Raw genomic sequence first — 55789 nt, forward strand, 5'->3', positions numbered from 1 at the left:
AGGTACGGATGCTGATGAGTGTAGACGGATGCGGCATCCTGCAGGCCGGGGAGATTCAAGATACAAGGACGTTATATGACATCGGACTGGACTCGCTCCGGTTTATGGAGCTTGTTATTCTGCTGGAGGAACGATTCGGTATTGAACTGCCGGATGACATTCTGGAGGTTGAGCCGGAGACGATGGTTTCAGATATTATAGGGGCGGTGGAGGCTTGCCTGATAAAGAAGCGGGAGCAGTCTTCATATGGCCTGACAGGAGATGAAGCGAATGGTTGAAGCTTGGAAGGACTTTTTCCAGGAGGACTATCTGTTCTTCTCGGAGGTTATTCTGCATTCCGCCCGAACAGAGCGGGAGGTAAGGCAGCTGTCAGAGTGGCTGGCGCTGCATGAAGGTTCCGAGATTTTGGATCTTGGCTGTGGTCAGGGCCGCATTGCAATCCCTCTGGCGGTCAACGGCTATAACGTAACGGCTCTGGATGGATCGCCCGCAATGCTGGAGGCAGTAGTCCAGAGGGCCGAACGGGAAGGCGTCAAGCTCCGCCTGGTTCAATCTGACATGCGCGACCTGGATGAACACGGCCGGTATGACGCCGTAATCAATCTGGGCACAGCGTTCGGGTATGTCCCGCATGTGGAAGATGATGAGGCCATTATTGGCAACGTATATAAGGCGCTCAAGCCCGGCGGCCAATTTGTAATCGATACGGAAAACCGTGACTACAAGCTGAAGGGCCAGCTCGGAAGAAGCTGGTTCGAGATGAAGGGAGTCAAGGTGCTGTCTGAGCGCAGCTATGATGTGGTAAGCGGCAGGTGGCACGAGATCCTGACCTGGTCGCAAGGGGAGAAGGGGGTATCCCGTGTGCTTGACCTTCACCTGTATGCCCCTTCGGAGGTTGTGCAGATGCTGAAGAGAGCCGGCTTTGAAATCAAGGGGGTGTACGGCGGGTATGACCAATCGCCAATCGGCCTGGACAGCGAGCGTCTGATTGTTCACTGCCTGAAGCCGGGCGGAACAGGATCCGCTTCATGAGCTTGTTATCCTCCGTCATGGATTTGCTTCCCCATGAGCCGCCGTTTCGTTTCGTGACACAAGTAACCCGCTATCAATCAGGAGAGTGTCTGTATGCCTCCCATGAGTTTACATGGTCCGAGTCAGAGCGGATGGGCGGAGGAGAGGCAGTGCCCGAGGTTTGTCTGCTTGAAGGTCTGGCGCAGACTGCCGTATTGTTCACACAGCTGGAGACGTCGCCGCTGGAGAAATGGGAGTTTCCTCTGCTGGGACATGTTCATGCAGCGGTGCAGGGGGAGGCAGGATGGGGGACTCCGGTGAACTATGAGGTCAAGATGATACGGATTTTGGCCAAGCGTGCTGTACTGTCAGGATCGGTGTATACCAGCGATGGCAGAACATGCCTGGAGGCCACCTTGACAGTTGCTGTAGCCTCCGGAAGGGAGGAGTTATATGAAGAAGCTGCTGGATGCGGAGTCCTTTCAGATGTTCCCGAAGCCGTGGCGAATGATAGACCGGATAGTGGAAATCAGGGAACGGAGCATCAAGACGATTAAGCTGATATCCGCCAGCGATTATTACATTAAGGGCCATTTTCGGACGTACAGCGTTTATCCGGGCATGCTTTTGCTCGAAGGGGTGAAGCAGTCAGCAACCCTTCTAGCCTCATGCCAAGGAAGTTCCTGTTCTAGCCCTGTTCAGGCTGGCCTGATGGAAGAGCTCACCGTACGGTTTCTCCAGCCAGTCATTCCGGGCGATACGGTCCTGTTTGAGGTGAAAGCTGGGGAACGGTCAGGAGATACGGGCAGAGTCACGTATGAAGGCACAGGGACGGTTGACGGGTCTGCGATTCTCCGCGCAGCCTTTACGGTGCCGGAAAGGAACTGCGTATGTACGAGCACACGCTGGAAATAGATACGGAGCGGGGCAGGCTGGCAGCAGTGCTGCATTTGCCCTGCAGCAGAATGGGACGGCCACCGCTGGTTGTCTACTGTCCGGGCAAGAATGGGGAACGCTCCGATTCCCACCGGCTGGGTGTCAGCTTTGCGCGCTCGGCCGCAGCACAGGGAGTTGCGGTAATGAGGTTTGACTATTACGGCATGGGACTTAGTGACGGGGAATACCACCAGATGACCGTATCCACCAAGGTCAGTGATACGGTCGATGTCTGCCGTTATGTTGAAGGGCTCACTGATGTGGAGTTTGGCAGCACAGCCCTTCTGGGTTTTAGTGACGGCGCGCGCACAGCCTTGCTTGCTGCTAACCGTATCGGTGTGTCCCGGCTGATTTTGTGGAGCCCGCTGTTCCAGGAATGGGGCGGCGATTATCCGCTGGGAAGGCGGCCGCGTTTTATGAGACATCCGGCGGACGAGGATGCGCTTGTGCTGCCCTGGGCGGGATTATGGGTGGGTATGCCCTTTTACAAGGAACTCCAGTGCCTCGATATGAAGGAGCACATTCGAAGGTACAAGGGAACCTCAATTATGATCTATGGGGATGACGATCCCCTTGTGGCTGAAGAGCGTGAGCGTCTGAACACGTCCGATCTGTCCATCTACAGCGGCAGCAGAACACACAAGGTGCATGCCATGGAAGAAGCCGGACATTTGTTCGCTTCAGTTGAGCTTGGTGAACGGCTGATCGAGCATACCATACGATGGCTGTGTGACGGCAAGTATTAGCAGGGGGCGAGGAATCGGATGTGGACGCAAGTAAAGCTTGGATACGATCAAGGAATCTATGCTGCTGTTCAGCAGCCCTCATACGGTTCGGGTAGAGAAGGTCTCCTGGTCGTCACCTTCTCGGGTCTCGGGCAGTCCATGAGCGAGAGGGGCTTTCTGTTCTCGAGACTGCGCAAGCAGGTTGTGTCTGTCCCCTGCCGATATGTCCAGTTCGACTACCGTGGTCACGGAGACAGTATGGGCAGCTTTCAACAGGTTTCGGTCTCTTCCATGACCCAGGATGCTGTTGAGGTGCTGACTCATTACCTTGGCGAAGGTAATTACAGCAAGGTTATCTGCATCGGCCATGCTCTAGGGGCCGAGGTTGCATCCCGGGCGATGAAACAGATTGCCAAAGCCTTCCCGGGTATCGGTTGGATGAGAATTGCTGTCTCGCCCCCTTCGTGGACTATGACGGAGGCATCCGCTATGTTCGCGGGGGCAGCGCTGCAAGAACTGGCTGAAATGGGCTTCTTGGCAGCGGAACGGCTGTTTCCGGGAAAGGATTACTATGGTTTCACGGATTTCGACAGGATGCAGCTGGGATACTTGTCCAATTGGGGTGCCCATATCCAGCATATACACGGACAATTTCTATCATGGACACTCATCGAGGAGCTTGAGGAATACCGGGACTGCCGCTGCTTGACAGAGGGGCTTGGGGAGAGTCTCTGGGTCTGCGGGGCAGAAGACCGCACGCGTATAACGACAGCCGGGAAGGCGGGCTTCAAGGTGCTGATTCTGTCTGGTGTGAGCAGGTACTATGATCATGCATCAGCAGCGGATCGTGTCATTCATTGGATTACCGAAGAACTCAGGAAGCAATCGGAACTGCATCCAAGCCAGCTCAGTTAGGGCGTTAGGTCAGGAAAGGAGGAGGAGTATGCGTAGAACGGTAAGTAACTGGAGGCTGCCGAACGAATTTGGGCTGTCAGAGCGAACGCTGGACTGCCTGCAGCTCGCTGTCATGGAGGCTTTGTGGCGTGACGGCGGGCAGAAGATGATCCAGATCTTCCTGAATCCGTTCGACTGCATTCGGGTCGGCTTGTCCCTCCGGAGAAGCGAACCGGCGCTCCAGGCAGGTTATCAGCTGGTACGGTTCTCAGCGCCGGATGCCGGAGCTCTGGAGGAAGTAATCCGGTATCTGTTCGAGCGGGAAGGATACTGCATGCTCTTTTATCAGACTTGGGAGCATGAATTGTCCGCATACCGGGACAAATATAACCTTACCCACTGGTCATTCATCACGGATGTTGGGGATACGGAGCTGATGATAGCCGATTCCGCAGGCCACCCCGATTACTTCGCTAGGGGTACTACCGCAATTGTGCCTTGGAGGGACTTTCGGGCGGCATTCGAAAGAACCCGCAATTACGGAGCGGGATATGTGCGGCAGGAGGCAGGCTGCGGTGAGCCTTGGCCGGAGCTGCTCGACCACTTGCTTCAGGCATCGGTACATAACATGCGGGAGTGGGGCGGATTGCAGCAGATGCAGGAATTTGCCGAGAAGCTGGAAGGCACTTCAGTCAGTGAGCTTGTACTCCAGCTGGAGAGTCTGGAATTTGAGCTGAATTATTACCGGAAGCTGCGTGACCTCTGGAAAACAGCTGTCTTCAAGCAGGTTATTCCCAGGGATCGGACTCACGCCGGATGGGTACAGGCGTTAATGGATTCCTGTGAATGCTGGTCACTCGTTATGGGCGTGCTGATGAAGTGGAAGAGACAGCCGGAGCGCGACTACAAAGACAAGCTGGTGCACTATATGTGGGAAGTATATGACCGTGAGCAAACCATGTTTACGGCGATGGCGGAAACAGTAGGCAGGAGGAAGAGATGAAGAACATTTGGCATGATATTGCAGATATGCTCACTGGCCATTCATTGAGACTTGCTCCGGAAGAGAAGGTCTATGTCCAGGTTACAGGAGAAATCGGAGCTCTGCTCGACATGCTGCTGGAAAATATCTTGCGCGGCGGGGGGGTTCCTGTCCTGCGGCAGCGCTCTGTTGAGCAGGTGAAGGCTATTGTTAATTATTCCTCCGAAGAGCAGCTGAAACGGCTTGCGGAGCTGGATGCGCAGGAGATCACCGCCTCCGGCGCTTTTATCGGGATACAGGCAGAGGAGAACAGGTTTGAAATGAGCAGCTGTGACCAATCCCTCTACGGGAATTACGTGAAGCATTATCTGCAGCCTGTACAGCAGGCGATGGCCGGCCTGAGGAAATGGGTGCTGTTCAAGTATCCCACTTACGGAATGGCCCAGACAGCGGGAATGAGTCTGGGGGAATTGGCTGAGCTGTACCGGAAGTCCTGCTGCATCGATTATAGCAGCTGGTCCCGGAAGGCCGCTCTGCTCGGAGGGCGGCTCGATGCCGCCAAGCAGGTACGGATCGTTTCCCCGGGGACGGATCTCCGTTTCTCAATTGAAGGCATCCCCCACTATATCTGTGATGGCAAACATAATCTTCCGGATGGTGAGGTATTCACTGCACCGGTGGCAGGTACGGTAAGCGGCCGGATTGCCTTTAATATTCCGGTTCGGTATCTGGGTATGTCTCTCGGTGAGGTAACCTGCCGCTTCGAAGACGGCAATCTGGTGGAGGTTGAGGGTACGGGAGCGCAGCAGCTGCAGCAAATCCTTGGTGTTGATGAGGGGGCTTCACGGATTGGTGAATTCGGCATCGGTTTGAACCCTTATATCCGTAAGTCAACGGGAAGCCTGAACATGGATGAGAAGATGGCTGGCAGCATACATTTGGCCTTCGGTCAATCGTTTCCTATGGCGTATAACGGGAATGAATCCGCTATCCACCTGGATATGGTGCTTAGCCAGTGTCCTGAGGACGGCGGGGGAGAGCTGTATCTAGACGGTGAGCTTGTGCGGAAGGACGGCAGGTTTGTCGCACGAGACCTCCGGGTGCTTGACGATGCGTAGCGGCCATACCGGATGCAGAATAGCGGTGGTCAGCCAAAAACTGCTTGGCCATGCCATTCCCGCGCTTGGTATCGGACAAGCACTTGCCGAGCGGGGACATGACGTCTATTATCTCGGTCACTCCTCTCTTCGGCCTCTGGTAGAAGGAAGTCTGGTTAAGCTGGCTGAGATTGAATGGGGCGTCATTCCCACGGACTTCATCTTCGAAACAATGGAGGAAATCACTTGTGTATTGAGGCAGATCGGCGCGGAGCTTCTCATTACAGATTCTGCCATGGCGGCACCAGCTTACTGCGCTGAACTGCTGGGTATCCCCTGGGTCAGCTTCCAAACCTCTATACCGCTTCCCGACCGGCTTATTCCCGGGAATCCCTCTATTGTGAAGCGGGCCAGATCCCGTTATGAAGGCCAATTAAATCACGTTAGAACCAAAGCCGGCCTTCCGGCTCTAGCCGATGAAAGAAGAACGCGTGGTGATTTGGCGGGTATCTCCCCGCACCTGCACCTGGCGATGGTATACCCGCAGATGATTGAGCACTGGGAGGAACTCCCGGCGAATACCGAGGTTATAGGGGCTTGTGCCTATGCTCCTGATATTGAGCCGCTGGCTTCACCGGATGACAGCAGGCCATCGGTTCTAATCTGCAGTTCCTCGCTGATGAGAGTCGATTACCGGGCTATTATGCAGAATTACATTCATACAAGTCTTACAGCGCTGGAGGCTGCGCCCGTCAATCTGTTATTGTCCGAGCAGAACGGCTTGCGGCTCCGCAAACCTTTCCCTCCCAATCTCCATTTTTACTCGGAATATCCGGTCCACGACCGTCTCCTTCCCTTTTCCAGTGCGGCTATTACTCATGGCGGCTGTAATACCATTCAGAAAGCGATGCGGTTCGGAGTCCCAATGGTCATCATTCCATTAGGCGACGAACAGCCCCTTCTGGCTGAACGGTGCGTAAAGCTGGGGATCGCCATTATGATCAGTTCCGATGACATCAGCGAGGATAGCATGCGACAAGCCGTTGCCGTCTTATTGGAGGATCAATCGCCATACACACTGGCTGCATCTAAACTCGCTGATGACCTGAAAGCCGGCTGTCCCAATATACGTGGTGCCGAATTAGTGGAACGTGTGTTACGACATTAAAACAAGCGAGGAGTGTGAAAGCGATGTTTAGTCAGAAGCAGCTGATTTCCCTTGTAGAAGAACGCTGCGGTTTACAGAATTTGTCGCTGGACAGTGAGTTTGCCAAGATCGGTCTGGATTCGACCGCTATCATTGATTTGATGATTGAATTGGAAGTAATTCTTAACATTGACGTGCTGGACAACCGCCTTCAGCTGGATGAGATGATTCGGCTGGGAGATGTATATGAATATGTCCGCGGATTATCCGGTATGCAGTCCGGCAGTGCGAAATAAAGGTGGTAGAATATGGGCTGGCGGATACTTGCTGCAGAGGAAATGGAAGAGTTTCACCATAAGGGGTACCTCGTAGTCAGGCAGGCTTTGCTGCCGGATGAGACGGAGCGGCTGCGGGCTGAGCTGAGGCGGCTGTGGTTTATAAAATATAGGGAGACAGGGGTTGGACCGGATACGCGCGGAGCCAGCTCACCCGACCGGCTGTTCCCGCCTGTCCGCAATGTCCATGAGGAAAGCATGGTATTAAGGGAAGCAGCACTGGACGGCCGGATCCACCAGCTTATGGAGCAAGTTTTCGGTGAAGAAGCGCTGGTTGTAGGAGGAACAGGCTTTTATAAAGCGCCTGGCAGCAAGGAGCTGCCCATGCATCAGGATAATTACGATATTGGTGCTGCGCCTGGAACTTCCTGTGCTGCCTGGATCAGCCTTGATCATTCATCCGAGGAGAACGGCGGTATGCAGTTTGTCCCGGGAACCCAGAGCTTGGGGATGCTCAGGCCCCGAAACCCCGCCCGTTCATCGATTTATGCGCAGACTGTCCCTGTTCCGCAGGGTTATCCGGTTGAGACGGTCTGCACGGAACCGGGTGATATCATTCTGTTCAGCGGTGATGTTCTTCATGGTTCACATGCGAACACTACGGCAGACCGGTTCAGGATGTCTTATGTTATTCATTATGTCGGGGTCAGCACGGAGAAAATCTTCGTCCAGCAGGCAAGACTTCTCAACAAGCGGGGGGAGCGGGTGACACGGCGGCTGCATAAGGAGCATGCCATCAGGAAATTGTTCAGGGAGCCAGACGGTAATGAATAGCACGGAATGGCTGGTTACCGTACCGCTGATTGACAACGAACAGCTCAACTGCTTTGAGTCTACTGTGCTTACCCTGGCCGGTATGTGGAACAAGGAGCCTGTCATGCTGTTTGAGGGCGCATGGGATTTCCATTACGAACCGGCCACGGCCGGTGATTCAGATTCCGCCAAGCTGGGATTACGCGTGAAGAGCAGCACATTTGAGCCGCAGAGGAATCTGGAAGTGCATGTGGGCATCCGAATGGATGAATATCTTGATATTCCTGTCCCGGAAGGAGTAGCGCTTGCTGCCGGACAGATCAGACAAGGAACACCGGTGCTCTTCACGCTGGACGGGTATTATTGTCCCTGGCACCCGGACTTTGAGAGGAATCATGCTGATCACCTGTTTATGGTTACAGGTATAGATGTAACCAATGGATTCCTGATCTGTGCGGATCAAATGTTCACGAGGCAGTTGGTGAAACTCTCTTATCGAGGCCTTAAAGGTCTCAAGGTGGACTGCACGGTGTTCAGGCCGGTTCTTCCCGCCGAACCGTCACCCTCATGGGCTAAGGTATTAAGCAGGGAAATGTTCCGGAAGCTTAAGACAGGATTTGGGACGGGATGTTTCACGATGATGAGGCAGTTTGCCTGTGATGTCGGAAGCTTAACAAGCCTTAAGGAAGAGACGGATCACTATACCCGGCTGGAAACCTGCCCGCTGCTTGCTGCAATGACCAGACTGATGAATGGAAGGCTTAATTATGCGGCCTTGCTTGAACGTGCAGCCCGGGATTGCGGCAAGCAGGAGCTTCAGATGCATGCCAAGCAGCTTGGGGACGCGGCCCTGGAATGGAAGACGATTAGCAACCTGCTTCTCAAGACCTGCTTTCTTCCGAAGCCGGGCCCGGCATTCCGCAGGCTGGAGACAAGAATTCTGCGTTTAGCGGATCTGGAGGAGTCCATTGCCAGAGGCATTGAAAGCATAGTGCGGGATGATGCTTCTGAGGATGAATGTCACGTATAAGATAAACAGAACACAGAAAGCTGGACTGCCGCATAGAAGGCAGTCCAGCTTTTTTGCGGGTAACAGCGGTTTAATGAAGAAGAGATAATCAGTATACATAGCCCTTGTCTTTCCACGTAAAAATTGGTCCCTGTGTCGCTACCGCCTTGGGCTCCAGATTGAGTCTCCTTCTAATGCGGTTCCCCTGCTTATCGAGCAAGTAATTATAATTGACGCTGGTTCTCTCCAGACTAGCTCCTGCGTAATGTACCACGAAGGATTGCCTGAACCGGTTCTCTGTTGCATTGTTGTAGGATCCGTGAATAAGATTGCCATTGAAGAATACCATATCGCCCGGTTCAGTCGATAGGTCAACAATTTCGTACGATTCAGGAAGATCATAGATTTCGCTCAGCTCATACCGGTCCACATTGTGTGTGATATGCGGAACAACCAAATTGTAGGTGTGCGTTTTGGGGATGACATACAGCCCCCCGTTCTCCCGGTCGGATGCATTGACACTTAGCCAGGCAGAATAGGTGGTACCGGGTGCGATGCCCATGTCATAGTTGTCCTGATGGATTGGAATGCCGCGTGTTTTGGGAGCTTTAATATAATAAGTGCTCTGCACAACAACAGGCTCTTCCCCGATTAAGTCCTCTACAATGCCGGTAATGGCTGGATGGACTGAGAACTGGCGCACATAATCGCTGGTACGGTAATGATCTCTTAAACGGGGGAAGAGGCTGTCGATCGGCTTCTCCGGCTTCTGAACAATCTCCCCTGCTGCCAGCATGTCAAACCAGATTTTTGTGTATTCGTTGGTGAGTTCCTGCAGTTCGTCTTCCGCGAAAACCCCCTTTTTTAGCAAATAGCCCTGCTCGTGATAAAATTCCAGCTCTTCCTTGGTTACGAGTGCCGGCATGGTGCAACCCCTTTACAGTAGATTTCCTCTATTCTAATCCCCGTCATGACCGGGCTGCTCGGCTTAATGCATACTGGTGACAAAAGCAGAGCGGACAAGGCGGTCCAACTGGTATATTCGCTAGTAAGAAGAACCATGACATGGAGGCGTTACAGGTGGAGCTGCAGCAGTTCTTACATGCTTTGGGCACGCACAGAGGTCCGTGCATCCTGCTGGACAATGGCGGGCAAATCTCGTACGAGGCGATATGGGAAGCCGCGGAATTTAATGCCGGCTTGCTGCGAAAGGCTGTCCGCGGCGGGACTGCGGGACGGCTGATTATGCTGCTGGATATATCCCTCGGATGGAAATGTGTTCCCCTTCTGCTGGCGGCTTTCAAGCTAAGAGCGGTAACAATTCCTGTAGATCCGGGCGGCAGGCCGCATCTGTTCCGCAGCATAAGAGCCAGGTTTCCTGAATCCATTCTGATCGGCCCGGAGGATGTTAATGCATCGGGGAAAATGGGGTACAGCCCGGCTCCGTCTCTGCAAGCCGTGCATTCCGCTGAGTGGAAGGATACCGGGGTCGTGCTGTTCACTTCCGGCTCCTCGGGAACGCCGAAGGGCGTTATGCTCTCATTCCGGAATATTCTCAGCAATGTACAGTCCATCCTCCTCTATTATCCTCTGGGTCGACATGACAAGGTCTGGATTAGCAGACCGCTGACTACCCCTTCTGCCATAACCGGTGAACTGCTGACTGCTCTGGCAAGCGGCAGTTCAGTTTATATCAGCCAAGGACGGTCACCCCTAACTGCTGTTAAGCAAATCGAAACGCTTGGGCTTACGAGAATGTGCACGACGCCGACATTGGCGGCGTTGATAGCAGGCAAGCATACTGTCATGAATATATCAAGCTTAAGGACAGTTGTGTTAAGCGGTGAGGTTCTGCACGAAGGGCTTTACGGCAGGATCAGCAGCCAAATGTCTGGGGTCAGAGTGTGGAACGCATATGGCATGACAGAAGCGTCCCCGCGGATCAGTTGTTATACCGGTGATACCCCATTTACATCAGGCTGCGTAGGGTTCCCTCTACATGATGTTTCCGTACGAATTGTGGATGAACAGGGGCAGGAACTGCCTGACGGTGAACAGGGAGAGCTAATTGTTCGCGGCCCCAATATCATGCAGGGGTATCTTGACAATCCGGAGCTGACGAACGGGGCAATCCGTAACGGCTGGCTGTACACAGGCGACAGCGCCTGTGTTGTTAAAGGCAGAATCATTATCGCCGGCAGGCGGGATCAGATGATGATCCGCGGAGGCGAGAATGTGTACCCCGAAGAAATACAAGGGGTCATTCTGGGATGCCCGGGAGTAGCGGGGGTACAGGTCAGGCAAGACCAGAAGGATCGCAGGATTCATGCCATAGTAGCTGCTGCCGGAGAAGTAAGTGAGGGTGAGTTGTTCCGGTATATCCGCTTAAATGCTGATTCCAGATTGTGGCCTGACCGGATATCAGTGGTAGAGAGCCTTGTGCCAAATACGGCGGGGAAAACCCGCAGAAGATAGTGGGCAGGGGTAATCATTAGAGGAGGTAACAGGATGAGACAGAAGGTACTGGTAACCGGAGCAGGGGGTTATATCGGCAGTGTTCTGGTTCCGAAGCTGTTGTCACTTGACTATGCCGTTGTGGCACTTGACCGTTTCTTCTTCGGGAGAGACAAGTTGCGGGAGCATCCGAGGTTGCAGATTCTACAGGAGGATAACCGCCGGATTCACGAGGCTTGTCTCGAAGGAATCGATGCTGTAATCGATCTGGCCGCGTTGTCCAATGACCCTGCAGGGGACGCATTCCCTGCAGCGACCATGCAGATTAATCATCTCGCCCGGGTTCGTACAGCGGCGCTCGCGAAGCAAGTCGGAGCGAAGCGTTATATCCTGTCCTCGTCATGCAGTGTGTACGGGTATCATGCGCCGGAAAACATGGTGAATGAAGAGTCACCCATCAACCCGTTAACGGTGTATGCCAAAGCCAATGCAGAAGCGGAGAAGGGAGTGCTCAACGCTTCGGGGACGCAGTTCTGTGTAACGGCTGTCAGGCTGGCAACTGTATTTGGCTGCTCTCCGCGGATGAGGTTTGATCTGGCAGTCAACGGGATGGCGCTCGGAGCCTGGAGCAAAGGCTGTATTTCATTGATGAGAAACGGGGAGCAGTGGCGTCCATTGCTTCATGTGGAGGACGCCGCTGAAGCATTCTGTAACATCCTTGAAGCAGATCCCGGCACCATTAACGGACAGATATTTAATATCGGTTCAGAATTTAATAATGTCCAGCTGGGGACGCTTGCGGAGGATATTGCACGCAGTCTGCCCAAGGAGCCAACTATTGAGTGGTATGGGGATGCAGACCACCGGTCTTACCGGGTTGATTTTTCGAAGGTGGAAGCCCTTCTGGACTGGAAAGCCAAGTGGAGTGCCGTTGAGGGAGCTGTACAGGTGTATCAGGCATTGGAAGAAGGAAGGGTAAGTAATTCTGCTGAGACCTACACGATTAATTGGTACAAGGAGCTGGAGCATTGGCATAACCTGCTGAAGCAGGTCGGCAGATACGGAGGGATCATTGACCTGGACCCGGCAGATCTCTAGGGCAGGAGGAACTTATGACGATTACCAACCACACGATCTACGGGCAGTTTCGCGAACAGGCTGCCGTCTCACCCGGCCGGACCGCCATTATAAGCAGAGGAGAGCATACATCTTATGGCCAGCTGCATGAGCAGATATGTGAAATCGCGGCTAAGCTGCGGGCTGGCGGGGTGGGAAGCGGGTCAGTCGTTGGTCTGCTGCTGGGACGCACGCCGGCACTGCTTGCGGCCATATTGGCCGTTAACAAGTGCGGGGCGGCATATATGCCCATTGATCCTGCTTATCCTGATGGACGGATTCAATATATGGCTGAGGACAGCGGGGCGGGAGTGTTCATCGCAGATCATGCGCATATCAGCCGAATCAGCCAATTTGCTGCATCAGTTATCCCTATGGTACAATGTCGCACCTGCACGGCCGATGGAGCGCGGATGCTTGGGGAACACGAAGAGCACGAAGAATACGAGGAGCACGGAAAATACGAAGAACGCCGCGATTCGCCTGCGTATATCATGTACACCTCGGGGACGACCGGCAGGCCCAAGGGTGTCATTGTTAACGAGGCAGGTGTTCTCAATCTCTTCGAGGACATGCGCGAGAAAATCGGTTTTCACTCATCCAGAACGATATTGTGCTTAAGCACGGTCTCCTTTGACATCTTCGCGGTGGAAGCGATTCTGCCTCTTACAAGCGGTATGCAGGTTATTCTGGCAGATGAGGGGGAGACGGGCCGTCCCCGTGATATTGCCCGGCTAATTCACGCACACGATGTTGATATGCTTCAGCTTACACCCTCCCGGCTCCAGATGCTCTTGTATGACCCCAGGAGTGCGGTCTGTCTGAAGAAGATCGGGGATCTCATGATTGGCGGGGAAATGCTTGCAGCCGGGTTAATAAACCAGGTACGTCGGCTGACGAACGCGCGCCTGTATAATATGTACGGTCCCACGGAAGCGACCATATGGTGCTCTTACAGGGAAATCCTGAATGACCAAGGTCCCATTACAATCGGAACACCGGTCAGGGGCATGAGGCTGCTGGCAGTGGATGATAACCTGTGTCCGGTACAGGAAGGGCATGAAGGCGAGCTCTGCATAGCTGGGATCGGTCTGGCGGAGGGCTATATGAACCAGAAGGAGCTCACCGACAGCAAGTTCGTGCAGAACCCTTATGTGCCGGGAGAGCGAATCTACCGGACTGGCGATCTGGCTGTACTAGAGGCTAATGATGAGTACCGCTGCCTGGGAAGAAGGGATGAACAGCTCAAATGGCGGGGCCATCGTATGGAGCCGGCGGAGGTAGAGGCCGCTCTACTCTCGTACCCAGATGTGCAGCAGGCAGTGGTTTGGGGTGATTCATCCCGGAACATACTGGTTGCTTGTCTGGTAACGAAGAAGGAACTTGCGGAACCACAGCTTAGGGCTTATTTGGGGAAGATCCTCCCGGACTACATGATTCCTGGGGTATACCGCCGGGTCAGCGAGATTCCGCTGACGCCGAGCGGCAAGACAGACCGCCAGGCACTGATGCGGGAGTTGTGAATTGAGAACATGAGCAACATAGCGTGTTAGCATGTGAAGGGAAAAGGCTGTTTGGGAATCTACTCCCGAGCGGCCATTTTCACGTTTTCCGTATGCGGTCCGAAATATGCCCTAAAAATATCCTCATCAGACAAACAAAGCAAGATCGGTCAAAACTGCCGGCGCTGATTCTGATATTGTTAAGTCAAGGAGGTGAACAGGCATGAGCTGCAGTCCCATTATTCAGCGAACAATTGAATACATAGAGAAGAATCTGCATGAGGAGTTAACACTGGAGAGCGTAGCTCAGTTCGCAGGCTTCTCCAAGTTTCATTATCACCGTGTCTTCCACAAGGAGGTTGGCGTTACCGCTTCGGAGTACATCCGGTACCGGCGGATCGCTAATGCCGCGAACATGCTGCTGTACACGGACGAGAAGATCCTGGACATCGCCTTCTACTACCGGTTCGAGTCACAGGAATCGTTCACGCGCTCGTTCAAGAAGTACTACCGGCTGCCGCCCGGACAGTACCGTAGAATTATCGGCAAACTAACCATGCAAAGGGAGGAAACAGGAATGAATCAGGAACAGGTATTGAAGGGGTGGAATATGAGCGGGAGCCATCCGGCCAATTACAAAATGGGAGTGGACAGAGAGGTATTTCATAAGGGAAATGCATCCGGCTTCCTGAAGTCGGTAACGGTGCAGTCCGAGGGCGAATTTGCCACGATGATGCAGCAGTTCAAGGCGGACAAATACGCGGGCAAGCGGCTGAAGCTGTCGGGCTTCCTAAAAGCGAAAGCGGTCAATGGCTTTTGCGGCTTCTGGATGCGGGTGGACGACTCGCTCGGCGATGTTCTGCAGTTCGATAACATGAGCGACCGCCCGGTGACCGGGGATCAGGAGTGGAACCAGTATTCCATTGTACTCGATGTGCCTGCTAATGGCGCGGTTATTTCCTTTGGGGTCCTGCTGTCAGGCAGCGGAACCGTATGGATTGATGAGCTCAAGTTTGAAGAAGTGGGCAAGGATGTTCCAACCACCAATATTGATTACAAGGGCGAGCTGCGGGAGGAGCCTGTAAATCTTTCTTTTGAGGACTAGGGCGGAATAAGTGCGGCCTGCTGGCAAGGGAGGATTGGCTATGAATAAGTCCCGGAAGCGGGGACTGATACTGGGCATCGGCGCAGCAGTTATTGCTTCGATAATGGCTGCCAAGTTTTATATTGTGAACAAAGTGGTCAGTTTTATCCTTTGGTTTTATTAATGTTTAAGAAATTAGTTTAGGGGTTCCGGGCGCTGCCCGGAGCCCCTATTATAGTTGCATTTGGGCGGTTCAGTTTATGTAACCTTTTGGTAGTGTTTGTAGTCTTTATGGTGGATGGGAAAAATACTGTTAAGAGGATGGGATAGAATGAAAAAGAAGTTGCTAGGAATAGGCGCTGCGACGATCATGGTGTTTTCCAGCACTGCGGCAGCGTCTGAGTTCATTTCCGCCAGTTTTTTCAAGGCTACGATCTTAATCAATAACAAAATTATTGATATCAAAGAGGGTTCACCATTATTGAATTATGAAGACCAGGTTTATGTACCGTTGAGAGCACTGGCGGAAGGTAAAGGTGCGCTGGTCGGGTATGATGCCAAGAACCGCCGTATCCATGTCAATGAACCTTCAACCCCGCAGGGGAAATCGGAGTTAAACAACATGACCGAGGATGAGAATTTTCAACTTCATCTGTTCGCAGATAAGACAGTCTATAAAGAAGGGGAGCCCATTCAAATCTGGTCACGTCTTGCCTATAAGAATGACAATACCCTGACGGTAATGCGGCTTAGCTCTCCGATTATATTTTATATTCGGGATCACGACGGTTTTTCAGATTATGAAGGAAGAACGCCAATAGGCACCACCGAAACACTTACTTATGAGAAAGGCGATGAATATATAAAAGTCATCCATCCCTACAATTTTTTGTCCTACATTGCTAATAAAGAAGGCATTGAAGACATAGAGAATTACTTTAAAACAGCAACTCAACCCGGCCAGTTGCCAAAAGGCCAGTATACCGTTGGGGCCGAAGCTGAGTATCAAATTGAGGGAGTGGCTGACACGCAAAAATTATCTTCTGAAATACAGATCACGATAGAATAGTTCGATTCGAATTGTATGAGGTTTTGAAGGCGGTTCACATCTGAATCACCGCCGACCGTCTAACCGTTCATGATTTCTCCCTGCTACGGGTTAAAGCGTCTGTGGTATGCTGTAATGGGGCAGCCGCAGAAGGCGGGCCCGAAGGACGGAGGAGAGCGGAAGCATGATACTGACAGGCATAATGTCTTATCTTACAGAGGAACAGCTGAGGGAGCTTCTCGGGGAGTTTCGGTCACTTGGACCGCTGCCCGGGATATTACTGACCTTCATGAAGTCATTCGTACCGCCGCTGCCAACCATCGTGATCGTGGGGGTTAATGCTGCCGTATACGGGCTTTGGCTCGGATTCCTGTACTCATGGATCGGGATGGTCAGCGGCTGCGTTGTCACCTACTATATCGTGCGCAGGTTCAGCAGCCACCCGTATCTGGAACGCTGGTCTCGCAAGCCGAAGGTGCAGAAAGGCATGGAATGGGTCAGACGCAACGGATTCAATTACGTCTTCCTGTTCAGCATCTTTCCCGTTGGGCCGTTCGTTATCATTAACATCGTAGCGGGGCTTGCGCGCATGCGAGCACGTTCCTATATTATTGCGCTCCTGTTCGGCAAGGGCATTATGGTGTTCTCGGTTTCCTTCGTGGGGCACGATGTCGGTGCTTATATCGAGAATCCGTTCCGGCTGCTGTATGTGGCGCTCTTCATCGCGGCATCGTTCGTCCTGAGCAGGAAAGCGGAGGCCTGGTTTGCCCGGAGGAGCGGGACGGCGGCTGGCGCGGACACAGACGGAAATAGAGAAGCTGGCTGAAGCAGTTCCCCTATTACCCGGTAATAAATTTCTGAGAATTTGCAGGCTTTGCATAGCTAAGAGAGCCGCTTATAGCAAAAGCCTGCACAATCGCAGGTTTTTACACCTCGAGCCCCTTGGCTCTCGTTATCTAACCGAGTCCCTGAACGCTCTAACCCCAGCCTCTCGTCATCTAACCGAGCAGTCCGCTTTCCCTTATTCGTGTCATATCCGCTTCACCGTAATCGCTTCTCGCATCTTCTTCAGCGATTTTTGGCCTTCGGGCCCAAGCTTGATCAGAAGGTTGACGTAGAGAACATCAATAATGGACAGCTGGGCAATCCGCGAGGACAATGCCTCCGACCGGTACTCAGTCTCACTGGAGACGGTATAGAGCGGAGTGTCCACGGCCGCGCTGAGCGGTGATTTGGCATGATTGGTGATGGCAATCGTCTTCACGCCGCCGGATTTTACAACATTGAGAATATGCAAAATATCCTTGGATGAGCCGGAGTGGGAAATCAGCACAGCGCAATCCGCCTCCGTCAGCTGGGATGCGGCCATGAGCTGGAAGTGAGTATCGGTCACAGCGGACACATTCAGTCCGGTGCGAATGAGCTTATGATAAGCATCCAGCGCAATCACGCTGGAGCCGCCGCTGCCGAAGAAATGTACCGACCTTGCGCCGCTAATCATGTCGACGGCCTGCTGCAGCCGGGCTTCGTCGAAGACGGTCAGCGTATCCTCGATCGTCTTCATATTGGCGCGGAACACCTTGGATGCGATTGTGTCCGGGGTGTCGTCTTCCTCCACCGCTTCGTGGATATCCTTGACGGGGGCCACAACCTCCGAAGCCAGTGCGATCTTCATGGCCTGGTAGCCTTTATAGCCAATCCGCTGGCAGAAGCGGAAGACGGTAGAATCCGCCACCTTCAGATCCTCAGCCAGTTGATTGATGGAGGAATGTATGATTTTGGTAGGATTCTGTAATATATAATCGGCGATTTTCCGTTCGGTAACACTGAATTTCGGGTAGTTGGTCCGGACGCTAAGCAAGCACGGCTTGGGATTGTTCATAAGACTGCCCTCCTGGGTAAAGCGTTCGTTCTTTATTATACGTTATATTCAACATAGAAAAAATATTTTTTTGTAACCGATTGCAAAGAGAAAATTTTTTCGTATAATGAACCTAGCAAGAAATTTTATTCGAAAGTGAGATAAACATGATGCAAATCGGTGTAATTGGTTTAGGAAGAATGGGTTATCAGCTTTCATTAAACCTGATTGAACACGAATATGAAGTGACAGCTTATGATGTGAACAATGAAGCTGTCACCAAAATTTCGGCGGAAGGCGCCCGACCGGCTGCCTCCTTGGCAGATTTGGTCAGCCAGCTTGACCGTCCGAGAACGGTGTGGGTGATGGTGCCGGCAGGCGATATTACTGAGGCGGTGTTTCGGGAGCTGCTTCCGCTGCTGGAGGAAGGCGACCGTCTGATCGACGGAGGCAACTCACATTACAAGCAGTCCATTGCACGCAGCGAACAGTGCCGTGAGAAGGGTGTTTACTTCTTTGACTGTGGAACAAGCGGGGGCGTGGATGGCGCCCGCAACGGAGCCTGCGTGATGGTCGGGGGAGATGCGGAGGAATTCAAACAGATCGAACAGATTTTCAAGGATCTGACGGTCAAGGACGGCTATCTCTATGCCGGCGAGGCAGGAAGCGGGCATTTCCTGAAGATGGTGCATAACGGGATCGAGTACGGCATGATGCAGGCGATCGCTGAAGGCTTTGAGATCCTGGAGAAGAGCCCATTTGCATACGACTATGAGAAAGTGGCAAAAGTATGGAACAATGGCTCGGTCATCCGTTCCTGGCTGATGGAGCTGACAGAGAGTGCTTTTGCCAAAGACAGCAAGCTTGAACAAATAAAAGGCGTCATGCACTCCTCAGGGGAAGGCAAATGGACCGTAGAGACGGCGCTTGACCTGCAGACGGCTGCGCCCGTTATCACGATGTCTCTCTTGATGCGGTACCGTTCTCTGCAGGAGGATACCTTCACCGGCAAGGTTGTAGCGGCTCTGCGCAATGAGTTTGGCGGGCATGCGGTTGAAAAGATCGAGTAAAGGTTTAATGAACAAAGGAAGGGCGTGAACCCGATGTCTGATCAAATGTTAATTTTAATTGCTATGGCGGGAATTTTCCTGCTGTTATTCCTCGTCATCCGCACCAAGCTTCACGCCTTCGTGGCGCTGCTGCTGGTCAGCTTAATCGTCGGAATCGCGGCAGGCATGCCGCTGAATGAAGTGGTGAGCTCGATGCAAAGCGGGATGGGCGGCACATTGGGCTTTGTGGCGGTAGTCGTGGGCCTTGGGGCTATGTTCGGCCAGATGCTTGAGGTTTCGGGCGGTGCTGAGCGGCTGGCCCAGACCATGATTAAGAAATTCGGTCAGGATAAGGCGCAGTGGTCGCTCGGTGTGACCGGCTTTCTGGTTGCCATTCCGGTATTCTTTGATGTAGGCTTTATTATTCTTGTACCGATCGTATACGGGCTGGCGAAGAAAACCGGGAAGTCGCTGCTGTATTACGGTATTCCACTGCTCGCGGGACTTGCTGTTACCCACAGCTTCATCCCGCCGACACCGGGACCGATTGCCGTAGCTGAACTGATTGGAGCCGATCTCGGCTGGGTCATCTTGTTTGGCGCCATTGCCGGTGTGCCGGCGATGATCATAGCCGGTCCTCTGTTTGCACGCTATATCTCGAAGAAGCTTCATGTCGTAGTTCCGGATTATATGAACCTGGAGGATGTGGAGTATGATAAGGAGCTGCCGAGCTTCAAGCTGGTAACCAGCATCATCATGATTCCGCTGGTGCTGATTTTGCTCAATACGGTATCGGGTGTTCTTCTTGAAGAGGACAACCTGGCCAGACAGATTCTAACCTTCCTTGGCCATCCGTTCGTCGCGTTAACGATTGCTACGATTCTAACCTTTATCTTTCTTGGTACAAGGCGGGGTTATTCCCGTCAGGAAGTTCAGGATATTGCGAACAAGGGTCTTGAGCCTGCAGGTATTATTATCCTGGTAACGGGTGCGGGTGGTGTGTTTAAGCAGATTCTGATTGATTCGGGCGTGGGTGATGTGATTGGGAATATGATGGCGGGCTCGTCTCTTCCGCCGATTCTGCTGGCCTTCTTGATTGCGGCCGCCGTAAGGGTGGCACAGGGTTCAGCAACGGTATCTATGGTGACGGCGGCTGGCTTGATTTCCCCGCTGATTGGCATTCTGGGGCTGGAAGGTCCGGTTCTTGGATTGATCGTCATTGCCATTGCTTCTGGCGCGACCGTACTGTCACATGTCAATGATTCCGGCTTCTGGCTCGTCGGACGTTATTTTGGCATGAACGTAAAGGACACACTCAAATCATGGACCGTCATGGAAACGCTTATTGGTCTTGTCGGCCTTGCCGTAGCTCTTGTGCTCGGCATCTTCATCACATAATGAAAAATCAGAGGGTGCGTAGGAGGCAAGTCCTTGCCTTTCCCGCATCCTCTTCATGTACAATAATAAGTAGCAGGAGATCAGAACGTTACAGGCAGGAGGCTCGACATGACCCATTATATGATAGGTGTTGATATTGGAACGACGAGCACCAAGGCCGTGCTCTTCAACAGAGACGGCCAAGCGCTCAGCCGCTTCGGTGTGGAATATCCGCTGTATACGCCTGTGCCAGCAGCGGCGGAGCAGGATCCGGATGAGATCTTCGAAGCTGTGCTTATGGCGATCAGACAATGTATGGTGAAGGCGGATATACCCGGCGAGCAGGTCAGCTTCGTCTCCTTCAGCTCTGCGATGCACAGCTTAATCGTGGTCGATGGAGAAGGAACACCGCTTACCAGGTCTATTACATGGGCGGATAACAGAAGCAGCGGATACACGGAGGCCATTAAACAGGATCTGGGCGGACATGAAATCTACCTGCGCACAGGCACGCCGATTCATCCAATGTCGCCGCTGTCCAAGCTCGTATGGCTTAAGGCGGAGCATGCGGAACTCTTTCAACCGGGTGTGAAATTCATTTCGATCAAAGAATATGTCTTCTTCCGGCTGTTCGGCCAATACGTAATTGATTACTCGATTGCTTCAGCGACCGGACTGTTCAATCTCAGCAGGCTGAATTGGGATGAGGAGGTGCTGGAGCTGATTGGCATCAGCCGGGACCAGCTCTCCGTGCCGGTGCCCACAACGCATAGCGTGACGGGATTGAACGAGGAATACGCCAAGGTGACAGGGCTACCGGCAGATACCCCGTTCATCGTGGGCGCGAGCGACGGAGTGCTGTCAAACCTCGGAGTTAATGCGATAGAGCCGGGAACGGTTGCCGTAACGATTGGTACAAGCGGAGCAATTCGTGCGGTTACCGATAAGCCGATGACGGACCCGAAAGGGCGGATATTTTGCTACGCACTGACAGACAAGCTCTGGGTCATCGGCGGGCCGGTTAATAACGGCGGCATGATTTTCCGCTGGCTGCGTGATGAGTTGGCAGGTGCAGAGGTCGAGACAGCAAGGCGGCTCGGACGTGATCCTTATGACGTGCTGACCGACATTGCTGCTCAGGTGCCGCCTGGGGCAAGCGGTCTTCTGTTCCATCCTTACCTGGCTGGAGAGCGGGCGCCGCTGTGGGATCCTAATGCGCGGGGATCCTTCTTCGGGCTTGGCATGCATCACAAGAAGGAGCATATGATCCGTTCCGTATTGGAAGGGGTTATCATGAACCTGTACAGCGTGCTGCTTGCGCTGGAAGAGCTGATTGGCAGACCGACCCGGATTCAGGCGACGGGCGGCTTCGCACGCTCGGTGTTCTGGAGACAGATGCTGGCTGATATCTTCGATCAGGAAGTAACGATTCCGGAAAGCTTCGAGAGCTCCTGCCTGGGTGCAGTTGTGCTGGGCATGTACGGCAGAGGGGAAATCAGCTCACTGGAGGATGTGAAACACATGGTCGGTTCGATTCACACTCATCGTCCTAATGGGGAAGCAACAGGCATTTACCGGGAGCTGCTGCCAAGCTTCATTCGAATTCCCCGCCTCCTGACCGAGGAATATGAGAAGATTGCCCAGTTTCAGGAGAAGCATAACCGTGCTGCAGACTAGTCTACATTAATGGAGCCCGCAATATTGCGTGAGACTTCATACCGGATCGGCCAGGGGTTGACCCCTGGCCGATCCGTTTTTTTTGCATGGATGACTGCCTGACAGAGTGAATGCTTTTTCTGTCAGGTGTAGCGAGGAAGAGGCAGAACATGACAATAGTCGACCTTTGTGTGACAGTAAATGTAACTAGCATGTTATATATTATTGAGACTTCAGGTGCAATTTATAATAGATGTTAAAAAATTCTAGTCAAGCAAACGAGTTTATGCTAATATCTAGCTAACAGCATGACAGGTTTTATTACACAAAAGGTTAATCATATGAATAGGAGGTGACAGCTAAAAACGTAAGAGAAGAGCCTGAACAGTACCTATTGTTTGTCGGCCCTGTCCCAATAATTAAAAAGAAGGAGTGGAATTAATGAAGAAGAAGTCTATGGGTATGCTGCTGTCCGGTATGATGGTATGGTTGTCGGTGTTTTCGGTTCAGGCTTCGGCAGCGGATGAGGCAAGCAAGGCTGCAGCAAAGCAGAAGTATACGATGCCGTATGAAGCAGGCGGTATCATTGTGAAGATGAAGAGCAAGTCGTTGAAGGCGGAAGCTCTGATGAGCGCCATGGAGGTTGCCAAGACCGAGACCGAAGCACAGCTTGGCCTTACTTACATGAAGCTTAAGAATGCCGCTCAGATGGAGAAAACGCTGGCTAGGCTGAATGCCAACCCGAACGTTGAGTATGCTGAACCGAACTATATTTATACGCTGGAAGAGACGGAGATGGCTGCGCCAGCTGATGTGCCGGCCCAAATCGCCGTATCCTACAATGATCCGTATGTCTCCAATCAATGGGGGCTGAGCGCAATTAAGGCGCCGCTCGCTATGGATCTTGTCAGCTCCTCCGCCCTTGCTAGTGTCACGATTGCGGTTGTGGACACTGGCGTAGCCAGAACACATCCTGACCTTGCAGGCAGCATCGTTGCCGGCTATGACTTCGTCAACAGAGACTCCGATGCGAATGATGATCAAGGGCATGGCACACATGTAGCGGGCATCGCCGCTGGTATCGGTAACAACCGGATCGGCATCGCAGGCGTGGCATCCGGCGCGAAGATCATGCCGATCAAGGTGCTGAATGCCAGCGGAAGCGGCACATCGATGAACATCGTATCGGGCATGCGTTATGCGGCTGACCGCGGTGCGGACGTGCTGAACCTGAGTCTTGGCAGCGCCTCCTCCTGCTCGAGCGCTTACCAGGATGCTGTCAACTATGTTCGCAGCAGAGGTTCGGTTGTTGTTGTGGCATCCGGTAACTCCAATACAGCTGTCGGTTCACCTGCAAACTGTGCAGGCACGATTTCGGTCGGTTCCATCGACAGCAGCATGACTCGCAGCAGCTTCTCAAACTACGGCCCTACACTCGATGTTACAGCTCCAGGCGGAGCCATCTACAGCACTTATCTGTCTAACTCCTACAGATCCCTATCCGGCACATCAATGGCTGCTCCGCATGTAGCGGGTGTTGCCGCCCTGATGATCGCGGCTAATTCATCGCTGACTCCGGACCAGGTGGAATCGCTGCTGAGACAGTCGGCTACAGACGCCGGTGCATCCGGCTATGACTCCTACTACGGTGCAGGCATAGTAAATGCGCAGCGTGCGGTTCAGCTGGCTGGATAATTAGTTAAATATCAAGCGGATTTATATCCGCCGTTATGAACGACTGGGAAGCGCGGACCCGTTAAGGGTTTGCGCTTCTTTGCGTTGGCGGGAAGAGGTACTTCTTGCGTGCGTGTTAAAGATAAAGTGTTGACTTAACTTCAAGAATCTGTGCTTTAATAGAACCATTCGGATTCTGTATTCAGCTTTGAGAGGCGAGGTGGCCAAGTTGTGGTACAAGCTTACGAGATTAAATACGCTGCGCAATCAGATGCTGTTCGGATTCCTTGCTGTCATGCTGGTCATTCTGTGTATTGTCGGCCTGATTACCTATGACTCGGTATCGAGGCTGCTTACCAATAACGCGGAGAAGCATATTCAGCAGACGGCTGTTCAGGCGAACGGCCGGCTGGAGGCGATTTTGCAGCAGGTGGATACGTTGACCACCCAGGTTGCGACCGATGTGTTCGTGCAGCAGGTACTGGAGAAGGAATGGTCAGGCAGCCAGGCGACATTCGCCGAGCGCCAGGCGCTGCTGCCGAGCGTCAACGTTGCGGAAGTCTATGCCAGCGGGGTGCATTCCGTTGAGCTGTTCACAACAGACTACCGCAGGCTTTATCCGCTTGACGGCAACAGTCTGGACAGCAAGATAAGCTACCGCTGGATTAATGAAGCGCTGGACAGCAGGGGCAGGCTGGTTTGGATTGGCATAGACCCGTATGATCCGGAATCGGTGCTCGCCATCCGCAGCGTCCGCCTGATGAACCAGTGGTTCTCGCCCGGAGGTTACCTGCTAGTGCGGATGAACCGCGCCGTATTCGATATCAGTGATTCGCCGATGGAGCTGCAGGGACGTGAGACGATGATCGTGGCCGGCTCGGACAGCAAGCTGATTGCTTCGAATGAGAAAGAGCTGACGGACGAAATCATTCAGCCGCTGATGGAGGCAGAGGGGCCAGAGGTCGAGCTGTCCGGCAGGCGTTACATGATGGTCAAGCAGGAGTCGTCGGTCACCGGATGGACGCTGCTCATTCTGACGCCGATGAGTGAGATTACGAAGGGAGTCTCGGTGCTACAGACGGCGATCTTCGTCTCGGGCGGTATCGGAACGATTCTGTTCATCCTGTTCTCCTTCGCCCTGTCGACGATTATTACCCGGCCGGTCCTCAAGCTGATCAAGACGATGCGAAGCATGCGGTTTGGCGTGCTGCAGCAGGCGGCGGAGATATCCTCAACGAACGAGATTAATGAGCTTAACCGGACGTACAATCAGATGGTGGATAACATGAATGACCTGATCCGCCTTGTGTACCAGAAGGAAATTATGCAGAGCCAGACGGAGCTGAAGGCGCTCCAGGCTCAGATTAATCCGCATTTTCTCTTCAATACGCTGGAAGCGCTTTATTGGTCCCTGCTGGAGAAGGATGAAGATGAGCTGGCCGAGTACGTGGTCACCATGTCGGATTTGTTCCGGTATACGATAACAGGCGCAGGCCGGGATGAGTGGGTGACAGCAGGCGATGAGCTGGAGCATATTGAGCGGTATCTGGTCATTATGAAGATGCGGTTTGGCGACCGCCTGACCTGGAGCATCTCATCGGACCCGGGGCTGGATGGATACCGGCTGCCCAAGCTGCTCATTCAGCCGGTTGTGGAGAATGCCATTTTGCATGGAGTGGAGGGTAAAATCGGATCGGGTACAGTCTCGCTCACAGTCAGCCTGACAGATGATGGTCTAGTGTTCATTGTTGAAGATGACGGAGCGGGCATGGATGAGGATGCGGTCCGCCGCCTGGAGCATTCCCTTGCCAAAGGGGAGGGATATTCCTCGAAGGGGTCGGGAGTGGGGCTTCATAATGTGGCGAACCGGATACGGCTGTATTTTGGCGGGAAGGCTGGCGGGCCGGAGGCGGCTGCCCGTACGAATGGCATACAAATCAGCAGCCGCCGCGGAGAAGGCACGAGAGTTCAGATTACAATACCGGCAATAACGGAGGTGCCCAAGTGAGGTTGTATAGAACCATTCTAATCGTTGACGATGAACCGCGGACCCGGTCAGGGCTCAAGAAGCTGCTCGAAGCCTGGGGGGCGGGGCAGTATGAGATTAAGACCGCGGATAACGGCCGGGATGCCCGCCAGCTCATGGAGCAGGAGCCTGTGCATCTGCTGATCACCGATATCCGCATGCCCGAGGTGAGCGGGCTTAATCTGGTCGAAGCGATTAAACAGATGCCGCTCCGCTACAAGCCGGCCGTTATTCTGATTTCCGGCCACGCGGAATTCAGCTATGCCCAGCAGGGCATTCAGCTTGGCGTTGTGAATTATCTCCTGAAGCCGATTAGCAGACAGAAGCTGATTGCAGCGGTGGAAGAAGCATTGGAGCTGGCGGGCCAGCGCAGCCGGATGGACCGGATGGAGAAGCTGGTTGACCCCAAGCTCATGGAGCTGGATAACGGGACAGCACCGCTCAGTGAGCCGGTGAAGGATACGATGGCATACATAGAAGCCCATCTTCATCTCCCTTTCGGCCTGCGTGAAGCTGCAGAGCATATCCATCTGAACCCGAGCTATCTCAGTGTACTGTTCAAGGAACAGACAGGCATGACCTTCAGTGAGTATGTGGCCCGGCGCAAGCTGCAGAAGGCGAAGGAGCTGCTGCTGCAGACAAAGCTGCCGGTAGCAGAAATTTCAGAGAGGCTTGGCTATCAGACGCCCAAATATTTCAACAAGCTGTTCAAGGACTACGAAGGGCGCAGCCCGGGGCAGTACCGTACCGAGATGACGGTGCCGGCTGCGGCGGGCGAGACGGAGCGGCAGGACTCGGACCCCGACTCCGAATCCGAATCCGACGCGAATTCGGATTCGGATGCCTAAGCGGCGAGATAACCTAAAAATAGTGGAACTTTACCTAATGATACCGCCCTTATCCTCCGGGGACAGCGATGATAGACTTAATTCAAGAAGGAAACGAAAGCGCATACATAAATTCACTTAAGTCCTTCATACACGAATCAAGGGGGAAAATGGAATGATAAGGAAAGCGCTAACAACATTCACGCTTCTGGCAGTACTGCTTGTAAGCTTGGCGGCCTGCAGCAGCGGCGGCAATAATGGCTCATCCAGCCCGGCGGACAACAGCGGCTCTGGAAGCGGCGGCTCCGCGGATGCGGAGAAGGTCACGATCAAGATGATGCACCTGTGGCCGGACGGCAGCAATTCCTCGCAGAACAAGCTGGTGAAGCAGATTATCATGGAATACGAGGAAGCGAATCCTGGCGTTACGATCAAGACCGAGGTGCTGGAGAATGAGCAGTACAAGAACAAGCTGAAGGTGCTGTCGGCCTCCAACAGTCTCCCGGATGTGGGCTTCACCTGGGCAGCAGGCTTCTTGGAGCCTTATGTGAAGGGCAACCTGTTCGCTCCGCTGGATGATCTGCTGGAAGGGGACCTGAACGGTCAGTTCGTGGCAGGTACAACAGAAGCCTACGCGATTGACGGCAAAACCTACGCTCTGCCGGTGGAGCTGAACATCGTGCCGGTGTTTTACAACAAGGCGATCTTCGAGAAGCATAACCTGGAAGCTCCGAAGACCTACGAAGAGTTCGAGCATGTGGTCAAGACGCTTAGGGAAAATGGTGTAACGCCTGTCGCGCTTGGCGCGAAGGATGCCTGGACCGGCTCATTCTGGTACATGTACCTGGCTGACCGGCTTGGCGGACCGGATCTGCTGGATGAGTCCATTGCAAACCAGACCTTCCAGGACCCGAAGCTGATCGAAGCGGCGAAGCTGGCGCAGGAGCTTGTTGACATGGATGCCTTCGTCAAAGGCTTCAACGGCTTGTCCAATGAGGAAGCGAAGTCCGAGTTCATGAATGAGCAGGCGGCCATGTATGCCATGGGTACATGGGAAGTGCCGAACTATACGACGGCTGAGGATGTTGACCAGGCCTTCAAGGATAAAATCGGCTTCTTCAAGTTCCCGGTTATGGAAGGCGGCGAAGGTTCGCTTAACAACTGGGTGGGCGGACCGGGCGTCGGCTTGTTCGTCGCCGAGAATTCGCCGGTGAAGGAGCAGGCGAAGGATTTTGTATCCTTCTTCGTGCAGAAGTGGGGCGAGAAATCCGTCACCGAGGCAGGCATCTTCCCGGCTACCAAGGTGGATACGTCAGCCATTGACCTGCCGCCGATGTTCATCGACCTGCTGAATGAGCTGAACAACGCAGACAAGGTCACCCTGTATGTCGATGTCCAGATGAAGCCCGTGGCCTCCGAAGAGCATCATAACCAGATTCAGGCCCTGTTCGGCAAGGCGGTTACGCCGGAGGAATTTGCAAAGAAGCATGAAGAAGTGCTGAAGGCCGGCAAATAACAGAATGATCGACCGGTTCCGGAGGGGGGGCGTAGCGTCTGCTATGTCCCCTTCCCGGTACACCGGATAGACGGATATGGAGATGGAGGTTAGACCACAATGGACAAGGTGATGTCGAACAAATGGGTGATTGCCCTGTACGTCCTGCCGTCCTTGCTGATAATCATGGGCATTATATATATTCCGATTGTCCTGACCGGCTACTATGGCCTAATGGAGTGGGATGGCGTCAGTGCGATGACGTTCATCGGACTTGAGAATTATACGACGCTGTTTAACGACAGCGCATTCTGGAGTAGTGTATCCCACTCGTTCCTGTTCGCCGTTTTGTCGACGGTCAGCCTGGGTGTCTATCTGCTGGTAGCGCTCGTGCTGTCAGGCAATATCAAGGGTGCGAACCTGCTGCGGAAAATCTACCTGATCCCGATGCTGCTCTCGTCGGTGGCGATTGCCCAGCTGTGGCTGAAAATTTATCACCCGACTAACGGGATTCTGAACAGTGCACTCGAGTCGCTCGGCATCCAGGACCCGCCTGCCTGGCTGGCGGAGCCGTCGCTTGTGCTGTATGCCTTGTTCGTTCCGATCCTGTGGCAGTTTGCGGGCTTTTATATTCTGATCTACTACGCGGCGCTCAAGAACATTCCAACGACACTGATCGAGGCGGCCCGGATTGATGGAGCCACGCCTTGGCAGATCGCCTTCAAGATCAAGCTTCCGCTTATTGCCGAGGTGTTCAAAGTGACCATTGTGCTGGCCGTGGTCGGCTCGCTGAAATATTTTGACCTGATCTATGTCATGACAGACGGAGGTCCTAACGGGGCCAGCGAAGTGATGGCCTCCTATATGTACCATAAGGCATTCCGCGGCTTTGACTTTGGCTACGGCAGCGCCATCGGGTTCTTCCTGCTGATCATCTGTCTGGTGGCGACATGGATCATCCGCAGAATGACGGCATCGAAGGACAACATCCAGTATTCATAGAAGAAAGGAGGAGGAGTTCCGTATGAGTACCCTGAACTCGGTAACAACGGTGAAGCAGCCGGCTGTCGGCCGTTCAGCTGCAGGTACCCGCATTGGCTATGGACTGCTGTATCTCGTCCTGCTGATTGCTGCGGTAGCACAGATTTTGCCGCTGGTCTGGCTGTTCCTGTTCTCGCTGAAGAATAATCAGGAGGTCTTCAACCTGCCGCCATTCTCGCTTCCCGCAAGTCCCAAATGGGAAAATTACGTGACCGTCTGGCAGCAGGGCAGTATCGGCCGGTACTTCATGAACAGCGTCTCGATTACGCTGATCTCGGTTGTGCTGACGATCCTGTTGGCAAGCTTCGTCACCTTCGCCATTACCCGGATGCGGTGGAAGCTGTCTGCAGTGGTGCTGGGCCTGTTCATGATCGGGTTGATGATTCCGGTTCACTCGACCCTGATCCCGCTGTTCATCCTGTTTCAGAAGCTTGGGATGACCGATTCCCATTCGAGTATTATTTTATCCTATACCGCCTTCAACCTGCCGATTACGATCATGATCCTGCTGGGCTTCTATTACACGCTGCCCCGCGAGGTGGAGGAGGCGGCCGTCATGGACGGCTGCTCGGTGAACCGCATCTTCTTCCAGATCATCCTGCCGATGACCTCCTCGGTGCTCGTAACCGCGGCGATTATCAACATGATCTACAACTGGAATGAGTTCATCTTCGTGAACACGTTCATCAGCACGGACACGCTGAAGACGCTGACCGTCGGGGTCCAGAACTTCGTCGGCCAGTACACGACAGACTGGGGCGCGATCGGTGCCACCTTGATGATCAGCATCCTGCCGATTCTCATCATGTTCATGGTGCTGAGCAACCGGATTGTGGAAGGAATTGCGGCGGGTTCTGTCAAAGGTTAAGGGATCACAGTAATAGAGGAGTGGAAGTATGAGCAGTGCCGATATCATTCACCAGGTGAATACGGAGCATAAGGCGGTCGCCTTTACGTTCGATGATGGGCCGAATCCAGTCTATACACCGCAGATTCTGGATATTTTCCACGAGGTGTCCGGGCAGGCGACGTTCTATATGATCGGGGAGCAGATGCTGAAGCATCCAGAGATTGTGGAGGCTGTTGTGGCGGAGCAGCATGAAATCGGCAACCATACGTACTCCCATCCTCAACTGACGCAGCTGAAGCCGGAGGCGTATACGGATGAGATCAGCCGGACGGACTTCATCATCAAGGAGATGACGGGCAGCAGCCCGGCTACCTTCCGCCCGCCTTACCTGGATTATAATGAAGATATTGGTGCGGTATGCACCCGCTTCGGCTACTCCGTAATAGGGGCATTGAACGGAGAGGCGCGCGATTGGGAAATGCCCGGCGTCAGCCACATTGTGGAGAGCACGCGTCCCCACGCCCACAGCGGCAGCATGCTGCTGTTCCATGACGGCTTCGACGACCGTTCCCAGACGGTTGAGGCTGTACGGATATTAGTTGCAGAGCTGGCGGCAGCGGGATACCGGTTTGTAACGGTTAGCGAGCTGCTGCGGCTGGGTCAGAGGTAAGAGCAGATTGCAGTGAATATTGCAGAGAACAGTCCAGTGAATAGTGCAGAGAACATTGCAGTGAATAGTGCACGGAGAACAGAAGAAGATAGATTGTTGCAACCGTCCCGGCTGACATGAGTGTCAGGGGGGCGGTTTTTTATTTTACATATAGGGCACTATCATGGTGGATTGCGCTCCACTGTTAAGACGAGGGTTCGGAAGAAACAAGCTATATCTACCTTCCACTGCAATGGGTAAGCGGACTTGTCGAACAGAGTAATATGCTAGAGCAATCCACGCACAGACTTCCTCCAGTTTGGCATAGTTCAGATCTAACAGAACTCAGCGACCTTATTCCAACGCATAACGGGTCACTTCAGCGGGTAACGGAACTCAGCGCTGTTATTCGTACAATTTCAAGGGAGTCTTTACTAATAGGGGGACATTAAAGCCTCTGGGTTCCGTTACAATTAATTAATGACTCTAATCCACTGGATAACGCTTCTCAGTTCCGTTACAACCTGCCTGTATTAAGCTGGTATGCACGATATCTCTTATTTTCTCCCGCCGCCACCATTTGCGGTCCCTCCACCAAGGTTGGGTTCTTCTGGAACAAAATGGAGCGCATTTGCGTCTGAACGATTAAAGGGTGGGATTCTAATGGTAAGGAAGAAATCACTTAGGTGGATGGCTGGGCTGCTTATTGTTCTGGTACTGGCTGCATGCGGGAGTAATGAAAAGGAGACGGAGAAGAAGCTTGGCCCGGAGCCTCCTTTACCTGACATTCAGACTGCAGATGGGGTGAACATCAAAGTTCATCAAAGCTCATATTGCTGGACTAATGGATGCGCGGACTATATAGGACCATATCAACATGCTGAAGGACAGTGAGAAGCAGACAGTTGCGGCGGGAGCTGAGCTCAGGGTTTCGTTTGAAGGGAGACAGCCTGATCAAATCAGTGTATCCCTGTTCAGTGACGATGAGTTTGTAGATGTGAGCATCCAGGACCAAGCCTTCCATGCGCCGGAAGAAGCCGGTGTATATTACTACTTACTATCGGCAAGCTGGGTGAATAAACAGAACAGTCAAGTTTCGGACGGCAGCTCCGCTTATGCATTTGCGATTGAGGTGACCGGGGAGGGATCCTAAGCAGGTGAGGCAGACCTATAAGAGAAGTTCAGGACAGACGGGTAATGAAAATATACTATAGTGTCAAAAAAGATGGGAATTTCCACCTATTCCTCAACGCTTTATTTTGTGAAGGATACAGAAGGCAAATGGATGCTTGGGAATATTTATTAGGCTGCCCCTAGTAGTAGGGAAACAGATTTCTACTGAATGGAATAACAATTCATTCTTACCTCACAACCACTATCTCCGTAACTATGTAATCGGAAGGGTCCCAGTCATTTTCACTCGTTGTATCAATTAATGTTATTTTTACTTGCTGACCCTGTTTAAGCTTAGTAATATCATGGTCACCTGTATATACGGTATTGTGATTAACTGCTATTGTTTGATTGGTCACATCAATGGAAGTTATTTTACCCTCAGTGGTGAAGCTCTCCTGATACTTATAACAACCTGAAAGTAATAATGCCATCAACGCACAAATCACTATACTTCTCAATTGATCGCCTCCCGGAATTGGTCACCAGAATATCTCCAACAACCCGGAACTGCTACTCAATAATCCCCGAATATAAAAGAGTGGCCTGACTCTGCTCGGCAATTGGCCGATATGCACCTTGCTATTCATTAGTTGGTTTGGATTGTCGATAACCATTATATACCAGAACCCCACACTAGGGGGAACCACATTTTGAACTGAAGAGGGGAAGCTATGGGTACGATGTACGATGTGCATATCGGTCGGCTATTGAATGGAAAGCGGAAGCTTGAAGGGGAAGGTGCCTATCTGATTTGTGTGCCGGGTCAGCAAAGTTATAGGGCAGAGTCGCTGGAAGGTATAACAGGCAAGTACATAAGCGCGAAGGATATCGAAGATTTGCTCTACCAGTATTGCCGGGAATCAATCGAGGAGTTTGTAGAAACCGAATATAATGATGATGTATACACGTTCTCACTTTTTACGGACTCTTCGAACGGCAGTTACTTGGTTTATATTAATAATCTAGAGACGCTGAGGTGTAATGTTGATGAAACATTCGAAAGATACCAGCAGCAGTATAAGGACTCAGGTGATAAATATTACAACCGAACGGAGGAGCAAGTTTACCGTGAGTACAAGTTTGCTGAAGGAGATCATCTATTTTGTTATGAGGAATTACCGGGTGAACTGGAGCGAGTTTTACAGGTGTACAGCCGTGTAAGCTATGAACAAACCATTGACGAGGACCTTGGCCAGACGTATGTGCTGGATGCTTCGTTAATTGACAGCCAAATGTATCTGATTGCACTTAAGGTATTAGAGAGGCTGCAGACTGACTGGGGGAAATTAAAACGGACGGTAGATTTCATAGCTTATGTTTCTTCTTCGGATGGTGATGGCGGGGATTATTTGACCTTGAGTACATTGATGAGAAAGAGTGTGGTGCAGGATCGTTTGTACCAGGCTGTACCGGAGCTGAGGGAGAAGGATGAAGCGTTCCATAATTTTGTCCATGCCGTTCAAGAGAAGCCATTAGTGGATCAGGTTAAGACATGGCTCGCTGTAATTGAAGGGGGCGAGTTCGGTGATAACAGTATGAGAAGCTTCTTGCGTACTGACTATGATGCATACGAGCAGTTGCTGCTTCTCGGAAAGGCAGCTGTGCCCGCTCTTGAGGCTGAACTTGATCATAGCGAAAGTGAAGATTCACAGGAGCTGATCCGCCAAGTGCTTGAAGATCTTAAATAGACTGTGAAGGCAGGAGAGGCATGTGAGAATATGGAGATTGGACAGTCATGAAAAAAGCCGGATGTTAACATTTAGCGATTCTATTCCAGATGAGCATTTGATCTATGGTAACTTCGAAGGAGTAAGTATTAAGAATAGCTGGTCACTGGTGGAGTTAGTTACTTATAGAAAAGGGAAGTATTTAGATTTTCCCTATTTCGGTTCAGGTATGCCTGTATTTACTCCCAAATCTTATGAAATACTAGCTAAGTTTGTTGAACATGAGGTTGAATTCCTGCCTTTTAAATATGAGGAACAAGTTTATTACTTGGTTAATGTATTGAATGTAATTGACTGTAAAGATAAGACTCAGTCAGATAGCAAGGGGGCGGTATTTAAGGGGGATCTACTTCCACAAGACACCCACATTTTTAAAACGCCCATTGATATGAATTCAAAAGTTTACGCAACAGACCATTTTGTTGAAATAGTTCGCAAGAACAAGTTAAAGGGATTTGATTTCATCGAAGTGTGGGATTCCGAAGACAATGAAAATATGGAATCAGAGAGAAAAAGAAGGTACGAAGAAGCTTTGAATGCAATCAACAGTATGCCTGGTGAACGCTTCTCGTATGAAGAAGCGAGAGATAGAGTGGAGCAGGGCAAAGCTGTGGCAAGCGATAAATGGAAGATGCAGCTTGATAAGGATGGAACGTTGTTATTGGGACAACTGAAAGAGGATGATGGGGAGTATCTCTGGATGGTACCGCATTTCATTCCCCCGATATTACTAGGCAACCAGTGGCATGAGGTAGATAAGCGTAAATAAAAATTATCAGAAACCTGCTGTCCCCCCGATCCGTCTAATATGGAAAGGGGGGATTTTCCATGAGACGCAGCATTTGGGGTATAGCAGTGGTGTTGCTTCTACTGCTCACGGCCTGCGGCAAGCCGCCGCTGCCGGAAGTTCACACAGCAGACGGCACTAGTATTGATGTATACCTGGGCTCCTACTGCTGGGGGAATACCTGTGCAGATTCGGTAGGTGCCGAGGAGATCCTAAAGGACAAGAACAAGCAGACCGTCCCGGCTGGGATGGTGATCTCGTTTGCTTTTGATGGTAAGCAGCCTACCGAAACCGGTATGTCTCTTATGCACGATGGCAAGTTAACGAAGGTGGCCTTTGAGGATCAGTCATTTAAAGCACCAGCTGAACCCGGAGTATACTATTATAGTCTTTTCGCCAAATGGCGAAAGACTCCCGACAGCAAAATCTCGGATGATGCCAGCTACGTGTTTGCAGTAGAAGTGAAGGGATAGCTTGGCTGCTAAACGATTGCCGGATTCGTCTTATTATAGATAGAGAGAACCGGTAAGAATCCAAGAGGTGACCCTATGAAAAAATGGAGGATACCCATAACCATATTAGCCATTTTCACTCTATACATGATATTCAGTAGATTAATCGCGACATCTCCGGCTGAACTGGTGAAGTCGTATGAGGATGAATGGGGGATCGAGCTTCCGGTACCTGATAAGGTAGATGAGCTGTATAGTTCAGGAGCTAGCTTTCATGGAGACGGGGAATGGATTCAAGCGTTGTCGTATGAAGAGCTTGATCTCGCCCAAACGAACTTATACGAATGTAAGAAGGATGTCATAATCGCTGAGGTGAAAGGACGAGTGGAGCGGTTTCTCACCCATCACCAGTCGTGAAGGTGAATCAGAAGCGGCAGCCATTGCGGAGAAGGTCAGTCCTGAGACAGGAGATTATTATTACCGCAGCTCGAAGAATAGCGATAATGACTACCTGATGGCTCTATACAAGCCGGACCAGCGAACCGTATATATCTTTGAATGGCATCAGTAACCTAAACGGTCTTCATAACTTCTTCATAACTCCCACATTAGATCTACATGTCACCCGGGTAAGATGTAGGTCAAGGAGGTGAGGGAGATGAAGAAGAAAGCATGGATCATTGCGGGTACTGTGATTATGGTAATGGCTTTCGGCACTGGTGTATACGCGGCAGCGGACGAGGGAGCGGTCTTCAAGGAGATGCTGCCCTTCATGCAGAAGATGCATCCTGATATGACAGAACAGCAGCTCGAAGAGATGCATAACAAGTGTCACGATAGCGGCATGATGAAGAATATGGGGCAGATGATGAACGGGAATGGCGATATCTGAATATAACAGCTGTCGATAAGCAGGCTCTCTTGACAAGGGTGCCTGCTTCCTTTATTGTAGCGCTTAATATATGGACCGGTGGTGGTAGGATGCAGCATTACAAGGTGCTGGTGGTCGATGATGAAGAAAATATTCTAAGTGTAGTCCGTGCCTATCTGGAGAAGAGCGGCTATCAGGTGTATGTAGCGGAGACAGGCCAGTCTGCACTGCAGCTGTTTACCCATATTGAACCGGACCTTGTTATTCTTGATCTCATGCTGCCCGACACCTCGGGCGAGGATGTGTGCCGGGCGATCCGCAGGGAGTCGAATGTGCCCATTATCATGCTAACAGCCAAGATTCAGGAGGATGATAAGATTAACGGCTTAATGATCGGGGCCGATGACTATATCGCGAAGCCGTTCAGCCCCCGGGAGCTGGTCGCGCGGGTTTTTACACTTCTCCGAAGATCTAAGGGTGAGCCGGAACGAAAGGAAGCCGTTATCAAGTTCTCGGAATCACAGCTGATGATTTATCCGGATACGCATAACGTAACTTTACAGGGCGAGCCAGTCGCCTTGACCCCGATTGAGTTCAAGCTGCTGGTTGCGCTGGCCAATTACCCGATGAAGGTGTTCAGCAGACTGGAGCTTGTTAACCAAATCCAGGGGTATTCCTATGAAGGCTATGAACGGACGGTAGATGTGCATATCAAAAATCTCAGGCACAAGCTGGGCGATGACCCGAAACAGCCTGTCTATATCGCGACAGTATTCGGCGTTGGATACCGGATGGCGGTGATGCCGGATGAAGACTAGCGGGATCAGGAAGCATCTGTTCCGTTCTCATATAGCTGTTGCGCTGGTGTCCCTGGTGATCATTACGATTCTGGTTCATGCAGCGGTATATGTATCCTTCGGCGGATACGTGCGAAGTCAGCAGCAGGCCGAGCTTGAGGTGATGGTAGAGGAGTTGTCAGCGGCCTATATAACCGGGGAAGGGTGGTCTCATTCCGTGCTGATGACGGTTGCACACCGGGCCATGCTGCGTAATATGACCGTACGCATTACAGATACGGATGGACGGATCGTATGGGATACTTCCACCATGGGCGGCCATATGCCGATGAGGGATATGCCGGTCTCCGGAGAGCAGTCGAGTCCGCTTGGCCGGACAGAACAGGCTGCCATTCTCAAGGACGGCGTACGTATCGGAGCGGTGCAGGTCGGGGAGACAGGCGGGATTTTTCATGAGCAGGAGAGAGCCTTTCTGGTACGGATCAACAGCTGGATATGGATGGCGTTCGCCGTCGTGATGCTGGGTGTGTATGTGTACAGCAAAATAATCTCCTCCCGGATCAGCCGTCCGCTGCTGAGGATGAAGGAGACCGCCAACCAGATGACAGCGGGGGATTTGAAGTCGCGTGTGCAGCTGGATGAAGGGCAGTCGGAAATTCGGGAGCTCGGTGATGCTCTTAACGATCTGGCTGATAAGCTTCATATACAGGAGCAGCTGAGGAAAAATATGACCGCCGATGTGGCCCATGAGCTCCGCACGCCGGTTGCAACCATTCGCAGTCATATCGAGGCGTTCCAGGATGGAATATGGGAGCCATCAGCGGAAAAGCTCGAGGTCTGCCATCAGCAGGCAATGCAGCTGGCCGTATTGATTCAGGATCTGGAGCAGCTGTCCGAGGCGGAAAATCCGATGCTGAAGCTTCAGAGGGAAGAGCTGAACCTGATTCCGGTCATCCAGGAAGCGCAGCGGGCGGTTCAGAATTTGGCGGACGGACAGGACATTACCTATGCCCCTCCTGAGCAAGGTGTAGTGCATATGACGGGAGACAGACGGAGACTGCTGCAAATTTTCATAAATTTGATTGGCAACGCCTACAAATATACACCTTCAGGAGGACGCGTCGCCGTGCGTGTCAGCAGCGGGGCGGCCTATGTTGAGGTTCAGATCGAGGACACAGGACATGGTATCCAAGCTAGTGAGCTGCCGTATATTTTCGAACGGTTCTACCGGGGGGAGAAGTCCCGAAACCGCAAGCTCGGCGGCGCAGGAATCGGATTAGCGGTGGTTAAGGCGCTTGTGGAGGCACATGAAGGAACCATTGAAGCGGCAAGTGAAATATCCAGCGGCACAATCGTAACCGTAAGGCTGCCGATCCCGGTGACGTGAGCGTCATTCGGGCTTTTTTTACGAGAGAGAATATAGCAAGGTCTGCTCAACTATCGTATAGTAAAAGGAGACAGTATAGGGATGCACATCCTATAGATTCCAGGTGAGGGAACACATTCGATAGTGCACGAATACCCATTTCTTAGGAGGAAAGGAAGTGCGGCCAGGTGACGGAGCATCAACTGCTGCAGCAGCTTCAGAGGGAAGAAGAGGAGCTGCGGTTTGAAGATTTTACGAATGAGACGGCCTATCAGACGGGGACGGCTATTATCGATAAGGCGCTGCGTGAGAAGAAGTCCATTGTTGTGGATATCCGTAAAGATGGCGAGCTGCTGTTCTACAGCCGGCTGAACGGCACCTCCTCAGGCAATGATGACTGGATCGGCTGGAAGAATAATGTCACGCATCACTTCGGACGCAGCTCCTATCATACGCATGTTCTGCTTAAGTCGCAGGGATCTACAGTTGAAGCCAGCGGGCTTGACCCTGCTGCCCATAAGGCGGAAGGCGGCTCTTTTCCTCTTAGATTGAAGGGAAACGATGCGATTCTGGGTACAATTACCGTGTCAGGGCTGCCTGGCGACGAGGATCACGGCATGGTGGTGTCGGTATTAAGAGAACTGCTCGGAAAGTAAATAAGGCAGGATGCGAGGGAGGGCCCCGATGTTCAAAATCTTGTCGTCCATGCTGGCTGCTCTTATCCTCTCCGGTTGTGCTGTATATCTGAATGATGCAGGCGTTGAACAGGGGACTGCGGGTTACTCTGCTTTCTATGAATTCGGCATGGGCTTCGTCCTCTTGTTTTTTCTTTATCTATGTGTTGGCATCCCATTGTCGGTGCTGGCAGATCAGTATGTAAGGGGAGCCAGACGGAACCTGAAGACGATCGCTGCTTATTTTATAGCGGGTGTTGTCATGGGGCTCTTGCTGGTGATCGTCAGAGGCTTGCCTGGTGAGCCGTCGGATCGGCTCCTTCTGATCCTGCAGTTTGGAGTGGCAGGACTTCTGTTTGGTGTTTGCCAGACGGCCGTGAAGATGGTCTTCACCAAGTTAGGGAAGAAGCTGGCACAGCGATACAGCTAGTTAGGGCTACTTCACCCCTTTGATACACAGCCATCCTTTGGAGGTATTCTCGTAGAATTGAACAGCCGCAAACCCAGTACTGGAAAATAACTGCTCCATCTCTTCCTTGGTTTTGTGCGAGTGCATATGGTAGTTAATCTTGTATACCTCAGCAGTAATTATGAAGCAGCCGCTTTTCTTCAAAATCCTATATGCTTCCTTAACCCCGCCTTCCAGGTCGTCCCAGAAGTAATGGGTCTGGAAGGCCGTTATCACATCAAAATAGTTGTCAGCAAAAGGGGTATCTGTTACGGACGCCTGAAGAATCTTCACTTTCCCTGACTCAACATCTTTTCGGTTCGCTTGGATCGACTCTTTGACGGCTTGCCCGGAATAATCGATCCCGTATATTTTCCCGTGACTGCTCAAGGCAGATAAAGTCCGGATTGCTTTTCCCCCGCCGCAGCCGATATCTAGGATATTCGAATGACCTCCGATATCCAGCTTCTCTAAAGCCCAATTGTTCATGCCGCTGTGTGCAGCATTCATAATGCTTAACATAAGCGAACCTATGAATCCTTTAGGGTTTTTGGCTTGTTCAATTAACCTGTTCAGCATGCTCATTATTATCCCTCTCCTAACTGTGTATGGAGTCCATCCTGCAGCAGTCCAATCAGCTTCCGCGCGGCGGTTGGCAGCGGGCTGCCCTTGACGGTAGCGATGCCGATTGTCCGGGATGGGATGGGCTCGGCAGTTCTCACTTCATACAGGGTGCCTTCGCGCAGCTGGGGCTCGATGAACTCGCGGGACAGGAAGGATACGCCGAGTCCGATCCTCGCGAATTCGATCAGCAGCTCCACGCTGCCAAGCTCGATCTCCGGCTTCAGCTGAAGTCCATGCTCCTCTGCAATCGCTTCTATGAAATCTCGCGTATTGCTGTTCTGCGACAGCACAATCAATGGATGCCCGAACACCTCGCGCAGCGGCACAACCCCTTGAGCCAGATGCTTATAACGCTCCCCCACGACAAAACAATCCTGGATCTCCGCAAGCGGGATCACATCGAACCATTCGGTATTCACTGGCAGATGCACGATCCCGCAGTCGGCCTGACCATCTCGCAGCCAGCGGACGATATCAGGCGTCTTCCCGTGGGACAGCTGGATATGAATATCCGGATATTCCCGCAGGTAATGCTCGAGATAAGGCAGCAGGAAGAATTTGCAGAGCGTATCGCTCGTCCCAATCCTTACCTCTCCCCGCTGCATCAGCTTGAACTGCTCAACTGCCTGCTCCCCGGTGGCCATGGCCTCCATTCCTTCGGCTACATGCCGGTACAGCACTTTCCCTTCCGCTGTCAGCTCCACACCCTTGGGCTTGCGAATGAACAACGCTATCCCCAGCTGTTCTTCTAACTGCTTAATGGCATAACTCACACTTGGCTGTGTAATGAACAGCAGCTCCGCCGCCCGGGTCACACTGCCGGTGAGCGCCACCATATAAAATGTCCGGTACAGCTCCAGATTCCCGATCCTCACATAGACCACCTCTATGGATTTCATTCATAAGATTGATTTCATTTATCTTGATGATCCTATTATAGTGAATTGCAAGAAGAATGAATAGGAGGGGAGCACAAGCATGAAGAAACCCAAGGCGGTGCTGTTTGATCTTGATGATACCATTATTGATCGCCGTCTCTCGCTGGAGAAGTACTCGCTTCAGCTGGCAGCCGACTTCGCCTATGCGCTAACGAGCCTTCATACCGAACAGCTTAATGCAAGAATCGTTCAGCAGGATGCCCAGGGCTACAAGCCACGCGACCAATTTATTAACGACCTGATGAGGGCGATACCTTGGAGCGCCCCTGTCACCTACGATGAGCTTCGCAGTCATTGGTTCCAGCATTATCCGATGTCCAGTGTCGTGGCAGAAGGCGCGCGGGAGGTAATGAAGCAGCTGGCTGCGGAGCATCTGATGCTCGGGATTGTAACCAATGGAGCGACTGTCGTCCAGCACACCAAGATCGACCGGCTCGGTATCCGGCCCATGATGAAGACCGTCATCGTATCCGAGGAAGCAGGGCTGAGGAAGCCTGATCCGGGCATTTTCGCCGCAGCCCTTCGGGAGATGAATGTTCAGCCTGAGGAAGTATGGTTCGTCGGTGACCATCCGGTCAATGACATGATCGGGGCGAGGGAAGCGGGGCTGACTCCCGTATGGCTTAGAGGCAAGCATCCATGGCCTGAGGATGTGACCGAGCCATCCATACAGATCGACCGCTGGCAGGAGCTTCTTATCTTGCTGAGAGGAGAGGGATGAATCATGCAAAAATCTGTCGTTTCGCCGCGCGGGGCACTGGCACAGTTAACCCCGTATACACCGGGCAAGCCGATATGGGAGGTACAGCAGGAGCTTGGCCTCAAGCGGGTCATTAAGCTGGCTTCCAATGAAAATCCGCTTGGCCCGTCACCCAAGGCACTGGAAGCCGTTCAAGCATCGATTGCAGACAGCCACCGCTATCCGGATGCGCATGCGGCTGTGCTGAAGAACACGATTGCCGGGGTGCACAGATTGCAGCCGGAGAATGTGGTGGCCGGCAACGGTGCCGATGAGCTGATCAAGCTGATTTCAGAAGCTTATCTGGATGCAGGGGATGAGATTGTTATCCCAAGTCCGACCTTCTCGGAATATGAGTTTGGCGCCAGGCTTATGGGGACTAACGTAATAAGCGTGCCGCTGGGTGAAGGGTTTGAATACGATGTGCAGAATATTCTCCAAGCTCTCACTCCCCGTACCAAGCTCATCTATCTCTGTTCGCCGAATAACCCGACTGGCACCTGTCTCAGGCGGGATCAACTGGTACAGCTGCTGGAGGCTGTTCCGCCGGGCATACTGATCATCTTCGATGCGGCTTACTCGCATTATGCTGACGAACCGGACTATTCGGACGGGATTGAATTTGTGCAAAAAGGCTGTCCGCTTCTCGTGCTGCAAACCTGCTCCAAGATCTATGGCCTTGCCGGCCTGCGTGTCGGCTACGCGCTTGCGCCCGCAGCGGTCGTTGCGGCTATCGAGAAGGTGCGTGAGCCGTTCAATGTGAATGCGCTGGCACAAGCGGCGGCGGCAGCTGCCTTGAACGACAGCGAGCATGTCCAGGCATCCCGGGCCTGCGTGGCCGCTGGGCGTGAGCAGCTGTACGGAATCTTTGACCGTCTGAAGCTCAGCTATACCCGAAGCTCGGGCAATTTTATACTGGTCCGTGCGGGAGAGCGAGCGGGAGAGGTTTACGAGAGTCTGCTGCATGCGGGCATCATTGTGCGGGGCGGAGCCGGCTGGGGCCTGCCGGACTACCTGCGGGTCTCGGTTGGAACGGAAGAAGAGAACCGGCTGCTTGGCGAGGTGCTGAATACTATTTTGCAGCAGCATTAAAGGTATATTCGTGACACGGTTACTTATACAGCTGTTTCTGGAAGATAACCTGCCCTGACTGGTCTTCAGCGGTAATCTCTACCGATTTGAAAGGCTGGCTGGAGATGTAATACCACAGTGTATCTAGTTCATCCGGAACGAGTGTGGCCTTCTCTCGGGATACGGATACACTGGAGATTTGCGGATTTGTGATCAGGCCATACATAACGTATTGATCCAGCTGCTGTGATTCGCTAGTGCCGTAACTGAAGCCGTTGCTGGATTGATAGGGTGGAATGCTGCCAACTATATGTGTTTCATAATCGTTATTTACTTGGATCAGGGCAAGTCCTGCCGATTGTTTGTGGTTTCTATAGAAGGCGTAAGTGTACGGGTCATTCGTTTCAGCGTGAATAAGCTTGACAAAGGAATCATCTCTGCTGCTTATTGCCTGCTCGATCTTCTCCTTAGGCGACCTTGTATCCAGAAGGAGTATGACGGCTGCAATGACCAGTAAGCCAATTAGCGGGATCGCGTACATCAGGCGTTTACGATTCATCTTCTACCCCTCCTTTACTATCATGTATATTAAGACCGAGAAACCTTTATACAATAGTGATAAAGGTTTCTCGTTATCTATATGAATAGTTACAGTCAGTGAGTGTATATCCACTGACTTGCATCACTCCAATTGTAACCTTCATTAGACCATCCTATAGTTGCGGAATAAGGGCCGATACCTAGACTGCTAATTGAAGTTGTATTCCATGTATGAGCATAGGTGCCGTGGTATTGAGTTTTATTCCCGCTGCTTGGCTCAGTTGCAAATTCAAAGTAAATATTAAAATTTCCGGAATGAGAGTTATAATTCCGTATTTTCCCGGCATTAATTTTATCTTGCCACTTCCATGACCTCCCGTAGTTGCTATAGTCCTCATAAAAGGTTACATTATCTTGAGACTGTCCTTCCCAATAATCATATACATAAGCGCTCGTTGAATGGGTGAGAATTTGACGATTTAAACCTACTGTAAAGCCTTCATATCCACCTAAATTACCGTCTCCAGACTTTTGATTTAAATACTCACGATTAGCCCACTCGTAATCAACTGATACGACCCAACTATTAGAGAAAATTGTATCGTAATACATAGTTCCTGTGAAGGTTACTTTCCCATCAGAAAGAGGAAATACTACCCCATAATCCGATGGATCAATTTCAACCAGCCCAATAATTTGTCTCATATTTGTCTCTTTATACCTAATTTCCTTATTCAAAGTATTGAGTTCATCTGTTGTTTGTTTAATGTCGTCTGCTGAGGTCGAGGAACTGTTAACCTCACTTACCCTCCTTTTCAATGCTTTTATTCTCGCTTTTTTAGCACTAAGGTCGCTTAAAAATTGGTTGATCTCTTTGCCTCTCTGTGCTTTTAACGCACTATTTTTCATCTCTGAAATGTTAATACTTTGAGCCGTAGCTAGATCTGTAGCAAATGAAGTGATTAGCAAAAATACGACAAACCACATTAATCCCTTTTTTTCATTAGTAGTGTTACCTCCTGGTAAATAGTATCAAACATATATTATTGTTTGATCTAATGTAATGTTATTATAAAAAAACAAAGTAAATTAAGAGGATATTGTAACAATTACATAGTTTAATAGTAATAATAACGCGACAATTTTTTGGTGGTAATTATGTACTATTTATGTTAATTTAGTGACTACACATTAATTAACCAGGCTGTAATGTACAAAGGATTTAGACATGTAGAGTTAAATAACCGTGAATACGATTTCGTTGCCGTTAAATATAGTGTATATTCAAGAGAAGAGGACGGAGAATATATTGCGTTGGCAGCATGGGTAGACATGAACAGTAAGCAGGCTCTTGACGTTACGGTGACACATATTGATAACAATAATGATATCAGTCTAGTTTTTCAATCAACTAACAGTACAACAAGCAACCCGGGTGTGATTACTACCGATGATTTTCAGTTTAACGGCCAATCCTTTGTATGCAGCATGACCGGACTGTTTGCTTGTATCAGTTACTGTGGGATCTGGCACTTAGTTAACCCTGGAGAAGGCCTTACTTGTGATATTCTTTGCGGCGGTGCCTTTGCGTTCGCTTGCTCTGGTGCATAATATAACTTGGAATAATATATCTGCAGTGCACAGGCTGTGTCTGTAAAATGCCTGTGCACTGTGACATGCTGGAGGGTTTTTATGGGTGCAAAGTTTTTACGTGGAGATCAATTACGTTATGGATTCTTCCATTGTTATTGATGGGTGCCTACACATTCTTTCACTACAAAACGTTTAATCTCTATGAAATATCATTCTTTAATCCCTTCCAAGGAGCATATCTAATATATATAGGCTGGTTTCTAATTGGGCTTACAATAAATATTGTTCAGTTCGTTAAAGCGAGGAAAAAGTGAAGGTGCATCCAAGCGAGTGCTGAGAATTATTAATAATGAAATGTCAGGTCAGGCAGGGGGTTATACACCTACCTGTCCTTTACATATGAGCTGCATAAGCGGTCTCCTCTCTTCTGTGAGGAGAGCGGTAGGTCTAGGAGTATTGTTTTAAATGCGAACTATTACGTATGGCTTGGAAATCCACAGAGCCAGGGAGAGGAGCTTGATGATGGATAAGACAATCAAGTGGGGCATTATGGGACCGGGCGGCATTGCGCGGAGCTTTGCAGCGGATTTGATGCAGACACCCGGCGCGGAATTGGCAGCGGTTGCATCGAGGTCGAAGGAGCGGGCAGATGCCTTCGCGCAGGAGTTCGGTGCCGCACGGAGCTACGACAGCTATGAGGCATTCGTGCAGGATGAAGAGGTGGACATCGTTTATATCGGCACCCTGCATCCGGCCCACAAGGAAGGCATGCTGCTCTGCCTGCGTGCGGGTAAGGCGGTGCTGTGCGAGAAGCCTTTTACCATGAACGCCGAGGAAGCAGAGGAAGTGATGCGGGTCGCAAGGGAGAACGGCACGTTCATCATGGAAGCCATGTGGACACGGTATCTGCCGGCCATTGTGCAGACCAGGACCTGGATAGAGGAAGGGCGGATCGGCGAGGTGAAGATGGTCACGGCCGACTTCGGCTTCGATATCGGCTGGGCGCCGGAGAGCAGGCTGCTGAACAAGAAGCTCGGCGGCGGAGCGCTGCTGGACGCAGGCATCTACCCGGTTTCCTTCGCTTCCATGATCTTTGGCCAGCAGCCGAGCCGCATAATGAGCAGTGCACATATTGGAGAGACGGGCGTGGATGAACGCTTCACCGCCTTGTTCGAATACGAGGGCGGGAAGACTGCCCAGCTCAGTGCCAGTGTGAGGCTGCGCACGGCCAATAATGCCTTCATCTACGGTACGGCAGGCTATATTCATGTGCCAAACTTCCTCTTCGCTTCCTCTGCTTCGCTGCATACCGATGCGGAAGAGCCGCTTGTATTTACGGATAACCGCAAGCTGAAGGGGTACATATTCGAGGCCGAGGAAGCGATGCGCTGCCTGCGTGAGGGGCGCAAGGAAAGTGCTGTCATGCCGGCTGCCGAAACCTGCGATATAATGCGGACACTCGACCGGCTGCGCGGGCAGTGGGGACTGGAGTATACCGATTAAGAGCAGGTTGCGGACCGGTGCCAGCCTCGTATTCGATAATGAAGCTATAGATGTCTGTAACGCCAGACACTAAGCGCCAGAATGATGGCTGAGGTCAGCCAGCCAGCCGCCTCCATATAAGCTACAATGGCATTGGATTCCAATAGAGTAAGCAGCCCGGCTGCGAACATTGTCCAGCCAACAAGCAGCAGCGCGGAAGCCGCTGTCATGACCGCCAGCAGGTCTTTGCTGCGCAGTCTCAGCAGTGTGAACATGGATAGTGCCAATGCCCCTGCTGAGAAGCCCATGTAGATGATGAATTCATCATCCTCAACATGAATGGGTATATCTGAAGTAAGCAGCAGACAGAGCAGCAGTTGGGCTGCAAGACTGCCGGCTGCCAGACAGCACAAGAACAGGCGGCCGCACTGGCTTCTGCGTTCCGGGTTGAGTTTCATAGAGGCCTCCTTATGTCTGATAGCAAGCTGAAAAAACATCAAGCTCTCATGTCGCTGGACATGAGAGCTTAGCGGTTTAAGTAACGAAAAATTAACGCTGGGCCTGCTCCAGGAAAATATTCTCGAGTGAGGGCTGCTCAATCTCCAGCCCGAAGATCTTAACCTGCTGCTCCACCGCATTATCGACAATCCACGGGATATCTTCCTCGCTGTCTACGACCAGCTCCAAGAAAGGCTCACTGCGCTTCACATCATCCGCTACCTGCCGGATGCGCTCCAGCCAGATGGTTTCCCTGCTCTTGTCGCCGCTCCTGTACTTAACCTTCACCTTGAAGCGGTTGTTATGGGCTTCTCGGAGCTCCGCTATTGTACCGAGCTTCTCAATTCGGCCCTGATGAAGGATGGCGATCCGGTCACAGATGCGCTCGACCTCATCGAGATTATGGGAGGTCATGAATACTGTCGTCCCCTTGGAGGCTAGAGAGCCAATCAGGTCGCGGATCTGCAGGGCAGATTCGATATCCAGCGTAGAGGTTGGCTCATCCAGGAAGACCAGCTCAGGAGAACCGATCAGCGCCTGGGCGATGCCAAGCTTTTTCTTCATGCCAAGTGAGAACTGTCCGGCCTTCCTGTCCATATCTTCGCCAAGTCCAACGGCCTCAAGAAGCTCAGACAGCGAATCCTTGCGGACGGGGATGCCTTTTACCTGGGAGAAGAATATCATATGCTGCATCGCTGTCATATCATTATAATAATTGCTGTTATCGGGGAGCACGCCGATGCGCCGCTTAATGGAATTGATCTGGTGATAGGGCGTGCCCAGAATTTCAATTGTGCCCGAGGTCGGCGGCAGAATGCCGGTCAGCATATTGATGGTCGTGCTCTTGCCCGCGCCGTTACGTCCAAGGAACCCGAACACTTCCCCGGTCTTCAGACTGAAGCTGATCTGCTTCACGACCTCCTTAGACTTGAACGTCTTCGTCAGCTGATGAACGGTCAACGCTTCCATCGTCACAGCTCCTTTCTCCGAAACAGCATCACCGCGGCAGCGAGTGCCAGCCCGGCTTCCACAGCTGTAACGAGCAGCAGCACCGGCTGTTCAGCCATAGGGTAGTAGGGAAGCACATAACGTGCGGCAGCAACCGGCGAAGATTGGCTGAATGCGCTCCACAGTCCTATAATCGGCATCGCGATACCTGCCAGAACGCTAAGGATCACCGAGTATGTACGATGCGTGACGAGGGTGGAGAGCAGCACGCACAGGCTGGCAAGAAAGGCCAGGTAAACCCACAGATATAGCAGTTCATGAATGACGAACGTCCGGGTAATGGCAGATACGATTACGAATGAGATCATTGTTACCGCTGCCCAGAACAGCCAGATCGCCACAAACTTGCCGGCAATGACGGATGTGCGCGAAGTCTTCGTAATCAGCAGACGAATGCGCTGAAGCTCGATATCCCGGTTGACGGCATCATGGGATAAGGTGAAGACGAACAGAGCCCCGAATAGGATAAGCACGAAAGACAGCCCTGCGAGGGCTGTTGTTTCTGGATTGCTTGCCTCCTCGGCAAACAGGGAGCTGCTGGACATATATCGTGCAGATAATACCGAAATACCGGTAATAAACAAGATAATCAGAATGGATTTAATCCCTTTCATGAGTCCGAAGAATTCCCTGATGACAATTCCCTTCATGCCGATTCTCCTTATCCTGCTAAGTTATCGGTCTGTCAATATCTCCTCCATGTCGATCTCTTTATGATAAATCGCTCTAACTACCGCGCCTACGCGCGTGGATACGTTGAACTTATTGGTGATCGAAGCAATATAGTACTCGACCATTCGCCTAGAAATGTTAAGGGTGTCTGCAATTTCCTTGTTGGCCTTCTCCTGTGACACTAACAACAAGATCTCCCGTTCCCTCGAATTCAGGCTATAAGTTTCTCTATCCATCGTACAGCACCTATCTGTTCTTCACGGGCCTTAGGACCAGCCTGCCGACCAGACCTACAATTGCCAATCCTGCAAAACTAAACATTAGGGTCTTGTACTCGTAGAAGAAGAAACGGGTTACGAGATAGCCAATGACGCCTATCATACCAATCAGTTCGAACCATTTCCGCATATCAAAATCTCCCCTGTCGCTTAGTTTAATCGTTCATGGCCTTAACTATCACTTACGTCATCACACCTCCGATTTCGTTAACCTGAAATGTCTAACCCCGTTAGCAATTATTATACTAAAATACATAAAATTCCCTGTCAAGCTGGGACGTGGCCTATAAAACTGCCTTAAAACCAGCGAGGATAAGGGGTGAAGAAGGTTTTCTATCATACTGTCTATGGATTAGGCTGCTAGACTTCGTATTTCCGAAATTGACGAAACCTTCTGGGAATATTTATCATGTGAGTAAGGTAAAGCCAGGGACGCGAATATAAGGGAGGATTATTACAATGGGTGCAATTGCTAAGATTCTCGGTTATATCGCGAAATATGGTTCGAAGGCCTGGGACGTAATTAAGAATGCAGTGGGCTCCGCATGGTCCAGCTTCAAGGCTGCATGGGACGAAGGCTACTGGGCTGCTACGAAGTGGCTGCTCGAGAAGTCGGCTTACGTGGACATCATCTATCAAGCTCTGAAGGCTGTATTCGGAGAATAAAAAAAACTTAGCGCAACGTACGCTAAGCCAAAAAATGGGTAAGCAGTAAAATCAAAAACGCAGTCCCTGACTTTACCGACTTAATACTAATGATAAGGATTGAAGGATACGATGTCAACTTCAGCGCAAGCTGTGCAGCCCTTGCTGGTTTCCGTCCAGCGGTTATCCAAGAGCTACGGCAAGAAGCTGGTGCTCGATGCCATTGACTTCGAGATGCCCCAGGCTTCGATCTATGTTCTGACCGGTGCCAATGGAGCGGGTAAGAGCGTATTCCTGCAGTGCTTGCTTCATTATGAGACGTTTGATTCAGGCCGGATTGAGATTGATGGGAGGCCCTTATCCGATCGGCTTCATCTCCGCCGGAACACGTCATTGATATCCTCGGATCAGCAGCAGTTTATCGACCTGCTTACACCGAGTGAGTATTTTAACTTTGTTGCTGATATCTATAAAATACCCAGCTCTGCCACCCTGCGAATCAGGGAATGGGCTGAAGATCTTAACGTAAGCAAAGAACTGGACACCTTAATTGCCAATCTGTCCTTCGGTACAAAGAAGAAAATCCAGGTGCTGTCCTCTATGCTCACCGCTCCCAAGCTGCTCGTATGCGATGAAATATACGAGGGGCTGGATACGGATGCGGTTGCTTATATACAGCAGGTCTTCCTGCAGCGCAAAGAGCAAGGGCTCGGGACACTGCTGACGACGCATATTGCGGGCTACGGCCAGGATATAGCAGAGCGGACATTCCGGCTGTTCAATCAAAAAATTCAACCGGCCGATGCGCCGGAGTTAAGCAGAGGCTGCTTATGAACCTGTCGCTATTTCGGCGTCTTCTACAAATAGCCTATGATGACCAGCCGGGAAGTATTCTCAAGCAGGCGGTCGTCCATTTTATTATTTTTGCCATCACGTTCTCCCTCGTTGTAACCGGATTCCGCAGTATGGGAATAGAACGGGTGATGGAGATTTATGTGTGGGTGCATTTCGTCATTCACCTCATCTTTATCTTCTTTACAGCAGCGATTCTTCACAGTATGGATAAAATGATCGGCTTCATGAGCCGCACGCCTGTTACGGCTTCGGAAATGTTCTACAAGGTTTATGCGGCGGCGAGCTTTACTCTGTCTAACGGCGTAGAGTATGCGCTGATTCTTATAGTTTTCTTCTCCTTCGGGGCAGAGCTGTGGGATGTTCTTACCTTTATATTTATACTGGAGGCTATGAGATTCGCGAGGATTTTCCTTGAATTTCTAATGGCCTGGTTTAAGACACTTGCCAATGTGAGGCTGTATCTGTCAGCGGCTTTCTTCATCGGTTTGCTGTCTTTCTTGATTTCTGTCAAGCAGGGCAGATTTTCCTGGGAGATGCTGGACATGAATATGCTTCTGCAGTACAGCGTGATCTGCTTGTTCGCCATCGGTATGATAACAGGGCCATATCTGGTTAACCGTCTGATGATTATTCAGAAGAGAAGCCCGGAGCTGTATCTGTCCCTGACCAGACGGATCGGCAGATTTTCCGCTGCACCGGCTTCATCTACCGGACTACAGGCACTGGTCAGCATGCAGATGACGAGAATGCTGCGCGACTCAGCCTATATGGGACGCTATGTCCGGCTGTGCATTATTGTCGTGCTATTAACCCTTGTTAATGTCATGTTCCTGGACCAGTACGAGGAGACGCCGGCCAGAACAATGGTGGATCTGTCCTATATGGTCTGTATGGTGTCTTATATCACCTACCAGCTGGATTATGCGCTGGTCAAGCATTCGTATCTTGCGCAGTTTCCAATTCGAATGCGTCATGTCCAGGGAGTCATCGACTCGCTGCACGGCATACTCCTGTTGATGTTTGCTCTCTTAATGTTTGCCGTAGAGATCCTGTGTAATCCAGCGTCCTCCAGCCAGTGGATGGACGGATTAACCGCCTTTGGCATCTTCTATTTGCTCAGCATCGGGATTCCCGTACCAGATTCGAAAATAAGCAGTTATCAAAAGCTGGGGCTCTACTTTCAATTCTTCTTCCTGTCGCTCCCCGTTAAGATAGCTTTCCAATATAATGTCTTGAACGATTGGTATGTCCAGCTTGCTGTACTGCTGGCAGCAGGCCTGCTGCTGTATGTGCGCAAATACCGCAAGCTCAAGCAGCAGATGGTGTAATGAAGGGGTTGTCCGATAAGCCGCAAAGGCTTAGGGACAGCCCTTTTTTGCTGTGTGAAGAGCAAGAGACCGCTGCTTTAAGCATTTGATAAGAATTTGTATAGGCGACTGTTAAGATTGCTGCGGTATGATTCTTAAGGCGGAACGCCCAAAATAATAATTGCTTTATGGCCGAAGCCGCTGCATAATGTTTCCATCCTTTATTTGACATAAGCAGGGGAGAAATCACGATATGGCGGAAACAACAATTCTAATGGTAGATGATGAAGCGGAAATTATCCGGCTCATGGAAATTTATTTTAAGAACGAAGGGTACAGGCTGCTCCAGGCAGGGGATGGGGTTGAGGCGCTGGAGCTGCTGCAGACGAACAGGGTGGACCTGATCGTGCTGGATGTGATGATGCCGAGAATGGACGGGCTGCAGGCCTGTATGCGAATCAGGGAGAATAATCATATCCCGATAATCATGCTGTCGGCGAAGAGTCAGGACATCGATAAAATATCGGGTCTCAGCATCGGGGCCGACGATTATGTGACGAAGCCGTTCAGCCCGCTGGAGCTAATTGCCCGGATCAAATCGCAGCTTCGCAGGTTCAATCATTTCAGCGGCGGCTCACAGGCGAATGCGAATGAAATTCAGATTGAGGATGTGGCCATTAATATCGCTTCGCACCGGGTGACGGTCGGTGAAGAGGAGATTAAGCTGACGCCCCGCGAGTTTGCGCTGCTCAAGATGCTTGCTGTCAACCGCGGAGTAGTGCTCAGTATGGACCGTATCTATGAAGAGGTCTGGAACGAGCCGTTCATGGATTCGAAGAACAGCGTCATGGTCCATATCCGCAAGCTGCGCGAGAAGCTGGAGAAGAACCCGCAGCAGCCGCGAATAATTAAGACTGTGTGGGGCGTTGGCTACAAGGTAGAGGCCGATCATGCGAAATAAAGACTGGCTGTACACGATCAGGTGGCGCATGCTGCTGGTATTCCTGGGCAGCCTCTCAATTACGGCGGTCGCCGTATACACCGGCTATACGCTAAGCGAGCTGATTCTCAGCATGAAGGGACTGAACAAGCCGCTTGCCTGGATCATTAACTCGATTGGCTCCCTCCCGGTCATGATTGCCGGAGGAATCGTCTTGTTCCTCGTAAGCTTCTTCTTGCTAAGCCGCCGGCTGGTCCAGGATTTGCGGAAGATTGAGCAGGGCTTGAAGGAGCTGTCGAACGGCAGGTTCGGCTATCAGGTGCCGGTCAAGTCGTATGATGAACTGGGGGCAGTGGCCGACAGCGTCAACCGCATGAGCGGACGGCTTGACCGTTATCTGCAGGGAATTACGCAGGGTTTACAGGAGATAGCAAACGGCAACTTTGACTATGAGATACCGGTGCGCGACGGCAGCAAGCTGGGTGAGGTAGCTGACAGCATTAACAAGATGAGCAGGCAGCTTCACCGGTCCATTGAAGAGGAGCGTAATGCCGAGCGGACGAAGAATGACCTGATTACAGGTGTCTCGCATGACCTGCGGACGCCGCTCACCTCAATTCTAGGGTTCCTGGAAGTCATTGAAGAGGACCGCTATCAGGATGAGGTGGAGCTGCGGTATTTTATCTCTATTGCCTATGAGAAGTCGCTTGCCCTGAAGAAGCTGATTGATGACTTATTCGAATATACAAGAATTACGAACGGGCTGCCCCTGGAGCTTGGCGAGCTGGATATGGCGGGGTTTCTGCGCCAGCTGGCCGAGGAGTTCGTTCCGAGTCTCGAGAAGGCAGGCATGGTCTGCCGCGTGAATATCCTTGAGGGATATGAATCGGTGAAAATACTGGCCGACGGCGATCTGCTGGTCAGAGCCTATGAGAATCTGATGACTAATGCCATCCGCTATGGGCAGGCCGGCGGGGCCGTGGATATTGGGCTGTATCATGACAGCGGGGAGCTGGTCGTGACGGTGACCAATTACGGGGAACCGATCCCCGAGAAGGATCTGCCATTCATATTCGACCGGTTCTACCGGGTGGAGCGATCCAGGTCCAAGGAGACGGGGGGAACCGGATTGGGTCTTGCCATTACGAAGAGTATTATCGAGGTGCATGGCGGCCGTATTATGGTTAGAAGCAGCAGAAAGGCGACGACCTTTGAAACCCGGTTTGCGGCGGTTGAAGGGGCTGTCATGGCCAAAGAAGAGATCGCCTAGCGGCTGGACTCGCTCCTAGCGGGTTTCTATTGGCTTAAAAAGGATAAAGGCACACTGGCTATTCATGCCGGTGTGTCTTTTGCGCGTTGATGACAGCACCGGGAGCTTGAGCAGCTGCCCGCAGTAATTGTTCAGCAGTATTTAAGCGGTTGTTAAGGATTAGAGTCCTCGCCTGTTAAGATGCGGCTTCTATAATGGCTGCATGATGACGGAAGGGGAGGAATTGGCAATGCGCAATAGATTCTATTGGAATAACTACCAGTGGGCCAGACTGCTTGTCCTGATGATGTTCCTCGTATCGGCCTGCGGAAGGGAAGAAGAGAAGCCGCTGACCATAACGGTAAACGGGAAGGACGTGCCCTCTGCGGCTGCGAAGGTGGTTAACAACCAGGTGATGGTCCCGCTGGGTTTTCTGGAGGAGCATTTTCAAGTGAAGGCGGGGTGGTCGGAGAGCAGGCAGGAAGCCCCTGTTTACTATTCGGGGAAGGTAGCCGTGCTGATGTACCATCATGTTATGGATAAGCCGAATAAAGATGGGATTATCTCGACTGCTCAGTTCGAGAAGCAGATGGAGCTGCTGAAGACCAATGGATTTCACGTGATTGGGCTTAAGGAATACGCGGCTTTCAAGCTTGAAGGTGCCCCAGTGCCGGATAATGCGGTGCTGATCACCTTTGATGACGGCTATGAGTCCTTCTATAAGGAAGCGTTCCCGATCTTGCGAAAATACGGCTACCCGGCCGTCAACTTCATTATTGTTGCAACTGCAGACGATCCGGATATTACGGGTATCCCCAAACTGACCTGGGACCAGATGCGCGAGATGCAGGCTTATGGGATGGATTTCATGAGTCATACGTATGCTCTGCATGCTTATGGATTCGTCAATGAGAAGGGCAAGAAAAAGCCGCTGACGACCGGGCATCTGTACTTGCCGGGCTACGGGCGCCAGGAGACGGATGAGGAGTATGCGGAGCGTGTAACTGAAGATCTTATGCTGGCTGAGAAGCGGCTTCGCGAGGAACTGGGCAACACCATCAGCGCGTTCTCCTTCCCTTACGGTGCTCATCATGAAGAACTTCTGGCGGTTACTCGTAAGCTCGGCATCCGGCTGTTGTTCACCATACAATCCGGCCTGACGCTCCGTGATGAGCCCGCAGCGATGCGGATCAATGCGGGACGCTCGGATGTTACGCCGGATGAGGCGATTAAACGGCTGAAGCAGGCAGGCGGCCCGCCGCTGACCATTACCATTGACGGCATGCAGGAGGATTACTCGGTTGTCAGGATGGGAGAAGGAGATTCTGGTCCGCTCGTTCCGCTAAGGGAATTTTGCCGCAGACACCAGGTGGATATCAATTGGAACAAGCAGGCGAGGAAGGTGGAGCTGGTTACTCAGCAGGGAGCGGCAATGCCTGAAGTGGTCCGCTGAAGGAATAAAGCACCAGTTGCAGCGTCATAGTAAAGAAAAAAGCGGGAGCTGGTACAATGAACTTGCTTGAGATTGTTAAGGTGTCCGGAAGTTAAGCCCGGTTGTTCAAGCAGAACAGAAGTCCCTCCGCAATTAGCGAAGGGACTTCTGGACTTGCAAGGCTATTCCTTCAGCCATAAAATGCTGGTGACACCGCGAGGGTAGTACTTGCTCGCCGTAATGACGCCGGCTACGATTTGATCACTCCAGCTCCAGTAGGAGTGCTCCGGATGCGTGAGCCAGCCGACATGCGCTGTATCCGCCGCGCGACCCGTCTCATCCCACTCGAAGCCGAGAATCTTCCGGGCAATGTACTGGCAGAGATAGATCTTGCTGAGCCACGAATTATCGCTGGTGGATGACAGCTTCCAGCCTCCGTCGGGGAACAGGCACACACCTGGAACAACAACGGTCTCATAGTGCCTGCGCAGCGCTCGGATGTACTCGCCATATGACCCATCTTCCTGCAAGGCTTCCGGACAACCGGTAACATGAGGGAAAATAAGCCCTTCGATTGCCGGAATGATCTTCGAGTCGTTGCCGTTCTCAAGAACAGCAGGAATGTAGCCTCCCTCTGTGACATGGGCCGTCAGGGTCGCCGCACATCTGGCAGCCTGTTCAGCAGCCTGTTCAGCCAGTTCTTCACGGCCATTCTCCCGGAAAATTTTCTCCATCGCCACATAAGAAGCCCAGCACTTGCCTGCAAGATAAATATTGTTGCGCGCCTGCCCAAGTGAGATATCCAGACTGTCGTAGGTCGTGATCTCCGCTCCGCCCATCGTGCGGCTGCTGTCCAGGCTCATAATGCCAGTGCGTTTCTCAGGGTCCGGATGATCCCGGTTCAGCATGCTCTCGAAGCACGCTTCGAAGATGCCCAGATTCCGGTTCAGCCATTCGGTATCCTTCGTGTGCTCAACATAAGCGGCTGCTGTCAGCAGCCAGTTGACCAGCTGCTCGTGAGT

At 51.8% G+C, this 55789-nt stretch carries 62 protein-coding genes (2 of these 62 only partly in view); 49 read left to right on the forward strand and 13 right to left on the reverse strand.

Translation table 11 applies throughout. The annotated features are described in order from the left end of the window. The 12 genes in view from L1N82_RS16315 to L1N82_RS16370 are tightly spaced (at most 28 nt apart) and all read left to right on the forward strand, a layout consistent with a single transcriptional unit that may run on beyond the window. A protein-coding gene (locus L1N82_RS16315; RefSeq protein WP_235288521.1) for an acyl carrier protein crosses the window boundary here: on the forward strand, positions 1-278 show its 3' portion. The gene continues 16 nt to the left of window position 1, outside the view; the window shows 278 of its 294 coding nt (coding positions 17-294); its start codon lies off the left edge, out of view; it ends in the stop codon at positions 276-278. Then, positions 271-1032, forward strand: a complete 762-nt coding sequence (locus L1N82_RS16320) for a class I SAM-dependent methyltransferase (protein ID WP_235288522.1) — start codon at positions 271-273, stop codon at positions 1030-1032. The genes L1N82_RS16315 and L1N82_RS16320 overlap by 8 nt, the downstream gene beginning before the upstream one ends. Beyond that, on the forward strand, positions 1029-1568 hold the full coding sequence (locus L1N82_RS16325; RefSeq protein ID WP_235288523.1) for a hotdog family protein: 540 nt from the start codon (positions 1029-1031) through the stop codon (positions 1566-1568). Before L1N82_RS16320 ends, L1N82_RS16325 begins: the two co-directional genes overlap by 4 nt. Next, the gene (locus tag L1N82_RS16330; RefSeq protein WP_235288524.1) at positions 1519-1926 is read left to right on the forward strand and encodes a 3-hydroxyacyl-ACP dehydratase FabZ family protein; all 408 of its coding nucleotides are present in this window, start codon (positions 1519-1521) and stop codon (positions 1924-1926) included. The genes L1N82_RS16325 and L1N82_RS16330 overlap by 50 nt, the downstream gene beginning before the upstream one ends. Continuing rightward, complete coding sequence (locus L1N82_RS16335) at positions 1902-2693, forward strand: alpha/beta hydrolase (RefSeq protein WP_235288525.1); 792 nt, start codon at positions 1902-1904, stop codon at positions 2691-2693. The genes L1N82_RS16330 and L1N82_RS16335 overlap by 25 nt, the downstream gene beginning before the upstream one ends. A gap of 18 nt (positions 2694-2711) precedes the next feature. After that, on the forward strand, positions 2712-3587 hold the full coding sequence (locus L1N82_RS16340) for an alpha/beta hydrolase (protein WP_235288526.1): 876 nt from the start codon (positions 2712-2714) through the stop codon (positions 3585-3587). Between the two features lie 28 nt (positions 3588-3615). Continuing rightward, positions 3616-4569: a hypothetical protein gene (locus tag L1N82_RS16345; protein ID WP_235288527.1), complete on the forward strand. Its 954-nt coding sequence runs from the start codon at positions 3616-3618 to the stop codon at positions 4567-4569. Beyond that, complete coding sequence (locus tag L1N82_RS16350) at positions 4566-5666, forward strand: aminopeptidase (protein WP_235288528.1); 1101 nt, start codon at positions 4566-4568, stop codon at positions 5664-5666. The genes L1N82_RS16345 and L1N82_RS16350 overlap by 4 nt, the downstream gene beginning before the upstream one ends. Beyond that, complete coding sequence (locus tag L1N82_RS16355) at positions 5659-6813, forward strand: glycosyltransferase (protein ID WP_235288646.1); 1155 nt, start codon at positions 5659-5661, stop codon at positions 6811-6813. Before L1N82_RS16350 ends, L1N82_RS16355 begins: the two co-directional genes overlap by 8 nt. Before the next feature lie 23 nt (positions 6814-6836). Then, positions 6837-7088, forward strand: a complete 252-nt coding sequence (locus L1N82_RS16360; RefSeq protein WP_235288529.1) for a phosphopantetheine-binding protein — start codon at positions 6837-6839, stop codon at positions 7086-7088. Between the two features lie 12 nt (positions 7089-7100). Then, positions 7101-7901, forward strand: coding sequence for a phytanoyl-CoA dioxygenase family protein (locus L1N82_RS16365; RefSeq protein ID WP_235288530.1), 801 nt, complete (start codon positions 7101-7103; stop codon positions 7899-7901). Then, on the forward strand, positions 7894-8910 hold the full coding sequence (locus L1N82_RS16370; protein WP_235288531.1) for a hypothetical protein: 1017 nt from the start codon (positions 7894-7896) through the stop codon (positions 8908-8910). Before L1N82_RS16365 ends, L1N82_RS16370 begins: the two co-directional genes overlap by 8 nt. Before the next feature lie 88 nt (positions 8911-8998). On the opposite strand, the gene L1N82_RS16375 is transcribed toward L1N82_RS16370, so the two are convergent. Beyond that, the gene (locus tag L1N82_RS16375; RefSeq protein ID WP_235288532.1) at positions 8999-9814 is read right to left on the reverse strand and encodes a phytanoyl-CoA dioxygenase family protein; all 816 of its coding nucleotides are present in this window, start codon (positions 9812-9814) and stop codon (positions 8999-9001) included. Between the two features lie 140 nt (positions 9815-9954). On the opposite strand from L1N82_RS16375, the gene L1N82_RS16380 reads away from it, so the two are divergent. The 7 genes from L1N82_RS16380 to L1N82_RS16405 all read left to right on the forward strand — a co-directional run bounded on the left by L1N82_RS16380 (position 9955) and on the right by L1N82_RS16405 (position 16919). Continuing rightward, positions 9955-11364, forward strand: coding sequence for a class I adenylate-forming enzyme family protein (locus L1N82_RS16380; protein ID WP_235288533.1), 1410 nt, complete (start codon positions 9955-9957; stop codon positions 11362-11364). 33 nt (positions 11365-11397) lie between these two features. Further along, positions 11398-12441 (forward strand): NAD-dependent epimerase/dehydratase family protein, encoded by a 1044-nt coding sequence (locus L1N82_RS16385; RefSeq protein WP_235288534.1) that lies wholly within the window; start codon positions 11398-11400, stop codon positions 12439-12441. Positions 12442-12455: 14 nt separating this feature from the next. Continuing rightward, positions 12456-13982, forward strand: a complete 1527-nt coding sequence (locus L1N82_RS16390; protein WP_235288535.1) for an amino acid adenylation domain-containing protein — start codon at positions 12456-12458, stop codon at positions 13980-13982. 202 nt (positions 13983-14184) lie between these two features. Beyond that, entirely contained in the window at positions 14185-15066 is an 882-nt protein-coding gene (locus tag L1N82_RS16395) for a helix-turn-helix transcriptional regulator (RefSeq protein ID WP_235288536.1), read from the forward strand. A 40-nt stretch (positions 15067-15106) separates the two neighbouring features. Continuing rightward, positions 15107-15229: a hypothetical protein gene (locus L1N82_RS23290; RefSeq protein WP_268822014.1), complete on the forward strand. Its 123-nt coding sequence runs from the start codon at positions 15107-15109 to the stop codon at positions 15227-15229. A gap of 147 nt (positions 15230-15376) precedes the next feature. Then, on the forward strand, positions 15377-16114 hold the full coding sequence (locus tag L1N82_RS16400) for a stalk domain-containing protein (RefSeq protein ID WP_235288537.1): 738 nt from the start codon (positions 15377-15379) through the stop codon (positions 16112-16114). A 181-nt stretch (positions 16115-16295) separates the two neighbouring features. Continuing rightward, entirely contained in the window at positions 16296-16919 is a 624-nt protein-coding gene (locus L1N82_RS16405) for a TVP38/TMEM64 family protein (protein WP_235288538.1), read from the forward strand. A 204-nt stretch (positions 16920-17123) separates the two neighbouring features. Here L1N82_RS16405 and L1N82_RS16410 read toward each other — a convergent pair whose 3' ends face one another. Beyond that, a complete protein-coding gene (locus tag L1N82_RS16410; protein WP_235288539.1) occupies positions 17124-17975 on the reverse strand; it encodes a MurR/RpiR family transcriptional regulator in 852 nt (283 codons plus the stop codon). 149 nt (positions 17976-18124) lie between these two features. On the opposite strand from L1N82_RS16410, the gene gnd reads away from it, so the two are divergent. From gnd to L1N82_RS16465, 11 genes are all read left to right on the forward strand, one after another. Then, positions 18125-19024 carry a phosphogluconate dehydrogenase (NAD(+)-dependent, decarboxylating) gene (gene gnd / locus L1N82_RS16415; protein WP_235288647.1) on the forward strand — a complete coding sequence of 300 codons (900 nt, stop codon included), beginning with the start codon at positions 18125-18127 and terminating at the stop codon, positions 19022-19024. Between the two features lie 33 nt (positions 19025-19057). Continuing rightward, on the forward strand, positions 19058-20401 hold the full coding sequence (locus L1N82_RS16420) for a GntP family permease (RefSeq protein ID WP_235288540.1): 1344 nt from the start codon (positions 19058-19060) through the stop codon (positions 20399-20401). Positions 20402-20509: 108 nt separating this feature from the next. After that, positions 20510-22057, forward strand: coding sequence for a gluconokinase (gntK, locus tag L1N82_RS16425; protein WP_235288541.1), 1548 nt, complete (start codon positions 20510-20512; stop codon positions 22055-22057). 420 nt (positions 22058-22477) lie between these two features. Further along, a complete protein-coding gene (locus L1N82_RS16430; protein ID WP_235288542.1) occupies positions 22478-23731 on the forward strand; it encodes a peptidase S8 in 1254 nt (417 codons plus the stop codon). Positions 23732-23930: 199 nt separating this feature from the next. Then, positions 23931-25718 (forward strand): sensor histidine kinase, encoded by a 1788-nt coding sequence (locus L1N82_RS16435; protein WP_328284492.1) that lies wholly within the window; start codon positions 23931-23933, stop codon positions 25716-25718. Further along, entirely contained in the window at positions 25715-26584 is an 870-nt protein-coding gene (locus L1N82_RS16440) for a response regulator transcription factor (protein WP_235288543.1), read from the forward strand. The genes L1N82_RS16435 and L1N82_RS16440 overlap by 4 nt, the downstream gene beginning before the upstream one ends. A 154-nt stretch (positions 26585-26738) precedes the next feature. Beyond that, the gene (locus tag L1N82_RS16445) at positions 26739-28079 is read left to right on the forward strand and encodes an extracellular solute-binding protein (protein ID WP_235288544.1); all 1341 of its coding nucleotides are present in this window, start codon (positions 26739-26741) and stop codon (positions 28077-28079) included. A gap of 99 nt (positions 28080-28178) precedes the next feature. Then, a complete protein-coding gene (locus L1N82_RS16450) occupies positions 28179-29060 on the forward strand; it encodes a carbohydrate ABC transporter permease (RefSeq protein WP_235288545.1) in 882 nt (293 codons plus the stop codon). 22 nt (positions 29061-29082) lie between these two features. Then, the gene (locus L1N82_RS16455) at positions 29083-29967 is read left to right on the forward strand and encodes a carbohydrate ABC transporter permease (protein ID WP_235288546.1); all 885 of its coding nucleotides are present in this window, start codon (positions 29083-29085) and stop codon (positions 29965-29967) included. Between the two features lie 28 nt (positions 29968-29995). Continuing rightward, positions 29996-30619, forward strand: coding sequence for a polysaccharide deacetylase family protein (locus tag L1N82_RS16460; RefSeq protein ID WP_235288547.1), 624 nt, complete (start codon positions 29996-29998; stop codon positions 30617-30619). An 856-nt stretch (positions 30620-31475) separates the two neighbouring features. Continuing rightward, positions 31476-31751 carry a hypothetical protein gene (locus L1N82_RS16465; RefSeq protein WP_235288548.1) on the forward strand — a complete coding sequence of 92 codons (276 nt, stop codon included), beginning with the start codon at positions 31476-31478 and terminating at the stop codon, positions 31749-31751. Between the two features lie 208 nt (positions 31752-31959). Here the strand turns inward: L1N82_RS16465 and L1N82_RS16470 are convergent, their stop codons facing one another. After that, positions 31960-32232 carry a hypothetical protein gene (locus L1N82_RS16470; protein WP_235288549.1) on the reverse strand — a complete coding sequence of 91 codons (273 nt, stop codon included), beginning with the start codon at positions 32230-32232 and terminating at the stop codon, positions 31960-31962. Between the two features lie 213 nt (positions 32233-32445). On the opposite strand from L1N82_RS16470, the gene L1N82_RS16475 reads away from it, so the two are divergent. The 9 genes from L1N82_RS16475 to L1N82_RS16515 all read left to right on the forward strand — a co-directional run bounded on the left by L1N82_RS16475 (position 32446) and on the right by L1N82_RS16515 (position 38878). Next, a complete protein-coding gene (locus L1N82_RS16475) occupies positions 32446-33462 on the forward strand; it encodes a hypothetical protein (protein ID WP_235288550.1) in 1017 nt (338 codons plus the stop codon). A gap of 37 nt (positions 33463-33499) precedes the next feature. Next, positions 33500-34270 (forward strand): imm11 family protein, encoded by a 771-nt coding sequence (locus L1N82_RS16480; protein ID WP_235288551.1) that lies wholly within the window; start codon positions 33500-33502, stop codon positions 34268-34270. A 59-nt stretch (positions 34271-34329) separates the two neighbouring features. Then, positions 34330-34761, forward strand: coding sequence for a hypothetical protein (locus L1N82_RS16485; RefSeq protein ID WP_235288552.1), 432 nt, complete (start codon positions 34330-34332; stop codon positions 34759-34761). 126 nt (positions 34762-34887) lie between these two features. Further along, on the forward strand, positions 34888-35157 hold the full coding sequence (locus tag L1N82_RS16490) for a hypothetical protein (protein ID WP_235288553.1): 270 nt from the start codon (positions 34888-34890) through the stop codon (positions 35155-35157). Between the two features lie 241 nt (positions 35158-35398). Then, positions 35399-35632: a hypothetical protein gene (locus tag L1N82_RS16495; protein ID WP_235288554.1), complete on the forward strand. Its 234-nt coding sequence runs from the start codon at positions 35399-35401 to the stop codon at positions 35630-35632. An 89-nt stretch (positions 35633-35721) separates the two neighbouring features. After that, positions 35722-36429, forward strand: coding sequence for a response regulator transcription factor (locus tag L1N82_RS16500; RefSeq protein ID WP_235288555.1), 708 nt, complete (start codon positions 35722-35724; stop codon positions 36427-36429). Further along, positions 36419-37795: a sensor histidine kinase gene (locus L1N82_RS16505; protein ID WP_235288556.1), complete on the forward strand. Its 1377-nt coding sequence runs from the start codon at positions 36419-36421 to the stop codon at positions 37793-37795. The genes L1N82_RS16500 and L1N82_RS16505 overlap by 11 nt, the downstream gene beginning before the upstream one ends. A gap of 167 nt (positions 37796-37962) precedes the next feature. After that, on the forward strand, positions 37963-38430 hold the full coding sequence (locus tag L1N82_RS16510; protein WP_235288557.1) for a heme-degrading domain-containing protein: 468 nt from the start codon (positions 37963-37965) through the stop codon (positions 38428-38430). Positions 38431-38458: 28 nt separating this feature from the next. Next, on the forward strand, positions 38459-38878 hold the full coding sequence (locus L1N82_RS16515; RefSeq protein ID WP_235288558.1) for a hypothetical protein: 420 nt from the start codon (positions 38459-38461) through the stop codon (positions 38876-38878). Between the two features lie 6 nt (positions 38879-38884). On the opposite strand, the gene L1N82_RS16520 is transcribed toward L1N82_RS16515, so the two are convergent. Both L1N82_RS16520 and L1N82_RS16525 read right to left on the reverse strand, forming a co-directional pair. Further along, positions 38885-39481 (reverse strand): class I SAM-dependent methyltransferase, encoded by a 597-nt coding sequence (locus tag L1N82_RS16520; protein ID WP_235288559.1) that lies wholly within the window; start codon positions 39479-39481, stop codon positions 38885-38887. Positions 39482-39483: 2 nt separating this feature from the next. Next, the gene (locus tag L1N82_RS16525; protein WP_235288560.1) at positions 39484-40419 is read right to left on the reverse strand and encodes a LysR family transcriptional regulator; all 936 of its coding nucleotides are present in this window, start codon (positions 40417-40419) and stop codon (positions 39484-39486) included. 79 nt (positions 40420-40498) lie between these two features. Here L1N82_RS16525 and L1N82_RS16530 point away from each other — a divergent pair, with 79 nt between their 5' ends. Next, a complete protein-coding gene (locus L1N82_RS16530; protein WP_235288561.1) occupies positions 40499-41179 on the forward strand; it encodes an HAD family hydrolase in 681 nt (226 codons plus the stop codon). Between the two features lie 3 nt (positions 41180-41182). Beyond that, positions 41183-42289, forward strand: coding sequence for a histidinol-phosphate transaminase (hisC, locus tag L1N82_RS16535; protein WP_235288562.1), 1107 nt, complete (start codon positions 41183-41185; stop codon positions 42287-42289). A gap of 19 nt (positions 42290-42308) precedes the next feature. Here hisC and L1N82_RS16540 read toward each other — a convergent pair whose 3' ends face one another. Beyond that, the gene (locus L1N82_RS16540; RefSeq protein ID WP_235288563.1) at positions 42309-42827 is read right to left on the reverse strand and encodes a hypothetical protein; all 519 of its coding nucleotides are present in this window, start codon (positions 42825-42827) and stop codon (positions 42309-42311) included. A 95-nt stretch (positions 42828-42922) separates the two neighbouring features. Continuing rightward, entirely contained in the window at positions 42923-43795 is an 873-nt protein-coding gene (locus tag L1N82_RS16545; RefSeq protein ID WP_235288564.1) for a coiled-coil domain-containing protein, read from the reverse strand. A gap of 222 nt (positions 43796-44017) precedes the next feature. Here L1N82_RS16545 and L1N82_RS16550 point away from each other — a divergent pair, with 222 nt between their 5' ends. Next, a complete protein-coding gene (locus L1N82_RS16550; RefSeq protein WP_235288565.1) occupies positions 44018-44419 on the forward strand; it encodes a putative immunity/bacteriocin fusion bifunctional protein in 402 nt (133 codons plus the stop codon). Positions 44420-44920: 501 nt separating this feature from the next. Beyond that, the gene (locus tag L1N82_RS16555; protein ID WP_235288649.1) at positions 44921-45904 is read left to right on the forward strand and encodes a Gfo/Idh/MocA family protein; all 984 of its coding nucleotides are present in this window, start codon (positions 44921-44923) and stop codon (positions 45902-45904) included. A gap of 44 nt (positions 45905-45948) precedes the next feature. Here the strand turns inward: L1N82_RS16555 and L1N82_RS16560 are convergent, their stop codons facing one another. From L1N82_RS16560 to L1N82_RS16580, 5 genes are all read right to left on the reverse strand, one after another. Continuing rightward, positions 45949-46341 (reverse strand): hypothetical protein, encoded by a 393-nt coding sequence (locus tag L1N82_RS16560; RefSeq protein ID WP_235288566.1) that lies wholly within the window; start codon positions 46339-46341, stop codon positions 45949-45951. 91 nt (positions 46342-46432) lie between these two features. Continuing rightward, positions 46433-47350, reverse strand: a complete 918-nt coding sequence (locus L1N82_RS16565) for an ABC transporter ATP-binding protein (RefSeq protein ID WP_235288567.1) — start codon at positions 47348-47350, stop codon at positions 46433-46435. A gap of 2 nt (positions 47351-47352) precedes the next feature. Next, positions 47353-48039: an ABC transporter permease gene (locus L1N82_RS16570; RefSeq protein WP_235288568.1), complete on the reverse strand. Its 687-nt coding sequence runs from the start codon at positions 48037-48039 to the stop codon at positions 47353-47355. Between the two features lie 24 nt (positions 48040-48063). Continuing rightward, entirely contained in the window at positions 48064-48297 is a 234-nt protein-coding gene (locus L1N82_RS16575) for a response regulator transcription factor (protein WP_235288569.1), read from the reverse strand. 10 nt (positions 48298-48307) lie between these two features. Further along, positions 48308-48469, reverse strand: a complete 162-nt coding sequence (locus L1N82_RS16580; RefSeq protein ID WP_235288570.1) for a hypothetical protein — start codon at positions 48467-48469, stop codon at positions 48308-48310. Positions 48470-48798: 329 nt separating this feature from the next. Here L1N82_RS16580 and L1N82_RS16585 point away from each other — a divergent pair, with 329 nt between their 5' ends. From L1N82_RS16585 to L1N82_RS16610, 6 genes are all read left to right on the forward strand, one after another. Next, the gene (locus tag L1N82_RS16585) at positions 48799-49005 is read left to right on the forward strand and encodes a hypothetical protein (protein WP_235288571.1); all 207 of its coding nucleotides are present in this window, start codon (positions 48799-48801) and stop codon (positions 49003-49005) included. 111 nt (positions 49006-49116) lie between these two features. Further along, the gene (locus L1N82_RS16590) at positions 49117-49818 is read left to right on the forward strand and encodes an ATP-binding cassette domain-containing protein (RefSeq protein WP_235288572.1); all 702 of its coding nucleotides are present in this window, start codon (positions 49117-49119) and stop codon (positions 49816-49818) included. Next, positions 49815-51167: a hypothetical protein gene (locus L1N82_RS16595; RefSeq protein ID WP_235288573.1), complete on the forward strand. Its 1353-nt coding sequence runs from the start codon at positions 49815-49817 to the stop codon at positions 51165-51167. Before L1N82_RS16590 ends, L1N82_RS16595 begins: the two co-directional genes overlap by 4 nt. 232 nt (positions 51168-51399) lie before the next feature. Continuing rightward, complete coding sequence (locus tag L1N82_RS16600) at positions 51400-52107, forward strand: response regulator transcription factor (protein WP_111145748.1); 708 nt, start codon at positions 51400-51402, stop codon at positions 52105-52107. After that, on the forward strand, positions 52097-53356 hold the full coding sequence (locus L1N82_RS16605) for a sensor histidine kinase (RefSeq protein WP_235288574.1): 1260 nt from the start codon (positions 52097-52099) through the stop codon (positions 53354-53356). The genes L1N82_RS16600 and L1N82_RS16605 overlap by 11 nt, the downstream gene beginning before the upstream one ends. 229 nt (positions 53357-53585) lie before the next feature. Then, positions 53586-54788 carry a polysaccharide deacetylase family protein gene (locus tag L1N82_RS16610; RefSeq protein ID WP_235288575.1) on the forward strand — a complete coding sequence of 401 codons (1203 nt, stop codon included), beginning with the start codon at positions 53586-53588 and terminating at the stop codon, positions 54786-54788. 161 nt (positions 54789-54949) lie between these two features. On the opposite strand, the gene L1N82_RS16615 is transcribed toward L1N82_RS16610, so the two are convergent. After that, positions 54950-55789, reverse strand: partial view of a glycoside hydrolase family 52 protein gene (locus L1N82_RS16615; RefSeq protein WP_235288576.1) — the 3' end only. Its footprint extends 1266 nt past the window's final position; the window shows 840 of its 2106 coding nt (coding positions 1267-2106); its start codon lies off the right edge, out of view — the gene reads right to left on this strand; its stop codon occupies positions 54950-54952.

This window comes from Paenibacillus tarimensis (assembly GCF_021532315.1).
GTDB lineage: Bacteria > Bacillota > Bacilli > Paenibacillales > Paenibacillaceae > Paenibacillus_I > Paenibacillus_I tarimensis.

Bases quoted from the DNA above. Each gene is read 5' to 3' on its own strand.
- L1N82_RS16370 (WP_235288531.1), top strand. From the start codon at position 7,894: ATGAATAGCACGGAATGGCTGGTTACCGTACCGCTGATTGACAACGAA.
- L1N82_RS16325 (WP_235288523.1), top strand. From the start codon at position 1,029: ATGAGCTTGTTATCCTCCGTCATGGATTTGCTTCCCCATGAGCCGCCG.
- L1N82_RS16605 (WP_235288574.1), top strand. From the start codon at position 52,097: ATGCGAAATAAAGACTGGCTGTACACGATCAGGTGGCGCATGCTGCTG.
- L1N82_RS16395 (WP_235288536.1), top strand. From the start codon at position 14,185: ATGAGCTGCAGTCCCATTATTCAGCGAACAATTGAATACATAGAGAAG.
- L1N82_RS16550 (WP_235288565.1), top strand. From the start codon at position 44,018: ATGTACAAAGGATTTAGACATGTAGAGTTAAATAACCGTGAATACGAT.
- L1N82_RS16500 (WP_235288555.1), top strand. From the start codon at position 35,722: ATGCAGCATTACAAGGTGCTGGTGGTCGATGATGAAGAAAATATTCTA.
- L1N82_RS16380 (WP_235288533.1), top strand. From the start codon at position 9,955: ATGGAGGCGTTACAGGTGGAGCTGCAGCAGTTCTTACATGCTTTGGGC.
- L1N82_RS16365 (WP_235288530.1), top strand. From the start codon at position 7,101: ATGGGCTGGCGGATACTTGCTGCAGAGGAAATGGAAGAGTTTCACCAT.
- L1N82_RS16420 (WP_235288540.1), top strand. From the start codon at position 19,058: ATGTCTGATCAAATGTTAATTTTAATTGCTATGGCGGGAATTTTCCTG.
- L1N82_RS16400 (WP_235288537.1), top strand. From the start codon at position 15,377: ATGAAAAAGAAGTTGCTAGGAATAGGCGCTGCGACGATCATGGTGTTT.
- L1N82_RS16455 (WP_235288546.1), top strand. From the start codon at position 29,083: ATGAGTACCCTGAACTCGGTAACAACGGTGAAGCAGCCGGCTGTCGGC.
- L1N82_RS16375 (WP_235288532.1), bottom strand. From the start codon at position 9,814: ATGCCGGCACTCGTAACCAAGGAAGAGCTGGAATTTTATCACGAGCAG.
- L1N82_RS16540 (WP_235288563.1), bottom strand. From the start codon at position 42,827: ATGAATCGTAAACGCCTGATGTACGCGATCCCGCTAATTGGCTTACTG.
- L1N82_RS16385 (WP_235288534.1), top strand. From the start codon at position 11,398: ATGAGACAGAAGGTACTGGTAACCGGAGCAGGGGGTTATATCGGCAGT.
- L1N82_RS16525 (WP_235288560.1), bottom strand. From the start codon at position 40,419: ATGAAATCCATAGAGGTGGTCTATGTGAGGATCGGGAATCTGGAGCTG.
- L1N82_RS16350 (WP_235288528.1), top strand. From the start codon at position 4,566: ATGAAGAACATTTGGCATGATATTGCAGATATGCTCACTGGCCATTCA.
- L1N82_RS16335 (WP_235288525.1), top strand. From the start codon at position 1,902: ATGTACGAGCACACGCTGGAAATAGATACGGAGCGGGGCAGGCTGGCA.
- L1N82_RS16505 (WP_235288556.1), top strand. From the start codon at position 36,419: ATGAAGACTAGCGGGATCAGGAAGCATCTGTTCCGTTCTCATATAGCT.
- L1N82_RS16450 (WP_235288545.1), top strand. From the start codon at position 28,179: ATGGACAAGGTGATGTCGAACAAATGGGTGATTGCCCTGTACGTCCTG.
- L1N82_RS16610 (WP_235288575.1), top strand. From the start codon at position 53,586: ATGCGCAATAGATTCTATTGGAATAACTACCAGTGGGCCAGACTGCTT.
- L1N82_RS16570 (WP_235288568.1), bottom strand. From the start codon at position 48,039: ATGAAGGGAATTGTCATCAGGGAATTCTTCGGACTCATGAAAGGGATT.
- L1N82_RS16430 (WP_235288542.1), top strand. From the start codon at position 22,478: ATGAAGAAGAAGTCTATGGGTATGCTGCTGTCCGGTATGATGGTATGG.
- L1N82_RS16585 (WP_235288571.1), top strand. From the start codon at position 48,799: ATGGGTGCAATTGCTAAGATTCTCGGTTATATCGCGAAATATGGTTCG.
- gntK (WP_235288541.1), top strand. From the start codon at position 20,510: ATGACCCATTATATGATAGGTGTTGATATTGGAACGACGAGCACCAAG.
- L1N82_RS16595 (WP_235288573.1), top strand. From the start codon at position 49,815: ATGAACCTGTCGCTATTTCGGCGTCTTCTACAAATAGCCTATGATGAC.
- L1N82_RS16600 (WP_111145748.1), top strand. From the start codon at position 51,400: ATGGCGGAAACAACAATTCTAATGGTAGATGATGAAGCGGAAATTATC.
- L1N82_RS16410 (WP_235288539.1), bottom strand. From the start codon at position 17,975: ATGAACAATCCCAAGCCGTGCTTGCTTAGCGTCCGGACCAACTACCCG.
- L1N82_RS16580 (WP_235288570.1), bottom strand. From the start codon at position 48,469: ATGCGGAAATGGTTCGAACTGATTGGTATGATAGGCGTCATTGGCTAT.
- L1N82_RS16520 (WP_235288559.1), bottom strand. From the start codon at position 39,481: ATGAGCATGCTGAACAGGTTAATTGAACAAGCCAAAAACCCTAAAGGA.
- L1N82_RS23290 (WP_268822014.1), top strand. From the start codon at position 15,107: ATGAATAAGTCCCGGAAGCGGGGACTGATACTGGGCATCGGCGCAGCA.
- L1N82_RS16590 (WP_235288572.1), top strand. From the start codon at position 49,117: ATGTCAACTTCAGCGCAAGCTGTGCAGCCCTTGCTGGTTTCCGTCCAG.
- L1N82_RS16445 (WP_235288544.1), top strand. From the start codon at position 26,739: ATGATAAGGAAAGCGCTAACAACATTCACGCTTCTGGCAGTACTGCTT.
- L1N82_RS16330 (WP_235288524.1), top strand. From the start codon at position 1,519: ATGATAGACCGGATAGTGGAAATCAGGGAACGGAGCATCAAGACGATT.
- L1N82_RS16555 (WP_235288649.1), top strand. From the start codon at position 44,921: ATGATGGATAAGACAATCAAGTGGGGCATTATGGGACCGGGCGGCATT.
- L1N82_RS16320 (WP_235288522.1), top strand. From the start codon at position 271: ATGGTTGAAGCTTGGAAGGACTTTTTCCAGGAGGACTATCTGTTCTTC.
- L1N82_RS16490 (WP_235288553.1), top strand. From the start codon at position 34,888: ATGATATTCAGTAGATTAATCGCGACATCTCCGGCTGAACTGGTGAAG.
- L1N82_RS16565 (WP_235288567.1), bottom strand. From the start codon at position 47,350: ATGGAAGCGTTGACCGTTCATCAGCTGACGAAGACGTTCAAGTCTAAG.
- L1N82_RS16545 (WP_235288564.1), bottom strand. From the start codon at position 43,795: ATGTGGTTTGTCGTATTTTTGCTAATCACTTCATTTGCTACAGATCTA.
- hisC (WP_235288562.1), top strand. From the start codon at position 41,183: ATGCAAAAATCTGTCGTTTCGCCGCGCGGGGCACTGGCACAGTTAACC.
- gnd (WP_235288647.1), top strand. From the start codon at position 18,125: ATGCAAATCGGTGTAATTGGTTTAGGAAGAATGGGTTATCAGCTTTCA.
- L1N82_RS16345 (WP_235288527.1), top strand. From the start codon at position 3,616: ATGCGTAGAACGGTAAGTAACTGGAGGCTGCCGAACGAATTTGGGCTG.
- L1N82_RS16405 (WP_235288538.1), top strand. From the start codon at position 16,296: ATGTCTTATCTTACAGAGGAACAGCTGAGGGAGCTTCTCGGGGAGTTT.
- L1N82_RS16355 (WP_235288646.1), top strand. From the start codon at position 5,659: ATGCGTAGCGGCCATACCGGATGCAGAATAGCGGTGGTCAGCCAAAAA.
- L1N82_RS16465 (WP_235288548.1), top strand. From the start codon at position 31,476: ATGCTGAAGGACAGTGAGAAGCAGACAGTTGCGGCGGGAGCTGAGCTC.
- L1N82_RS16575 (WP_235288569.1), bottom strand. From the start codon at position 48,297: ATGGATAGAGAAACTTATAGCCTGAATTCGAGGGAACGGGAGATCTTG.
- L1N82_RS16360 (WP_235288529.1), top strand. From the start codon at position 6,837: ATGTTTAGTCAGAAGCAGCTGATTTCCCTTGTAGAAGAACGCTGCGGT.
- L1N82_RS16560 (WP_235288566.1), bottom strand. From the start codon at position 46,341: ATGAAACTCAACCCGGAACGCAGAAGCCAGTGCGGCCGCCTGTTCTTG.
- L1N82_RS16390 (WP_235288535.1), top strand. From the start codon at position 12,456: ATGACGATTACCAACCACACGATCTACGGGCAGTTTCGCGAACAGGCT.
- L1N82_RS16485 (WP_235288552.1), top strand. From the start codon at position 34,330: ATGAGACGCAGCATTTGGGGTATAGCAGTGGTGTTGCTTCTACTGCTC.
- L1N82_RS16460 (WP_235288547.1), top strand. From the start codon at position 29,996: ATGAGCAGTGCCGATATCATTCACCAGGTGAATACGGAGCATAAGGCG.
- L1N82_RS16340 (WP_235288526.1), top strand. From the start codon at position 2,712: ATGTGGACGCAAGTAAAGCTTGGATACGATCAAGGAATCTATGCTGCT.
- L1N82_RS16515 (WP_235288558.1), top strand. From the start codon at position 38,459: ATGTTCAAAATCTTGTCGTCCATGCTGGCTGCTCTTATCCTCTCCGGT.
- L1N82_RS16475 (WP_235288550.1), top strand. From the start codon at position 32,446: ATGGGTACGATGTACGATGTGCATATCGGTCGGCTATTGAATGGAAAG.
- L1N82_RS16530 (WP_235288561.1), top strand. From the start codon at position 40,499: ATGAAGAAACCCAAGGCGGTGCTGTTTGATCTTGATGATACCATTATT.
- L1N82_RS16495 (WP_235288554.1), top strand. From the start codon at position 35,399: ATGAAGAAGAAAGCATGGATCATTGCGGGTACTGTGATTATGGTAATG.